The organism is Pseudomonas sp. BAV 4579, from assembly GCF_009765395.1.
Classification (GTDB): Bacteria; Pseudomonadota; Gammaproteobacteria; order Pseudomonadales; family Pseudomonadaceae; genus Chryseomonas; species Chryseomonas aestiva.
This window is the reverse complement of the sequence record NZ_WHOV01000019.1, coordinates 55482-112864: the sequence shown is the minus strand read 5'-3', so window position 1 is coordinate 112864 and position 57383 is coordinate 55482. Positions and strand designations below refer to the sequence as shown.

General features: G+C 65.7%; 51 protein-coding genes (2 of these 51 cut by a window edge). 32 read left to right on the top strand and 19 right to left on the bottom strand.

Annotated elements, in window-relative coordinates; genetic code table 11:
- Together dsbD and GSQ95_RS06575 are read right to left on the bottom strand one after the other, a co-directional pair.
- Positions 1–352, bottom strand: partial view of a protein-disulfide reductase DsbD gene (dsbD, locus tag GSQ95_RS06580; RefSeq protein ID WP_158890971.1) — the start only. The gene continues 1412 nt to the left of window position 1, outside the view; only the first 352 of its 1764 coding nucleotides appear in the window; it begins with the start codon at positions 350–352; its stop codon lies off the left edge, out of view.
- Between the two features lie 56 nt (positions 353–408).
- A complete protein-coding gene (locus GSQ95_RS06575) occupies positions 409–2022 on the bottom strand; it encodes a PleD family two-component system response regulator (RefSeq protein WP_158890969.1) in 1614 nt (537 codons plus the stop codon).
- A gap of 268 nt (positions 2023–2290) precedes the next feature.
- Here GSQ95_RS06575 and GSQ95_RS06570 point away from each other — a divergent pair, with 268 nt between their 5' ends.
- The 7 genes from GSQ95_RS06570 (at position 2291) to GSQ95_RS06540 (ending at position 7880) form a co-directional block, all read left to right on the top strand.
- A complete protein-coding gene (locus GSQ95_RS06570) occupies positions 2291–3307 on the top strand; it encodes a DUF2333 family protein (protein ID WP_158890967.1) in 1017 nt (338 codons plus the stop codon).
- Positions 3307–3858: an NUDIX hydrolase gene (locus tag GSQ95_RS06565; RefSeq protein WP_158890965.1), complete on the top strand. Its 552-nt coding sequence runs from the start codon at positions 3307–3309 to the stop codon at positions 3856–3858. Before GSQ95_RS06570 ends, GSQ95_RS06565 begins: the two co-directional genes overlap by 1 nt.
- A gap of 143 nt (positions 3859–4001) precedes the next feature.
- A complete protein-coding gene (locus GSQ95_RS06560) occupies positions 4002–4346 on the top strand; it encodes a translation initiation factor Sui1 (protein WP_158890963.1) in 345 nt (114 codons plus the stop codon).
- Between the two features lie 86 nt (positions 4347–4432).
- Positions 4433–6346, top strand: coding sequence for an arginine decarboxylase (gene speA / locus GSQ95_RS06555; protein ID WP_158890961.1), 1914 nt, complete (start codon positions 4433–4435; stop codon positions 6344–6346).
- Between the two features lie 207 nt (positions 6347–6553).
- On the top strand, positions 6554–6808 hold the full coding sequence (locus GSQ95_RS06550) for a hypothetical protein (protein WP_133861518.1): 255 nt from the start codon (positions 6554–6556) through the stop codon (positions 6806–6808).
- Positions 6805–7368 carry a lipocalin family protein gene (locus GSQ95_RS06545; protein WP_158890959.1) on the top strand — a complete coding sequence of 188 codons (564 nt, stop codon included), beginning with the start codon at positions 6805–6807 and terminating at the stop codon, positions 7366–7368. The genes GSQ95_RS06550 and GSQ95_RS06545 overlap by 4 nt, the downstream gene beginning before the upstream one ends.
- Positions 7369–7385: 17 nt before the next feature.
- A complete protein-coding gene (locus tag GSQ95_RS06540) occupies positions 7386–7880 on the top strand; it encodes a YbhB/YbcL family Raf kinase inhibitor-like protein (protein WP_158890957.1) in 495 nt (164 codons plus the stop codon).
- Between the two features lie 13 nt (positions 7881–7893).
- Here GSQ95_RS06540 and GSQ95_RS06535 read toward each other — a convergent pair whose 3' ends face one another.
- Positions 7894–8697, bottom strand: a complete 804-nt coding sequence (locus tag GSQ95_RS06535; RefSeq protein ID WP_158890955.1) for a hypothetical protein — start codon at positions 8695–8697, stop codon at positions 7894–7896.
- 131 nt (positions 8698–8828) lie between these two features.
- Between GSQ95_RS06535 and pip the strand changes: the two genes are divergently transcribed.
- From pip to mdoH, 4 genes are all read left to right on the top strand, one after another.
- The gene (gene pip / locus GSQ95_RS06530; protein ID WP_158890953.1) at positions 8829–9794 is read left to right on the top strand and encodes a prolyl aminopeptidase; all 966 of its coding nucleotides are present in this window, start codon (positions 8829–8831) and stop codon (positions 9792–9794) included.
- Entirely contained in the window at positions 9791–10228 is a 438-nt protein-coding gene (dtd, locus tag GSQ95_RS06525; RefSeq protein ID WP_158890951.1) for a D-aminoacyl-tRNA deacylase, read from the top strand. Before pip ends, dtd begins: the two co-directional genes overlap by 4 nt.
- Before the next feature lie 213 nt (positions 10229–10441).
- Positions 10442–11962 (top strand): glucan biosynthesis protein G, encoded by a 1521-nt coding sequence (locus tag GSQ95_RS06520; protein ID WP_178121676.1) that lies wholly within the window; start codon positions 10442–10444, stop codon positions 11960–11962.
- Complete coding sequence (mdoH, locus tag GSQ95_RS06515) at positions 11955–14552, top strand: glucans biosynthesis glucosyltransferase MdoH (RefSeq protein WP_158890949.1); 2598 nt, start codon at positions 11955–11957, stop codon at positions 14550–14552. The genes GSQ95_RS06520 and mdoH overlap by 8 nt, the downstream gene beginning before the upstream one ends.
- A 70-nt stretch (positions 14553–14622) precedes the next feature.
- On the opposite strand, the gene GSQ95_RS06510 is transcribed toward mdoH, so the two are convergent.
- The 9 genes from GSQ95_RS06510 to ubiE all read right to left on the bottom strand — a co-directional run bounded on the left by GSQ95_RS06510 (position 14623) and on the right by ubiE (position 20845).
- Positions 14623–15333 (bottom strand): 16S rRNA (uracil(1498)-N(3))-methyltransferase, encoded by a 711-nt coding sequence (locus tag GSQ95_RS06510; protein WP_158890947.1) that lies wholly within the window; start codon positions 15331–15333, stop codon positions 14623–14625.
- The gene (gene tatC, locus GSQ95_RS06505) at positions 15330–16127 is read right to left on the bottom strand and encodes a twin-arginine translocase subunit TatC (RefSeq protein WP_158890945.1); all 798 of its coding nucleotides are present in this window, start codon (positions 16125–16127) and stop codon (positions 15330–15332) included. The genes GSQ95_RS06510 and tatC overlap by 4 nt, the downstream gene beginning before the upstream one ends.
- Positions 16124–16480 carry a Sec-independent protein translocase protein TatB gene (gene tatB, locus GSQ95_RS06500; RefSeq protein WP_158890943.1) on the bottom strand — a complete coding sequence of 119 codons (357 nt, stop codon included), beginning with the start codon at positions 16478–16480 and terminating at the stop codon, positions 16124–16126. Before tatB ends, tatC begins: the two co-directional genes overlap by 4 nt.
- Positions 16481–16489: 9 nt before the next feature.
- Positions 16490–16756 (bottom strand): twin-arginine translocase TatA/TatE family subunit, encoded by a 267-nt coding sequence (locus GSQ95_RS06495; RefSeq protein WP_059230854.1) that lies wholly within the window; start codon positions 16754–16756, stop codon positions 16490–16492.
- 27 nt (positions 16757–16783) lie between these two features.
- A complete protein-coding gene (locus GSQ95_RS06490) occupies positions 16784–17116 on the bottom strand; it encodes a phosphoribosyl-ATP diphosphatase (RefSeq protein ID WP_158890941.1) in 333 nt (110 codons plus the stop codon).
- Positions 17109–17510 (bottom strand): phosphoribosyl-AMP cyclohydrolase, encoded by a 402-nt coding sequence (gene hisI / locus GSQ95_RS06485; RefSeq protein ID WP_158890939.1) that lies wholly within the window; start codon positions 17508–17510, stop codon positions 17109–17111. Before hisI ends, GSQ95_RS06490 begins: the two co-directional genes overlap by 8 nt.
- A gap of 334 nt (positions 17511–17844) precedes the next feature.
- Complete coding sequence (gene ubiB, locus GSQ95_RS06480) at positions 17845–19443, bottom strand: ubiquinone biosynthesis regulatory protein kinase UbiB (protein WP_158890937.1); 1599 nt, start codon at positions 19441–19443, stop codon at positions 17845–17847.
- Entirely contained in the window at positions 19440–20075 is a 636-nt protein-coding gene (locus GSQ95_RS06475) for an SCP2 domain-containing protein (protein WP_158890935.1), read from the bottom strand. Before GSQ95_RS06475 ends, ubiB begins: the two co-directional genes overlap by 4 nt.
- On the bottom strand, positions 20075–20845 hold the full coding sequence (gene ubiE / locus GSQ95_RS06470) for a bifunctional demethylmenaquinone methyltransferase/2-methoxy-6-polyprenyl-1,4-benzoquinol methylase UbiE (protein WP_017641038.1): 771 nt from the start codon (positions 20843–20845) through the stop codon (positions 20075–20077). Before ubiE ends, GSQ95_RS06475 begins: the two co-directional genes overlap by 1 nt.
- Positions 20846–20996: 151 nt before the next feature.
- Between ubiE and GSQ95_RS06465 the strand changes: the two genes are divergently transcribed.
- Complete coding sequence (locus tag GSQ95_RS06465) at positions 20997–21275, top strand: polyhydroxyalkanoic acid system family protein (protein ID WP_158890933.1); 279 nt, start codon at positions 20997–20999, stop codon at positions 21273–21275.
- Between the two features lie 7 nt (positions 21276–21282).
- Here GSQ95_RS06465 and GSQ95_RS06460 read toward each other — a convergent pair whose 3' ends face one another.
- The 6 genes from GSQ95_RS06460 to GSQ95_RS06435 all read right to left on the bottom strand — a co-directional run bounded on the left by GSQ95_RS06460 (position 21283) and on the right by GSQ95_RS06435 (position 28809).
- On the bottom strand, positions 21283–21654 hold the full coding sequence (locus GSQ95_RS06460) for a gamma-butyrobetaine hydroxylase-like domain-containing protein (protein ID WP_158890931.1): 372 nt from the start codon (positions 21652–21654) through the stop codon (positions 21283–21285).
- A 51-nt stretch (positions 21655–21705) separates the two neighbouring features.
- Positions 21706–23055 (bottom strand): ATP-dependent protease ATPase subunit HslU, encoded by a 1350-nt coding sequence (hslU, locus tag GSQ95_RS06455; protein ID WP_068384945.1) that lies wholly within the window; start codon positions 23053–23055, stop codon positions 21706–21708.
- Positions 23056–23074: 19 nt separating this feature from the next.
- Positions 23075–23608 carry an ATP-dependent protease subunit HslV gene (hslV, locus tag GSQ95_RS06450; RefSeq protein ID WP_017641034.1) on the bottom strand — a complete coding sequence of 178 codons (534 nt, stop codon included), beginning with the start codon at positions 23606–23608 and terminating at the stop codon, positions 23075–23077.
- Between the two features lie 245 nt (positions 23609–23853).
- The gene (locus tag GSQ95_RS06445) at positions 23854–24591 is read right to left on the bottom strand and encodes an SPOR domain-containing protein (protein ID WP_158890929.1); all 738 of its coding nucleotides are present in this window, start codon (positions 24589–24591) and stop codon (positions 23854–23856) included.
- An 18-nt stretch (positions 24592–24609) separates the two neighbouring features.
- Positions 24610–26367 carry an arginine--tRNA ligase gene (gene argS, locus GSQ95_RS06440; RefSeq protein ID WP_158890927.1) on the bottom strand — a complete coding sequence of 586 codons (1758 nt, stop codon included), beginning with the start codon at positions 26365–26367 and terminating at the stop codon, positions 24610–24612.
- 228 nt (positions 26368–26595) lie between these two features.
- Positions 26596–28809, bottom strand: a complete 2214-nt coding sequence (locus tag GSQ95_RS06435; protein ID WP_158973766.1) for a primosomal protein N' — start codon at positions 28807–28809, stop codon at positions 26596–26598.
- Between the two features lie 157 nt (positions 28810–28966).
- Between GSQ95_RS06435 and rpmE the strand changes: the two genes are divergently transcribed.
- From rpmE to GSQ95_RS06420, 3 genes are all read left to right on the top strand, one after another.
- Positions 28967–29182: a 50S ribosomal protein L31 gene (gene rpmE / locus GSQ95_RS06430; protein ID WP_158893524.1), complete on the top strand. Its 216-nt coding sequence runs from the start codon at positions 28967–28969 to the stop codon at positions 29180–29182.
- Positions 29182–30009, top strand: coding sequence for a thermonuclease family protein (locus GSQ95_RS06425; RefSeq protein WP_158893526.1), 828 nt, complete (start codon positions 29182–29184; stop codon positions 30007–30009). The genes rpmE and GSQ95_RS06425 overlap by 1 nt, the downstream gene beginning before the upstream one ends.
- A gap of 112 nt (positions 30010–30121) precedes the next feature.
- Positions 30122–31390, top strand: coding sequence for a malic enzyme-like NAD(P)-binding protein (locus GSQ95_RS06420; RefSeq protein WP_133861496.1), 1269 nt, complete (start codon positions 30122–30124; stop codon positions 31388–31390).
- A 53-nt stretch (positions 31391–31443) separates the two neighbouring features.
- Here the strand turns inward: GSQ95_RS06420 and GSQ95_RS06415 are convergent, their stop codons facing one another.
- Complete coding sequence (locus GSQ95_RS06415) at positions 31444–33864, bottom strand: penicillin-binding protein 1A (protein ID WP_158893528.1); 2421 nt, start codon at positions 33862–33864, stop codon at positions 31444–31446.
- A 167-nt stretch (positions 33865–34031) separates the two neighbouring features.
- On the opposite strand from GSQ95_RS06415, the gene GSQ95_RS06410 reads away from it, so the two are divergent.
- The 17 genes from GSQ95_RS06410 to lgt all read left to right on the top strand — a co-directional run.
- On the top strand, positions 34032–35096 hold the full coding sequence (locus GSQ95_RS06410; protein ID WP_133861494.1) for a pilus assembly protein PilM: 1065 nt from the start codon (positions 34032–34034) through the stop codon (positions 35094–35096).
- On the top strand, positions 35097–35687 hold the full coding sequence (locus GSQ95_RS06405; protein ID WP_158893530.1) for a PilN domain-containing protein: 591 nt from the start codon (positions 35097–35099) through the stop codon (positions 35685–35687). It abuts the gene before it with no gap.
- Positions 35684–36337 (top strand): type 4a pilus biogenesis protein PilO, encoded by a 654-nt coding sequence (gene pilO / locus GSQ95_RS06400; protein ID WP_133861492.1) that lies wholly within the window; start codon positions 35684–35686, stop codon positions 36335–36337. Before GSQ95_RS06405 ends, pilO begins: the two co-directional genes overlap by 4 nt.
- Positions 36334–36852: a pilus assembly protein PilP gene (locus tag GSQ95_RS06395; RefSeq protein WP_158893532.1), complete on the top strand. Its 519-nt coding sequence runs from the start codon at positions 36334–36336 to the stop codon at positions 36850–36852. Before pilO ends, GSQ95_RS06395 begins: the two co-directional genes overlap by 4 nt.
- A complete protein-coding gene (gene pilQ, locus GSQ95_RS06390; protein ID WP_158893534.1) occupies positions 36853–39102 on the top strand; it encodes a type IV pilus secretin PilQ in 2250 nt (749 codons plus the stop codon).
- Positions 39103–39107: 5 nt separating this feature from the next.
- The gene (gene aroK / locus GSQ95_RS06385) at positions 39108–39626 is read left to right on the top strand and encodes a shikimate kinase AroK (protein ID WP_133861489.1); all 519 of its coding nucleotides are present in this window, start codon (positions 39108–39110) and stop codon (positions 39624–39626) included.
- 52 nt (positions 39627–39678) lie between these two features.
- Entirely contained in the window at positions 39679–40773 is a 1095-nt protein-coding gene (gene aroB, locus GSQ95_RS06380; protein WP_158893536.1) for a 3-dehydroquinate synthase, read from the top strand.
- Between the two features lie 18 nt (positions 40774–40791).
- Positions 40792–42390: an AAA family ATPase gene (locus GSQ95_RS06375; RefSeq protein ID WP_158893538.1), complete on the top strand. Its 1599-nt coding sequence runs from the start codon at positions 40792–40794 to the stop codon at positions 42388–42390.
- 216 nt (positions 42391–42606) lie between these two features.
- Complete coding sequence (gene gltB, locus GSQ95_RS06370) at positions 42607–47055, top strand: glutamate synthase large subunit (protein ID WP_158893540.1); 4449 nt, start codon at positions 42607–42609, stop codon at positions 47053–47055.
- 90 nt (positions 47056–47145) lie between these two features.
- Positions 47146–48564 carry an FAD-dependent oxidoreductase gene (locus GSQ95_RS06365; RefSeq protein WP_158893542.1) on the top strand — a complete coding sequence of 473 codons (1419 nt, stop codon included), beginning with the start codon at positions 47146–47148 and terminating at the stop codon, positions 48562–48564.
- Between the two features lie 334 nt (positions 48565–48898).
- A complete protein-coding gene (hemE, locus tag GSQ95_RS06360) occupies positions 48899–49966 on the top strand; it encodes a uroporphyrinogen decarboxylase (protein WP_158893544.1) in 1068 nt (355 codons plus the stop codon).
- 92 nt (positions 49967–50058) lie between these two features.
- A complete protein-coding gene (locus GSQ95_RS06355; RefSeq protein ID WP_158893546.1) occupies positions 50059–51072 on the top strand; it encodes an Ldh family oxidoreductase in 1014 nt (337 codons plus the stop codon).
- A 110-nt stretch (positions 51073–51182) separates the two neighbouring features.
- Positions 51183–52706: an MFS transporter gene (locus tag GSQ95_RS06350; RefSeq protein ID WP_158893548.1), complete on the top strand. Its 1524-nt coding sequence runs from the start codon at positions 51183–51185 to the stop codon at positions 52704–52706.
- A gap of 191 nt (positions 52707–52897) precedes the next feature.
- Positions 52898–53371: an RNA pyrophosphohydrolase gene (locus GSQ95_RS06345; RefSeq protein WP_007161635.1), complete on the top strand. Its 474-nt coding sequence runs from the start codon at positions 52898–52900 to the stop codon at positions 53369–53371.
- Positions 53372–53482: 111 nt separating this feature from the next.
- Positions 53483–55762, top strand: a complete 2280-nt coding sequence (gene ptsP / locus GSQ95_RS06340; RefSeq protein ID WP_158893550.1) for a phosphoenolpyruvate--protein phosphotransferase — start codon at positions 53483–53485, stop codon at positions 55760–55762.
- Positions 55763–55838: 76 nt separating this feature from the next.
- Complete coding sequence (locus GSQ95_RS06335) at positions 55839–56621, top strand: sulfite exporter TauE/SafE family protein (protein ID WP_158893627.1); 783 nt, start codon at positions 55839–55841, stop codon at positions 56619–56621.
- A gap of 19 nt (positions 56622–56640) precedes the next feature.
- Positions 56641–57383, top strand: partial view of a prolipoprotein diacylglyceryl transferase gene (lgt, locus tag GSQ95_RS06330; RefSeq protein WP_158893552.1) — the 5' portion only. 70 nt of this gene lie beyond the right edge of the window; 743 of the gene's 813 nt are visible here — the first part of the coding sequence; its start codon is at positions 56641–56643; the stop codon falls past the right edge of the window.

Here is a 57383-nt window from a genome sequence, read left to right as displayed (position 1 = left end):
GCAGGGGGATGTCGACGCCGGCATGATAGACCTGGACGTCGCCGAACCATTCGTCGTGCTTGGGCTCGCCAGGTGGCAGGGCCACCGGCGCGTTCAGCAGGCCGGGGTCGGCGTCGAAGGCGAAGCGCTGCCGATAGAGGTAATAGCCCTCGGCGATGATGAAGCGCACCTGGGGACGGCCTTCGGCGTCGCGACGCTGCTCCAGGCGAAAGGCCTGGTCCACCGGCAGGAATTGCTGACTGGGACGCTGACCGTCCAGGCCCAATGCGGCCGTCGGGCGCGGCGCATCGAACAGGCCGGCGGCGGCGGGCAGGGTCAGCAGCAGGGTGAGCAGGAACAGCAGGACACGCATGGGCTTCTCGGCGATCGGCAGCCGCCGATCATAGCAGAGGCATCCGGTTGGTCTGGCTAGACGTACTGGCGCACGCAATTGCGTCCTGCATGCTTGGCGGCATAGAGGGCTTCGTCCGCCTGCTTGGCCAGCGTGGGCATCTCCTGTCCGGGCTGCAGTTGCGCTACGCCGGCGCTGAAGGTGCAGCTGAGTTCCTTGGGCGGCGCCGGATAGTGGATCTCGGCGAAGCGCTGGCGGATCTCGTCGATCAGGCGAGTGGCGGTGGCCAGGTCGGTATCGGGCAGCACGATGGCGAACTCCTCGCCGCCATAGCGGCCGATATGGTCGGACTTGCGCAGGCGTTGCTTGAGGAACAGCGCCAGGCTCTTGATCACCCGATCGCCCATGGGGTGGCCGTAGTGGTCGTTGACCTGCTTGAAGTGGTCGATGTCCAGCATGGCGAAGGTGATCGGCCGCTGGCTACGCCGCGCGCGGAAGCAGGCATCTTCCAGCAGCTGCAGGGTGTGGGTGTGGTTGTACAGGCCGGTGAGGCTGTCCTGGACGATGCGCGCCTGCAGGCTGCGGGCCCGGGCGGCGCGGGTGCGCACCGTGGCGATCAGGTGGCGTGGCTTGATCGGCTTGGTGAGGAAGTCGTCGCCGCCCTCGCTCATGGCGTCCAGCTGCTTGTCGAGGTCGTCCTCGGCCGACAGATAGATGATGGGCACGCTGACATAGCGTTCGTGCTGGCGGATGACCTTGGCCAGCTCGGTGCCGGTGCACTCGGGCATGTACATGTCGAGGATGATCAGGTCGGGCACGAATTCGGCCAGGTGCGCCATCACCGCGCCGGGCTGCATCAGGGTGCGGGTGACGATCCCGGCACTGTTGAGCGCCATTTCCGTGGCCATGGCCTGGGCGCGGGAGTCGTCCACCACCAGGGCACGGATCGGATCGTAGTAGACGGTGCGGGTGAGGATCTCGATCTTTTCCAGCAGCCGCGCCGAATCCAGGGTGCCGGTATAGAACTCCTGGCCGCCGGCGCGCACCGCGGCCAGGCGGAAGGGGGTGTCGGCTTCCTGGTGGCTGTAGAACAGTACCGGCAGCTTGCGCTCCAGACCGCTCTGGGCTTCCAGCGCCAGCTGGATGCCGGCGCCCGCGCCGCCGAAGTCCACGTCCATGACGATGACCGCCGGGTGACGGCTGTCCATCATCGCGCGGAAGTCGTCGGCGCCAGGGATGATCTGGATGGTGACGCCGAAGTATTCCATCTGCTGCGCCAGCCGCTCGGCGCGCTCGCTGTCGAGCAGGGCGATGTAGATCGGCTTGCGCAGCGGCGGCAGGCTGGTGGTCTCCAGCTGGTCGCCCTGGCGCAGCCCGGTGCGCGACAGGCTCTGCATGGCCTGGCTGAGTTCGGTGATGGCCTGGCTGTTGAGGCGACCGCGATTGGCGGTGACCTGGGCCAGGGAGGCACCGATGGCCTCGGCGAGCTCGGCGTGACCCTGCTGCTCGAAGCGCTTGGCATATTGCAGCAGGCGCGCGTTGGCGTCGGTCAGCTCGACCAGGCTGCCGGCCGTCCACTCGTCTCGTTGCAGCCGTTGCCAGATCTCCAGCACCTGGCGCGACTGGTGGATGACCCGTTGCGCGAAGTGCAGCTTGAGGCGGTCCCGGCTCGGATCATCTGGTTCGCTCACGAATTGTTCCGTCATTCTTGAGGTGGTGGCCCTATGCTACCAATTGCTGGCTGGCAGGGGAGGGGCGGTACCCTGGTTAGCGGCGGCTATGCCGCTCGCATGGACACTGTCGGTCGCTTCTGGAGTAGCGTCCGTCGCCTGTTACCCTAGTCTCGAAAGCGGCTGTCCAGGTGCGTCGTGCCCGCACCGCCGTCGATGGCGGCGCAACCGGCGTCGCCGGCTGGGGTCCAAGCGCCAACATCTTTGAAATCATTGCAAGGAATTGCCCATGCGGGAGTGGAACTTGAGGTCGGGATGGCTCCGGCTGGTGGCAGTGCTGATCGCGCTCTACCTGCTGGTCACCCTGGCGATAGGCTGGTACTGGAGTCGCGAACCGGATTTCTTCCCGGTGCAGCAGCATGCCCAGGAGGCGGCCGCGGCCAGTGGTCGCAAGCTGGTGCTCGGCTACACCACGGTTGAGACCCTCAAGCAGGTGGCCGGCACCCTGCTGGACAAGCCGGGCGGCTATCTCTCCAACGACATCTTCCCGCCGGGCCTGTGGCTCGACGACATGCCGTCCTGGGAATACGGCGTGCTGGTGCAGACCCGCGATCTGGCGCGCGCCCTGCGCAAGGACTTCGCCCGTTCCCAGTCGCAGTCCACCGAGGACGTCGACCTGGCCCAGGCCGAGCCGCGCTTCAACTTCGACAACCACAGCTGGGCCATGCCCTCGTCGGAGTCGGAATACCGCGCCGGCATCGCTTCCCTGGATCGCTACCTGGCGCGCCTGGGTGGCCAGAATACCCAGGGCCAGCCCACCGCCTACTTCTATTCACGCTCGGACAACCTGCGCAACTGGCTGGGTGATGTGGAGACCCGCCTGGGTTCGCTGTCTCAGCGGCTGTCCGCCAGCGTCGGCCGGGTGCGCCTGGACGCCGAGGTACGGCCGAATCAGGACATCCCCGCCGGCCAGGTGCCGGAAGTGCACGAGCAGCGCGTCGAGACGCCCTGGCTGCAGATCGACAACGTCTTCTACGAGGCCCGTGGTCAGGCCTGGGCGCTGTCACACATCCTGCGCGCCATTGAGGTGGACTTCGCCGACACCCTGGCCAAGAAGAACGCCACGGTCAACGTGCGCGAGATCATCCGCGAACTGGAAGCGGCGCAGCAGCCGGTCTGGAGTCCGATGATCCTCAACGGCAGTGGCTTCGGCATCCTGGCCAACCATTCGCTGGTGATCGCCAACTACATCTCCCGCGCCAACGCCGCCATCATCGACCTGCGCCAGTTGCTGGAACAGGGCTGATGACGCCGGATGCTCGCGAAGCGGCGCATCGCGCCGCCTCCGACCGGGAGCTGGTGGTCTGGGTCGATCGCGACGACCGCATCCAGGGTGAGGTGCCACGGGCGGAATTGCGTGCCCGCGGCCTGATCGGTCGCTGTACCTTCATCCTGCTGTTCAATGACCGCGGCGAACTCTGCGTGCACCGGCGCACCCTGAGCAAGGCGCTCTACCCGGGCTACTGGGACGTGGCCGCCGGCGGCATGGTGGCGCCGGGCGAGAGCTATGCGCAATCGGCGGCCCGCGAGCTGGCCGAGGAACTGGGGGTCAGCGGCGTACCCCTGCGCGAGCACGGCACCTTCTATTTCGAGGAGCCGGGCAATCGCCTCTGGGGCGGCGTTTTCAGCGCCCACTGGAACGGCCCGCTGCGGCTGCAGCCGGAAGAGGTGCTGGAGGCACGCTTCCTGGCTCCGGCGGCGATTCTCGCCGAGGCTCGTCAGCGGCCCTATTGCCCGGATTCGCTGGCGGCCCTGCGCCTGGCCATCAGCCGGGCGGATGTCGCATCCCTGCCTTAATTTCTCGCATTCGCGCCTTAGCATCCGCGGGCGATGCTGCTACATTGCGCGGCCCCGGACCAGCGCGGCCCGTGCCGGCCGGCGCTGCATCCAAGGTTTCCTCCAGGCGCCCGGCGTCTGAACCAGACTGGGAGGACCGTCCCTTGAGCAAGAAAACCTCGTCGCTGGCGGATCTCAGCCGGCTGGTGTACTCCACCGACGTCGGCCGCATTCGCCCGGAAGACCCCCAGGCAGCGGCCCCGACCGGCGACGGCATCGCCCGGGTCCGGCGCGAGACCAAGGGCCGTGGCGGCAAGACAGTGACCACGGTCAGCGGCGTCCCCCTGGACGAGGAAGCCCTCAAGGACCTGGCCAGCGCGCTCAAGCGGCGCTGCGGGACCGGCGGGGCGCTCAAGGATGGCGTCATCGAGATCCAGGGCGACCATGTCGACCTGCTGCTCGGCGAACTCGAAAAACGCGGCTTCAAGACCAGGCGGTCGGGCGGCTAGGCCAGGCCTTCTAGCTCCCGCGTACAACTTACCGCCCCTGGCGGCGGTCCATCCAAAGCAAGATTCCCTACAGGAGATTCCCGCGAATGTCCCCACGACGCACGCGCAAAGATGACGGCAGCCAGTGGACCGTGGCGGACAGCCGCAGCGTCTATGGTATTCGCCACTGGGGTGCCGGCTACTTCGCCATCAGCGATGCCGGCAACGTCGAAGTCCGCCCCCACGGCCCGGACGGCCAGCCGATCGACCTCCATGTGCTGGTCGGCCAGCTGCGCGAAGCGGGGCTGTCGCTGCCGCTGCTGGTGCGTTTCCCCGACATTCTCCAGGGCCAGGTGCGCCACCTGACCGGCGCCTTTGATCGCAACATCGAGCGTCTCGACTACCAGGGCCGCTACACCGCCCTCTATCCGATCAAGGTCAACCAGCAAGAAGCGGTGGTGGAAAACATCATCGCCACCCGCGACGTCTCCATCGGGCTGGAAGCCGGTTCCAAGCCGGAGCTGATGGCGGTGCTGGCGCTGGCGCCCAAGGGCGGCACCATCGTCTGCAACGGCTACAAGGACCGCGAATTCATTCGCCTGGCGCTGATGGGCCAGAAGCTGGGCCACAGCGTCTTCATCGTCATCGAGAAGGAATCCGAGGTCCCGCTGGTGATCGAGGAGGCGGCCGAGCTCAAGGTCACCCCCCAGATCGGCCTGCGCGTGCGGCTGTCGTCCCTGGCGTCGAGCAAATGGGCCGATACCGGTGGCGAGAAGTCCAAGTTCGGTCTCTCCGCTGCCCAGTTGCTGTCGGTGATCGAGCGCTTCCGCGCCGCCGGCCTGGAGCAGGGCGTGCGCCTGCTGCACTTCCACATGGGTTCGCAGATCGCCAACCTGGCCGACTATCGCCAGGGCTTCCGCGAAGCCATCCGCTACTATGCCGAGCTGCGCGCCCTGGGCCTGCCGCTGGATCACATCGACGTCGGTGGCGGTCTGGGCGTGGACTACGACGGCACCCATTCGCGCAATGCCAGCTCGATCAACTACGACATGGACGACTACGCCGGTACCGTGGTTGGCATGCTCAAGGAATTCTGCGACCAGCAGGAATTGCCGCATCCCAATATCTTCTCGGAAAGTGGCCGCGCCATGACCGCGCACCATGCCATGCTGGTGATGCAGGTCACCGACGTCGAGCGCCACAACGACAGCGTGCCGGCCAGCGAGCGCTTCGAAGGCAAGGCCGAGGTGGTGCAGTGGCTGGCCGAGCTGCTCGGCGACACCGATCCGGAGATGGTCACCGAGACCTACTGGCGCGCCACCCAGTACGTCAGCGAAGCCGCCGCCCAGTACGCCTCCGGCACCCTGAGCCTGAGCGACAAGGCGCTGGCCGAGCAGTGCTACTTCGCCATCTGCCGCCGCCTCTACAACCAGCTCAAGGCACGCCAGCGCTCCCATCGCCAGGTGCTCGACGAACTCAACGACAAGCTGGCCGACAAGTACATCTGCAACTTCTCGGTGTTCCAGAGCCTGCCCGACACCTGGGCCATCGACCAGATCCTGCCCATCGTGCCCCTGACCCGCCTGGACGAGGAGCCGGTGCGCCGTGCCGTGCTGCAGGACCTGACCTGCGACTCGGACGGCAAGATCAAGCAGTACGTCGACGAGCAGAGCATCGAGACCAGCCTGCCGGTGCACGAGGTGCGCGAAGGCGAGGACTATCTGCTGGCAGTGTTCCTGGTGGGCGCCTATCAGGAGATCCTCGGCGACATGCACAACCTGTTCGGCGACACCGACTCGGTGAACGTCTACCAGGACGCCGACGGCAGCGTGCGCCACGGCGGCATCGAGACCCACGACACCATCGAGGACATGCTCAGGTACGTGCACCTCTCGCCCGAGGAACTGATGACCTACTACCGCGACAAGGTCGCCAGCGCGCGCCTCACCGCGCGCGAACGCACCCAGTTCCTCGACGCCATGCGCCTGGGGTTGACCCGCTCCTCCTATCTCGCCAGCTAAGAAGCCGCTCACGATCTGCTGCGCGTCGGCCAAGCGGCGTTGAAAACGCCTTCGAAATGCTCATTTACTATTTGTAAATTCCGCTTTCTTAGGCATTTTCGTCTTGCTTGGCTCTAGCTCGCGAAATCGTGAACAGCTTCTGACGAAGCGAACCCTGGCGGCGGGGCGGGCTCTATAGCCTTGCCGTCAGGACGAGAGGAGGCAGTTATGAAGGGGCGCATGGCGCTGTTGTTGGTGGGCGGTCTGCTGCTGGCCGGCTGCGGCAAGGTCAATCAGGAAAACTATTCCCGGCTCAAGGCCGGCCAGACCAAGGCCGAGGTGGAACAGGTCCTGGGTGCACCCACGGAATGCGCGGGCGCCCTGGGCGTCACCACCTGTACCTGGGGCGATCGCGGCTCCTTCATCAGCGTGCAGTATCTCAACGACAAGGTGGCGATGTTCGCCGGGCAGGGTCTGCGATGAAAACCTCTACCAAGATTCTACTGCTGGCGGGCGCCGCCGGACTGCTCGCGGCCTGCGCCAGTGGTCCGCGCGAGGTCCCGCCGCTCACCGCGGGCAATGTCGATCTGCAGCGTTACCAGGGCCAATGGTACGAGGTGGCGCGGCTGCCGATGTTCTTCCAGCGCAAGTGCGCCCAGTCCGACGCCAACTATCACGTCATGGCCGATGGCTCGGTAGCCGTGTTCAATCGCTGCCGCACCCTGGACGGCAAGGTCCAGGAAGCCACGGGTACCGCCACCCCGATCAAGCCGGGCGTGACCGATCGCCTGGAAGTGCGTTTCGACACCTGGTTCAGTGGCGTGCTGCCCAATGTGGCCAAGGGACCCTACTGGATCCTCTATGTCGATGACGACTACAAGACCGCCCTGGTCGGCAGCCCGGATCGCAAATACCTCTGGTTGCTGGCGCGCAAGCCCGAGATTTCCGCGGCGCAGAGCGAGAAGCTGCTGCGTATCGCCCGCGAGAAAGGCTACAACCTCAATCGTCTGGTCTGGCGCGAGACCGACGCCCACATGCCCTAGGCCTCAGGAGCATCCCCGTGAAACTCTGGACCGACGCCTTTTCCGATAACGCCTTCATGCCCAAGCGCCACGAATTCGACGTGGCCGATTTCGGCGCCCACGGCGAGAACATCTCGCCCGCCTTGCAGTGGGCCGATCTACCCGCCGATACCAAGAGCCTCGCGCTGACCGTTTACGATCCCGATGCCCCTACCGGTAGCGGTTTCTGGCACTGGGTGGTGGTCAACATCCCGGTCGGCACTCAGGGTCTGGCGGAAGACGCCGGTCGCGCCGATGGTTCGGGCCTGCCCGCAGGTGCACTGCAACTGATCAACGACTACGGCACCCGTGGCTTTGGTGGCGCGGCGCCGCCCAAGGGCGACAAGCCGCACCGCTACATCTTTCAGCTGCATGCGCTCAAGGTCGATCAGCTGCCGGTGCCGGCGGACGCCACCAATGCGGTCGGCCGCTTCATGATCCATCTCAACCAGCTGGCTTCGGCGACCTACACCGGTCTCTACGAGATCAAGTGAGGCAGCGGGTGGGCTAGAGCTCGTCCGTCGTGGTCGCCAGGCGGATGCCTGCCGCACGCATCTCGGCCAGGAACGTCTCGCCCTGGGCTTCGAAGCCCGGTACCGAATGACTGCAGTCGGTGAGCAGCACCAGGTCCTGGCGCCGATCCAGCGGCCAGTATTCCAGCAGATCGCGCAGGGTACTGGCCACGCAGTGTGACAGCGCCTCGCCCGCCACCAGCAGGGTGTCGGCGGACTGCAACCGGGCGATCAGTCCGGCGTCCAGTGCAGTGCCCGGGTCCGCTGGATCCAGGACCTCGGCACGCAGCGCCGAATAATGTTCGGTGTGGGGATTGCCGCCCTTGGCGATGAATTCCACCAGGCGTCCCTGCTGCCGTCCCCAGCCATTGAGCGCCTGGTGCACATCCTGCTGGACGCCATGGCCCCAGCCACCCACCAGGCAGTGCTCCGGCCAGATCACCAGGCGATAGCGACCCCCGGCCTCCAGGGCCTGCACATAGGCCAGCGCACGGGCGCGCTCGGCCGGATCGCGGGTCTGCCAGCGACCGCTGGCCACGTCGTCCGCGCTGATCTGGGTAAAGGGCGCCGGCGGCCGGCCCCGGGCATCCTGCCAGCCGTGCGGGTGGGCGATGTGCAGCGGCTGATGGGAGTCCAGGGTCACCCGGACCGCGGTGAGTCGGGCACCCAGGCGTTCGATCAGGGCGGCGACACGCTGCAGCCCGGCTACCGCGCCGGGCACCGGCAGGGCCGCCCCCGGCAGGTCGCAGAAATCGTTTTGCGGATCGATCAGCAGCAATTGCAGCTTGGCATGGGGCATGGCGATCTCCTTGGTGACGGGCTGTCGATGGTGCGGGCGCCGCTGGACGCGAGGCAAGCCCAGGCAGCGTGGAAACCCGGTAAGGTGCAGGTCTATGATGAAGGGGCCGACCCTGCCCCGCGGAGCGCGACATGCTGAATCTGTACCCGGAAATCAAGCCTTACGCCCGCCACGAGCTGGCCGTCGAAGCCCCCCATGTGCTCTATGCCGATGAAAGTGGCTCGCCGGATGGTCTGCCGGTGCTGTTCATCCATGGCGGACCTGGCTCCGGATGCGATCGCCTGAGCCGGCGCTTCTTCGATCCCAATCTCTATCGCATCGTCACCTTCGATCAGCGCGGCTGCGGTCGCTCCACCCCCTATGCCAGCCTGGAGAACAACACCACCTGGCACCTGGTGGAGGACATCGAGCGCCTGCGCGAGCACTTGGGCATCGAGCAATGGGTGCTGTTCGGCGGCTCCTGGGGCTCCACTCTGGCCCTGGCCTATGCCCAGCGTCATCCCGAGCGGGTCAAGGCCATGGTCCTGCGCGGCATCTTTCTCTGCCGCCCGGTGGATCTGCACTGGTTCTACCAGGAAGGCGCGAGTCGGCTCTTTCCCGATTTCTGGCAGGACTATCTGCATCCCATCGCCGAGGAAGAGCGCGCCAATCTCATTCAGGCCTACTATCGCCGCCTGACCGGCCCGGACGAACTGGCGCAGATGTCCGCCGCCCGCGCCTGGTCCTGCTGGGAAGGTCGTACGGTAACCCTGAGGCCCAATCCCGACGTGCTGGAGAAATTCAGCGAGCATGCTCTGGCCATCGCCCGTATCGAGTGCCATTACTTCATCAACGCTGCCTTTCTCGAACCCGACCAGCTGTTGCGCGATATGCCCAGGATTGCCCATGTCCCGGCGGTGATCGTGCACGGCCGCTACGACATGGTCTGCCCCCTGGACAATGCCTGGGCCCTGCACCACGCCTGGCCGGGCAGCGAATTGCAGATCATCCGCGACGCCGGTCATGCGGCCAGCGAGCCCGGTATCTGCGATGCCTTGGTGCGGGCGACCGACCAGATCGCCCGCGAACTGCTCGATCTGCCCCAGGAGGCCGAGTGAAGGCGCTGCTGCAAAGGGTCATCCGCGCCAGCGTCGAGGTGGAGGGAGAGACGGTCGGCGCCATAGGCCCGGGGCTGCTGGTCTTCGTTGGCATCGAACCCGCGGATGACGAAGCGGCCTGTGGCCGCATGCTCAAGCGGCTGCTGGAGTACCGGGTATTCGCCGACGGCGAACAGCGCATGAATCTGTCCCTGCAGGATGTCGGCGGCGGTCTGCTGCTGGTTTCCCAGTTCACCCTCGCTGCCGATACCCGCAGCGGGCGGCGGCCGAGCTTTTCCACCGCCGCGCCTCCGGCCCAGGGCGAACGGCTGTTCGGTCACCTGGTGGGCCTCGCCCGTGACCTCCAGCCCGAGGTCCAGACCGGTCGTTTCGGTGCCGACATGCAGGTTTCCCTGGTCAACGACGGACCGGTGACATTTTTATTGTCGATTTAGTGAGGGCGCCCCTTACAGCGCCCTGCCAAGTGTCTATGATTGCGCAGTTCGAGTTTGAACGGTCGTCCAATCGGGGAATCATTGCCCCCCGAGGGGGTCGGACCACTGCCTATCCGTTTCGCGACTACCCGTCGCCAAACGTATTCGTACGCTGATTTAGGAGGCTGCGTGTTATCTCATTCCAAAGTTAAGCCGGGCAAGCAGGGCTTCGCCCTGATCGGGCTCTCCGTCGCACTGGGTCTCTTCAGTGCCCAGGCCCTGGCCTTCAGCCTGGACGACGTGGCCGCCAAGGCCAAAGAACTCTCCGGCCAGAAATTCGTCGCGCCCAAGAGCAACCTGCCCGCATCCTTCAGCGGCATGAAGTATGCCGACTATCAGCAGATCACCTTCAATCAGGACAAGGCCTACTGGAAGGATGCCAAGACCCCCTTCCGGTTGAATTTCTATCACGAGGGCATGCATTACAGCGTGCCGGTGAAGATCAACGAGGTCACCGCCAACAACGTCGAAGAGATCAAATACGATCCCTCGATGTTCAACTTCGGCAATCTGCAGATCGACCAGGCCCAGCTCAAGGATCTCGGCTTCGCCGGATTCAAGGTGCTCTATCCGCTGAACAAGGCGGACAAGCATGACGAGCTGATGACCATGCTCGGCGCCAGCTATTTCCGCGTGATCGGCAAGAACCAGGTCTATGGCCTGTCCGCCCGTGGTCTGGCCATCGACACCGCCCTGCCGTCCGGCGAGGAGTTCCCGCGCTTCACCGAGTTCTGGGTCGAACAACCCCAGTCGGATCGTCGCAACCTGGTGATCTATGCACTGCTCGATTCGCCGCGGGCCACCGGTGCCTATCGCTTCGTGCTGACCCCCGGCAAGGACAGCACCGTCGACGTCGAAGCCAAGGTGTTCCTGCGCGATAACGTCAACAAGCTCGGCATCGCGCCGCTGACCAGCATGTACCTGTTCGGTCCCAACCAGCCGAGCGCCCAGGTCAACTATCGTCCGGCCCTGCACGACTCCAATGGCCTGGCGATCCACGCCGGCAATGGCGAGTGGCTGTGGCGTCCGCTGAACAACCCGCGTCGGCTCTCGGTCAGCACCTACACCATCGAGAATCCGCGCGGTTTCGGTCTGCTGCAGCGCGGCCACGAGTTCTACAAGTACCAGGACCTGGACGAGCGCTACGACAAGCGTCCCAGTGGCTGGGTGGAGCCCAAGGGCGACTGGGGCAAGGGGCATGTCGAACTGGTGGAAATCCCCACCCCGGACGAGACCAACGACAACATCGTGGCCTTCTGGACGCCGGACACCCTGCCGGAGAAGGGCCAGCCGATCGATGTCAGCTATCGCCTGCACTTCACCACCGACGAGCCCAACCTGCACACCAAGGACCTGGCCTGGGTCGCTCAGACCCGCCTGTCCACCGGCGATGTGCGGCAGTCCAACCTAGTGCGTCAGACCGATGGCAGCCTGGCCTACATCATCGATTTCGAAGGGCCGAATCTCGACGATCTGCCCGAGGATTCGCAGGTCGGCTCCCAGGTCAGCCTGGACGCCAACGGTGAACTGGTCGAGAACTCTGTGCGCTACAACCCGGTTACCAAGGGCTATCGCCTGACCTTGAGACTCAAGGTCAAGGATCAGACCAAGCCGGTGGAAATGCGCGCCAACCTCGCCCAGGGTGACAAACCGCTCAGCGAAACCTGGACTTACCAGCTACCTGCCAATGAATAACACCACCCGCGATACCTCGGTCGCCGCCACTGGCGACTACCTCGAACACCTGCCGTTGCCCTCCGGGCAGCGGCAGGCGCTGGACCAGACGGCCGATGTCGAGTCGCTGCACCGGCAACTGGCCGGTGCCCGCGGCGAGGGCGCCCAGGGCGCCGACGCGGTGATCGCTTCCACCGAGGCGCGCCTGGCCGCCGGTTGGGACGAGACGCTGGACGACGGCGAACTACTGGGCAGCGATGCCCAGGGGCGTGTCTTCATCAAGGCCACCCCGCCCATGACCCGCTCCATGATGGTGCCCGATCCCTGGCGCACCAATCCCGTGGCGCGGAGCTGGAAGCGTCTGCTCGGCCGCAAGGACCACAGTCGCTGGCAGCCCGATCCGGAAGCCGATGCCCATGCGCACTGGCGCAAGGTGGGTTCCTTCCGGCGCTTCATCCTGCTCATCCTGATGCTGGTGCAGACCGGCATCGCCACCTGGTACATGAAGGCCGTGCTGCCCTATCAGGGCTGGGCGCTGGTCGATCTCAGCGAGGTCTACCGCCAGGGCTGGGGCGAGTCCATCCGCCAGGTGCTGCCCTATGTGGTGCAGACCAGCATCCTGTTGCTCTTCGCCCTGCTGTTCTGCTGGGTCTCCGCCGGTTTCTGGACCGCCCTGATGGGCTTCTGGCAACTGCTCAGCGGACGTGACAAGTACAGCATCTCGGCCAGTTCCACCGGCACCGAGCCGATCGATCCCCAGTCGCGTACCGCCCTGGTGATGCCGATCGCCAACGAAGACGTGCCGCGGGTCTTTGCCGGTCTGCGCGCGACCTACGAGTCGGTCCGCGCCAGCGGCGAGCTGGAGCACTTCGACTTTTTCATCCTCAGCGACAGCAACGACCCCGACAAATGCGTGGCCGAAGAGAAGGCCTGGCTGGAGCTGTGCCGCGAGGTCGGCGGCTTCGGCCACATCTTCTATCGCCGTCGCCGCCGTCGGGTGAAGCGCAAGAGTGGCAACATCGACGACTTCTGCCGTCGCTGGGGCAGCCAGTACAAGTACATGGTGGTGCTCGACGCCGACAGCGTAATGAGTGGCGAATGCCTGTCCAGCCTGGTCCGGCTGATGGAAGCCAATCCCCGTGCCGGCATCATCCAGACCGCGCCCAAGGCGTCCGGCATGGATACCCTGTATGCGCGTCTGCAGCAGTTCGCCACCCGGGTGTACGGACCGCTGTTCACCGCCGGTCTGCACTTCTGGCAACTCGGTGAATCCCACTACTGGGGCCACAACGCCATCATCCGGGTCAAGCCGTTCATCGACCATTGCGCCCTGGCTCCGCTACCGGGCACGGGTTCGTTCGCGGGTGCGATTCTCTCCCACGACTTCGTCGAAGCCGCCCTGATGCGGCGCTCCGGCTGGGGCGTGTGGATCGCCTACGACCTGCCGGGCAGCTACGAGGAGCTGCCGCCCAACCTGCTGGACGAACTCAAGCGCGACCGCCGCTGGTGTCATGGCAACCTGATGAATTTCCGGCTGTTCCTGGTCAAGGGCATGCACCCGGTGCACCGCGCGGTGTTCCTCACTGGGGTGATGTCCTACCTGTCGGCGCCGCTGTGGTTCCTCTTCCTGGTGCTGTCTACGGCGCTGCTGGCGATCCACAAGTTGCTGGAACCCCAGTACTTCTTCCAGCCTCGTCAGCTGTTTCCGGTCTGGCCCCAGTGGCATCCGGAGCAGGCCATAGCCCTGTTCTCCACCACCCTGATCCTGCTGTTCCTGCCCAAGCTGCTCAGCGTGGTGCTGATCATCGCCAAGGGCGCGAAGGAATTCGGCGGTGGGTTGCGGCTGTTCCTCTCCATGATGCTGGAGATGCTCTTCTCGGTGCTGCTGGCACCGGTGCGGATGCTCTTCCACACGGTGTTCGTGACCGCGGCCTTCCTCGGCTGGTCGGTGCAGTGGAATTCGCCCCAGCGTGACGACAACGACACACCCTGGAGCGAAGCCTTCCGCCGCCATGGTTCGCAGATGCTGCTCGGTCTGATCTGGACCGCCGGCGTGGCCTGGCTGGACCCGCGCTTCCTCTGGTGGCTGTCGCCCATCGTGGTGTCGCTGATCCTGTCGGCGCCGGTGTCGGTGATTTCCAGTCGGACCAACCTGGGGCTGGGCAGTCGTCGCCATCATCTGTTCCTTATCCCGGAAGAGTACGCACCGCCGCGCGAGCTGGTGGCGACCGATGAGTACCTGCACCTGAACAACCGCAATGCCCTGACCAAGGGCTTCCTGCGCGCCACTGTCGATCCGGTGCTCAATGCCCTGGCCATCGGCATGGCCCGTGGTCGCCACGGCAAGGTGGTGGAGCCGGCCCGTCGGCTGCGCGAAGAGCGGGTGGCACGGGTCCTGGCTGCCGGTCCCGAGAAGACCAAGGGCGACGACCAGTGGCGCCTGCTCAGCGATCCGGACGGCATGGCGCAATTGCACCTGCAGGTCTGGAAGGCCGAAGAGCACCGCAACTGGCGGGAGGCCTATGCCACCCTGCGGCCACGCTCCCACAGCGATTCGGCGGCGGATACCGCGGCCAGTCCTGCAAACATGACCCCGCGGCCCGCCTCCTGAGGAGGCGCTCCGCCCACGAAAAAGCCCCGGTGTCGCGAGACACCGGGGCTTTTTCTTGTCCGTAATCCGGCTAGAACAGGCGGGCGAGGAGGGTGGGTACGGCGTTCTCCACGCGCAGGATGCGTTCGCCGAGCTGCACGGGCGCCAGGCCCGCTTCCTGTAGCTTCTCGACCTCGTAGGGTATCCAGCCACCCTCGGGCCCGATCGCCAGCGTCACGGGCTCGCTGAGCGCACGAGGGCAGGCGGGATAGCTGCCCGGATGCCCGACCAGGCCACGGCTGCCGGCGGCGAGTGCAGGCAGGCGATCCTCGACGAAGGGCTTGAATCTCTTTTCGATCAGCACCTCCGGCAGCACCGTGTCCCGGGCCTGCTCCAGCCCCAGGCGCAGTTGCTCCTCGATGGCCTCGGGCGCCAGGAACGGCGTCTGCCAGAAGCTCTTTTCCACGCGATAGCTGTTGAGCAGTACCAGTCGCGCGACACCCATGGCGGACACGGTCTGCAGCACCCGGCGCAGCATCTTGGGGCGGGGCAGGGCCAGCAGCAGGGTGAGTGGCAGCTTGGCCGGTGGCGGCTGATCGAGGGTGACGTTCAGGCAGGCCTGGCCGGCATCGAGGGACTCGATATGACCGGTACCCATCAGGCCGTTTAGCAGGCCGACGCGCATTCGGTCGCCGGCGGCCGCCTGGTGGACCTCGCGCAGATGGGCGAGACGGCGCGGATCGCGTAGCACGACCCGGTCAGCGGCCGTGAAGTCGGCCGCCTCGAGGAGGATCAGATTCACGGGCGTTCGGCGGGCGGCTGGGCGTCGGGACTGGCATCTTCGTCGCTGAGCGGGCGCTCGCGCTTCTGCACGAAGCGACCGAACAGCAGGCCGATCTCGAACAGCAGCCACATGGGTACGGCCAGCATGGTCTGGGAGAAGACATCCGGCGGGGTCAGGATCATGCCGACCACGAAGCAGCCGATGATGACGTAGGGGCGGATCTTCTTCAGGTAGGTGACGTCGACCACGCCGATCCAGATCAGCAGTACGGTGGCCACCGGAATCTCGAAGGCCACGCCAAAGGCGAAGAACAGCGTCAGGATGAAATCCAGGTAGGCATTCAGATCCGGCATCATCACGGCGCCTTCCGGCGTAATGCTGCTGAAGAAGTGGAAGATGATCGGGAACACCAGGAAGTAGGCGAAGGCCATGCCGGCATAGAACAGCACGATGCTGGAGATCAGCAGCGGGATGGCGACCTTCTTCTCATGGCGATAGAGTCCTGGCGCGATGAATCCCCAGACCTGGTGCAGGATCACCGGCATGGCGATGAACAGCGACACTACCAGGGTCAGCTTGAAGGGCGCGAGGAACGGCGAGGTGACGTCCGTGGAGATCATGGTCGCGCCTTCGGGAAGGACGCGGCGGATCGGCTCGGAGGCGAAGGCATAGATCTTCTGGGCGAAGTAGAACAGCCCGAGGAAGATCAGAAAGGTCGCCAGCACGCATCTGAGGATACGGGTACGCAATTCGGTGAGGTGCGAGACCAGGGGCATTTCCTGGTCATCGTGTTCGGAGGGCTTGTCGCTCATGGTGCTCTTGGCGGCGTCTGGGGCGGATCCTGCGGGCGTTCGGCAACCACGTCCTGGGGCATGGGCGGAGCAGCGGCGGCGGGCGGTGTCTGGACTTCCGAGGTGGAAGCGGCAGGCTTGGGCCGGTTGTCGCGCTGTTCCATGGACAGGATATGCTCGTTGCGCAATTGCTGGCGAATTTCGTCAGCGCCGATCTCGCGCTCCACTTCCTGGCGGATGCTGTTGAAGCTGCGCCTCAGGCGACCGATCCACAGTCCCGCGGTGCGGGCGGCACCTGGCAGGCGTTCCGGACCCAGCACCAGCAGGGCGACGAACCCCACGAGCATCATTTCGGGAAAGCTGATTCCGAACATGGCGGGGCCTTAGTCCTTGCGCACCACCGGCTCTTCGACCTTGCGATGCTCGGCGTCGAAGGTCTGGGGGCGATTCAGGGGAGCGTTGGGGTTGGCCGTGCTGGTGGTCGGCGTCGGCTGTTCGGCCTTGTCATCCTCGTCGGTGTGCATGGCCTTGCGAAAGCCCTTGATGGCCTCGCCCACGTCGGAGCCGAGGTGCTTGAGGCGCTTGGTGCCAAAGACGATCACCACGACGAGCAGGATGACGATCCAGTGTTTCCAGTCGAAGATACCCATGGTCTTTCCTCGTTGCGAAGCTTGGGGTCAGGATTGTGTACGGGCGGCCTTTTCGGCATGCCCGGAGAGGCCGAAACGACGATCCAGTTCGTCCAGCACGGCCTGGGGATGCTGGCCTAGGGCCGAGAGCATGATCAGGCTGTGGAACCAGAGGTCGGCGGTCTCGTAGATGACGTCGTCGTACTGCTGGCTGATGGCGGCGTCTTTCGCTGCGAGAATGGTCTCGATGCTTTCTTCGCCGACCTTTTCCAGGATCTTGTTCAGGCCCTTGTGATAGAGGCTGGCCACATAGGAGGAATCCGGCGCGGCCTGCTTGCGTTCTTCCAGTACCTGCGCCAGACGCGTGAGGGTGTCAGTCATGGCCGTGCCCTCCGGCATAGATGGCGCTGGGGTCCTTGACCACCGGGTCGACAGTCGTCCACTCGCCATCGCGCAGCACGCGATAGAAGCAGCTCTCCCGACCGGTGTGGCAGGCAATGCCGCCAAGTTGCTCCACCTGCAGGACCACCACGTCGGCGTCGCAATCCAGACGCAGTTCGATGACCCGCTGTACGTGACCGGACTCCTCGCCCTTGCGCCACAGACGGTTGCGCGAGCGCGACCAGTAGACCGCACGGCCTTCGGCGGCGGTCAGGGCCAGGGATTCGCGGTTCATCCAGGCCATCATCAGGATGCGCCCCGAGGTGGGGTCCTGGGCGATGGCCGGTACCAGGCCGTCGCTGTTCCAGTGGATCTCGTCTAACCAGTCGTTCATGAGTCTGTTCAATACTACGAATTAGGGTACGGGGCTCTGTCCGAAAAATACCTGCGCTCGGTCATGCGGCGTTAAAAATCCATCCGGAATGCTCATTTACCCTTCGTAAACTCCGCTTCCTCACGGATTTGATTCGCTGGCGCTCACCCTGCGGGCCAGCCCTTGGCTGTTACTCCCGTTGGTCGTTGCGCCTTGCCTGATCTTCGTTCCGCGACTTTTCAGACAGACCCTAGCCTCGCACAAGACGCAGTTCGAATACAGCGGCAGGGCACCAGTGGCTGAGGGCGTGTATTTCGACCGATAAAGATGACAGGACGGTTACAGCTTAAGGAGTTCAGCGCCTGATCACCAGAACCAGGCCGCCGACCAGCATGGCCCAGGCCGGCCAGGCGTGGGGCTGGGGTTCGAGACCCAGCTGCGCCGCGCCCACCAGCAGGACGGCACCGATTACCCGCACGATCCAGTCGTCGTTGCGTCTGCCCCAGGGGTTGGGTGGATCCTTGCGATGCGGCTGGGTGATGCGTTCCAGGGTATCGCGCGCCATCTGTGCCAGATGAGGAATTTGTTCCAGTTGCTGCTGGATATTGCGGGCGACCTGCGGCGGACTTAGCCGCTTGCGCATCCACTTTTCCAGGTAGGGCTTGGCGGTGGACCAGAGGTCCAGGTCCGGATAGAGCTGGCGACCCAGCCCCTCGATGTTGAGCAGGGTCTTCTGCAGGAGCACCAGTTGCGGCTGGATCTCCATGTTGAAGCGCCGCGCCACCTGGAACAGCCGCAGCAGCAGCTGGCCGAAGGAGATGTCCTTGAGCGGCTTCTCGAAGATGGGTTCGCAGACGGTGCGGATGGCCGCTTCCAGTTCGTTGACCTGGGTGTTGGCCGGCACCCAGCCGGAGTCGATGTGCAGCTGGGCGACCTTGCGGTAGTCGCGCTGGAAGAAGGCCCAGAGGTTGCGCGCCAAGTAGTCCTGGTCCTCGGGGGTCAGGCTGCCAATGATGCCGCAGTCCACCGCGATGTAGAGCGGATCCCAGGGCTTGGCGGTGCTGACGAAGATGTTGCCCGGGTGCATGTCGGCGTGGAAGAAGCTGTCGCGGAAGACCTGGGTGAAGAAGATCTCCACGCCGCGCTCGGCCAGCAGCTTGAAGTCGGTGCCCTGGTCGCGCAGGGCGGCCAGGTCGGTCACCGGGATGCCGTAGATGCGCTCCATGACCAGCACCCGCTCGCGGCACCAGTCCCAGTACACCTGGGGCACATAGAGACGCTCGGAGCCGTCGAAATTGCGTCTGAGCTGGCTGGAGTTGGCCGCTTCGCGCAACAGGTCCAGCTCGTCGTAGATGGTCTTCTCGTAGTCACTGACCACGTCCATCGGGTGCAGGCGGCGGGCTTCGGCGGACAGCCGTTCGGCCAGGCGCGCCAGCAGGAACAGCCAGGCGATGTCCTGGCTGATGATGTTCTTCAACCCCGGGCGCACCACCTTGACCACCACCTCTTCGCCGGTCCGTAGCTGGGCGGCATGGACCTGGGCCACCGAGGCCGAGGCCAGCGGCTGGTGATCGAAGCGGGCGAAGGCCTGCTTGATGGGGACGCCGAGCTGGGACTCGATAAGCGCCACGGCCTTTTCCGGCGGAAAGGGCGGGACCTTGTCCTGCAGGAACATCAGTTCGTCGGCGATATCCTCGGGCATGAGGTCGCGCCGGGTGGAAAGGATCTGCCCGAACTTGACGAACACCGGGCCCAGACCTTCCAGCGCCAGGCGTAGGCGGGCGCCGCGGGGCAGGGTCTTGCTCGGCCGCGGCAACCAGCGCCAGGGCAGCACGTAGCGGGTGGCACGCAGGTACCAGGGCAGCGGCAGGGCATAGACGATGTCGTCAAGCCGATAGCGGATGACCACGAAGAAGATCCGCAACAGGCGGTTGAGGGCAGCGAACAGCTTCATTCGTCGGGGTTATCCCTGGCGTTGCGGGCGGTGCCCAGGCGGGCGAGACGGGCGTCGAGACGATCCACGTCCAGGCGCAGGGCATCGATCTCGGCGAAGCGGGCCTCACCTTCGAGACGACCCACCAGTTGGCGGCTCTCCTCGTTCAGCCAGTTGGACAGCGTCAGTTGCAGGCTGTCACGGCTCTGTTCACCGAGCGCCTGGCCGCGCCGGGCCAGATCGCCCAGCAGCGCCGCCGGCAGCGGGCCGAGCCAGCGACTGACCTCGTGCTGCCAGTCCAGCTCCAGCTTCTGCAGGATGTCGGCCAGCTCGATCAACAGGGTGCTGTCGCCCTCCAGACGTACGTCCGGCTGGTGCAGCACCCGCTGCTTGTCACGGGCCAGGGCCAGTTCGGCCAGACGTGTCGCCGGGGCACTCAGGGTGCAGTCGATATCGCCTTCGTGATGGGCGGCGAAGTGCAGGCCGTCACCCGCGGGCAGGACGTACAGGCGTAGCGCCGGTTGCCGGGTCTGCACCGCGATCACCCGGCCGGTCAGGCCGGCCAACCGCGGCAAGGCCACCGGATCGAGCGCCAGCAGCGGATTCAGGCCACGCTCCAGCGCGGCCAGCAATGCCTGGGTGACGAGGGCCATCAGGGCTTGATGCCGCGATGCAGGGCGACCACGCCGCCGGTCATGTTATGGAAGGTGACCCGGGCGAAACCGGTCTCTTCCATCATGGCCTTGAGGGTCTGCTGATCGGGGTGCATGCGGATGGATTCGGCCAGGTAGCGATAGCTTTCGGCGTCACCGGCCACCAGCTTGCCCATCAGCGGCAGGAAGCCGAAGGAGTAGGCGTCATAGGCCTTGGACACCAGCGGGTTGGTGGGCTTGGAGAATTCCAGCACCAGCAGTCGGCCACCCGGCTTGAGCACGCGCAGCATCGAGGCCAGGGCCTGGTCCTTGTGGGTGACGTTGCGCAGGCCGAAGGCGATGGTGATGCAGTCGAAATGGTTGTCGGGGAAGGGCAGCTTCTCGGCATCCGCCTGGACGAAGCGCACATTGCTGGCGACGCCTTCGTCGAGCAGGCGGTCGCGGCCGACCCGGAGCATGGAATCGTTGATGTCAGCCAGGACCACCTCGCCGGTGGGGCCGACCAGGCGGGCGAACTGCTTGGTCAGGTCGCCGGTGCCGCCGGCGATGTCCAGCACGCGGTTGCCGCGGCGCACACCGGAGAGCTCGATGGTGAATCTCTTCCACAGCCGGTGGATGCCCGCCGACATCAGGTCGTTCATCACATCGTACTTGGCCGCCACCGAATGGAAGACCTCCGCGACCTTGTAAGCCTTCTGGCTCTCCGGAACGCTCTGGTAGCCGAAGTGGGTCTGGGATTCGGCCTCGGGGCCTTTGCGCGGATCGCTCATGGGGCTACACCTGGGACAGGGACAAGAGGGCATTCTAGCAGGCCGATCGCCCGGCATGCCCGGCTAAAACGGGGGCTGACCGCTCGGTTCTCGCGATTGGCGACGCGGCGGGCCCTCGCTATAGTCAGGGCCCCTTATCCGGAGTTCCCCGATGTCCCAGATCACCATCGAACGCAGTCATTCGCTTGGCTTGGAAGGCGTTCGCCAGAAGGCCGATCAACTGGCCGAAAAACTCACGCGTGACTATGGGGTGGCCTGCGCCTGGGAGGGCGATACCCTGACATTCACGCGTAGCGGCGTGGATGGACGGATCGAGGTCGGTGAACACCAGGTGCGGGTGCTGGCGACTCTGGGCATGATGTTCTCGATGCTCAGTGGCCAGATCGAGAAAGAGATCGAGCGCAAGCTGGACAAGGCCCTGGCGGCCTGAGCCAGGGCTAGAGCATCAGCTTGACCGCGCTGACGTGGGGGTCCCGCGTCTTGCCGGCGCGGGCCAGCTGTTCCAGGTAGTCGGCCCAGAGTTCGTCGCGGCGACTGCCCAGTTCATAGAGATAGTCCCAGCTGAACAGACCGCTGTCGTGGCCGTCATCGAAGGTCAGCTTGATCGCGTAGCGCCCCGCCGGTTCGACGGCGCTGATGCCGACCTGCTGCTTGCCCCATTGCAATACCGGATTGCCGTGTCCCTGGACCTCGGCCGAAGGCGAGTGTACCCGCAGAAATTCGGCGGGCAGCTCGAAGGTTTCCGCGCCATAGCTGACGCTGAGGATCTTCGAGGCCTTGTGGAGCTGGATGGCGGTTGGGGTACGCATGGCAACTGATCTCGCGGAAGAAGCCGGCGCCCAGCGACGCCGGCAGTATCGTCACAGTATATAGCGCGACAGGTCTTCGTCCTGGGCGAGTTCGCCCAGGTGGCCGTTCACATAGGCCGCGTCGATGACGATGGGCTCGCCATTCTGCTGGCCGGCGAGATCGGCGGCGCTGAAGGACACCTCTTCCAGCAGGCGTTCCAGTAGGGTGTGCAGGCGCCGGGCACCGATGTTCTCGGTCTTCTCGTTGACCTGCCAGGCGATCTCGGCGATGCGGGTGATGCCATCGGCGGCGAATTCCACCAGCAGCCCCTCGGTCTTGAGCAGTTCGCGATACTGCTCGGTGAGCGAGGCATGGGGCTCGGTGAGGATGCGCTCGAAGTCCTGCGGGGTCAGCGCCTTGAGTTCGACGCGAATCGGCAGGCGACCCTGCAGCTCCGGCACCAGGTCGCTGGGCTTGGACAGGTGGAAGGCGCCCGAGGCGATGAACAGGATATGGTCGGTCTTGACCATGCCCAGCTTGGTGTTGACGGTGCAGCCTTCGATCAGCGGCAGCAGGTCACGCTGCACACCCTCGCGGGAGACATCGGCACCGCTGGTGTTGCCACGCTTGGCGACCTTGTCGATCTCGTCGATGAAGACGATGCCGTGCTGCTCGACGGCTTCCAGGGCGCGGCCCTTGAGTTCTTCCTCGTTGACCAGGCGCGCGGCTTCTTCGTCGCGTACCAGCTTGAGCGCTTCCTTGACCTTGAGCTTGCGCTGCTTGGTCTTGCCCTTGTGCATGCCGGCGAAGAGATTCTGCAGTTGGCTGGTCATCTCCTCCATGCCGGGCGGGGTCATGATCTCGACGCCAGCGGGGGCATCGGCCACCTCGATGTCGATTTCCTTGTCGTCCAGCTGGCCTTCGCGCAGGCGCTTGCGGAACAGCTGACGGGTGTTGCTATCGGTGGCGGTCGGTTGGGGTTCGTTGCTGAAGCCTACCGACGGCCGCGCGGGCGGCAGCAGGGCATCGAGGATGCGCTCTTCGGCGGCGTCTTCGGCGCGATGGCGGTTACGCACCATCTCCTGTTCGCGCAGCATCTTCACGGCGGCGTCGGCCAGGTCACGGATGATGGACTCGACGTCGCGGCCGACATAGCCGACCTCGGTGAACTTGGTGGCTTCCACCTTGAGGAAGGGCGCATTGGCCAGCTTGGCCAGGCGCCGGGCGATCTCGGTCTTGCCCACACCCGTGGGGCCTATCATCAGGATGTTCTTGGGGGTGACCTCGGGGCGCAGCTCGACGGGCAGCTGCATGCGCCGCCAGCGGTTGCGCAGGGCGATGGCCACGGCGCGCTTGGCGTCGTCCTGGCCGATGATGTGGCGATTGAGTTCGTGGACGATCTCGCGGGGGGTCATGGACATGGGCAGTCTCTAAACCGGATCACGCCTGGGGCGCGTCCAGCTCCTCGATGGTCAGGTTGCGGTTGGTGAACACGCAGATGTCACCGGCGATATTCAGGGAGGTCTCGGCGATCTCGCGGGCACTGAGGTCGGTGTGCATGAGCAGGGCGCGAGCGGCGGCCTGGGCATAGGCGCCACCGGAGCCCATGGCGATCAGGCCTTCTTCGGGTTCCACCACGTCGCCGTTGCCGGTGATGATCAGGGAGGCGTCCTTGTTGGCGACCGCCAGCATGGCTTCCAGACGGCGCAGGGCACGGTCGGTACGCCAGTCCTTGGCCAGCTCGACGGCGGCGCGAACCAGGTGGCCCTGGTGCTTCTCGAGTTGCGCCTCGAAGCGCTCGAAAAGGGTGAAGGCGTCGGCGGTACCGCCGGCGAAACCGGCCAGCACCTCGCCCCGGTACAGCCGCCGGACTTTCTTGGCGTTGCCTTTCATGACGGTGTTGCCCAGGGAAACCTGGCCGTCGCCGCCGATCACGACCTTGCCGTTGCGGCGTACAGAAACGATGGTGGTCAAGGGAATCTCTCCGCGTTGCTTGGGGCGTCGGCCCCGGTTACGCAGAGATATGGGGATGGCCGCGACGCCCTTCAAGCGCCGCGACGGGGGGATTCGGCAGGTGAGCGTCTGTTCACGGCCTCGCGAGCTAGCGCCAAACCAGGCGAAAATTCTCGAGGAAGCGCAGTTTACGCGTGGTAAATGAGCATTCCGAGAGAGTTTTCAACGCCGTTTGGCCGACGCGCAGCAGGCCATGGGCAGACGCTTTAGTGACCGCGTCGCTGTTGCAGCAACAGATTCTTGAAGCCGCTGCCGGCGAGCTGTTTCTGCGCCTGGGTCAGCTGGTCGCGATCGCTGTAGGGGCCGACCAGTACCCGGTACCAGGTGTCGTCCTTGACCTTGCCCGACTCCACCCGCACGTCCTGGCCGAGCATGATGATCTGGGCGCGGACCCGGTCGGCATCGGCCTGGGTGCGGAAGGAACCCGCTTGGAGGAAGAACAGGGTTACCGGCGGCTGGGCCTTGGTGGTGGCTTCCTTGGGCGGCGTGGCGGCCGGCTGGCCCGCGGTGGTCGCGGGCGTCGCCGACGTCGTGGTCGCCGGCTGGCCGGGTTGCGCCGGGGTCGCGGCGGCATCCGCTTTGGCCGGGGTAGTCGGCTTGGCGGCCGGATTGCGCGGCACGGCATCCGGCGGCACGATCACCTCGGATTCGGGCAGCAGGGTATAGAAGTCGTACTTGGGCTTGATCGGCGTGGGCGGCGTGCCCTCGGTCTTGCCGGTAGCAGTCGACGACTTGCCAGTGCCCGCCGTAGCGGCCGGGCGGCCTTCTTCCGGCTTGGCACGCTGCACCGCCTTGTTGCCTGGTTCGAGCTTCATCAGGAACACCACGAAGGCCCCGATGGCCAGACCCGACGCAAGCCAGACCCAGCCGGGCAGGGGCTGTTTCTTGGGAGTCGAGGTGTTGCGACTGGCGCCGCGCTTGGGTGGGGCTTTCTTGGTAGCCATCAGGCGGTGATCCGTCTCTTACATGCGTTCCAGGGTGTGCAGGCCGAGCAGTTCCAGACCCTGCTTGAGGGTGCGCCCGGTGAGGGCGGCCAGCCGCAGGCGGCTCTGGCGCAGCGCGGGGTCCTCGGCGGTCAGGATCGGGCAATTCTCGTAGAAGCTGGAGAACAGCCCGGCCAGGTCATAGAGGTAGCTGCACAGCAGGTGCGGGGTGCCCTTGTCGGCAACGCTGGCGAGGATTTCGCCGAATTGCGCCAGGCGACCGCCCAGATCCTGCTCCTGCGGGGCGTCCAGGCGGATGCTGCCGGCGGGTTCGCTCTGCTCGGCCTTGCGCAGCACGCTGGCGACGCGGGTGTAGGCGTACAGCAGATAGGGCGCGGTATTGCCCTCGAAGCTGAGCATCTGCTCGAAGTTGAAGCTGTAGTCGCTGGTGCGGTGCTTGGACAGGTCGGCGTACTTGACCGAGGCGATGCCCACCACGCGGCCGATGTGGCGCAGTTCGTCCTCGCTGAAGGGTGCCTCGCCACGCTCGGCGCGACCGGCATTGCGCTCCTTGACCAGCTGGTAGGCACGTTCCTCGGCTTCGTCGAGCAGGTCGACCAGCTTGACGGTACCGCCGTCGCGGGTCTTGAACGGGCGACCGTCGGCGCCGTTCATGGTGCCGAAGCCCATGTGCTCGAGTTGCATGGTCGGCGCGACGAAGCCGGCGCGGCGCGCCACCTCGAAGGCCATCTGGAAGTGCAGGGCCTGGCGCTGGTCGACGAAGTAGAGCGCCCGATCGGCGTGCAGCTGGCGGCTGCGGTAGCGCATGGCGGCCAGGTCGGTGGTGGAATAGAGATAGCCGCCACCGGCCTTCTGCACGATCACCGGCAGCGGATTGCCCTCGGCGTTCTTGAATTCGTCGAGAAAGACGCAGCGGGCGCCGTCGCTCTCGGTAAGCAGGCCGGCGGCGTCCAGATCGCTCACCACCTGGGCCAGGTCGTCGTTGTAGGCGCTCTCGCCCTTGACGTCGGCCGGGGTCAGGCGGACGTTGAGGCGGTCGTAGACTTCCTGGCAATGGGACAGGGAGACCGCATTAAAGCGTTCCCAGAGCCGCAGGCAGTGGGCATCGCCGGCCTGCAGCGCCACCACCAGTTCGCGCGCGCGAGCGGCGAATTCCGGCGAGGCGTCGAAGCGCCCCTTGGCCGCGCGATAGAACACCTCGAGATCGGCCAGCTCGCCTTCGGCGGCTTGCGGCTGCTCTTCCATGTAGGCCAGCAGCATGCCGAACTGGGTGCCCCAGTCACCCACGTGGTTCTGGCGGATCACTTCGTCGCCGAGGAATTCCAGCACCCGCGCCACGGCGTCACCGATGATGGTGGATCTCAGGTGACCGACGTGCATCTCCTTGGCCAGGTTCGGCGAGGAAAGGTCTACCACCACGCGCTGACGCGGCTCGTGCCTGGGCACCCCCAGCTGCGGATCGGCGAAGGCCGCATCCAGGCGCGCGGCCAGTTGCGCGTGATTCTGGAAGAAGTTGAGAAAGCCGGGGCCGGCGATTTCCACCTTGCTGACCGCCGGATCGGCGGGCAGGGCGGCCAGCAGCTTTTCCGCCAGGTCGCGGGGCTTGGCGCGGGCCGGCTTGGCCAGCAGCAGGGCGACGTTGCTGGCGAAGTCGCCGTGGCTCTTGTCCTTGGTGTTTTCGACCTGGATGGCCGGCGCCACGTCAGCCGGCAGGGTGCCGTCGGCGATCAGGCGGTCGAGGGCGTGCTGGATGAGCTGGCGGATGCTGTCTTTCATGATCATTGGCCTTCGGCGTGCGCCGAGCGCGCACTGCGATGAAAACCCGGCATTATCCGTGGCGAGCCCGGCCTTGCCAATGGTAAGAGCCTGTTCAACGTCTCGCGAGCTAGAGCCAAACGAGGCGGAAATGCCTGAGGAAGCGGAGTTTACGAGTGGCAAATGGGCATTTCTAACGCCGCTTGGCCGACGCGCAGCAGATGTTGAACAGGCTCTAAGCCAATGCCACTAGAAGAGATCGATGGGATCCACGTCCAGCGACCAGCGTACCTGACGGGCTTCAGGCAGGCTTTCCAGCTGGACGACCCAGATGCCCAGCAGGCGATGCAGGGGCGCGCGGCTGCTGCTCAGCAGCAGCAGCTGGGCCCGGTGGCGACCGGCGCGGCGCTCCATCGGCGCCGGTACCGGCCCCAGCAATTCCACCTGGGGCAGGGCGAGATTGACCGCCAGACCCTCGGCGACGTGATAGGCCGCCTCCAGGAAATTCTCCACCTGGTCCTGGCGATGGGCATCGGCGCGCAACAGCGCCAGATAGGCGAAGGGCGGCAGCCCGGCGGCGCGGCGCTCCTGCAGGGCCTGGCGGGCAAAGGCCGGATAGCCCTCCTCGGCCAGCTGCACCATCAGCGGATGATCGGCCAGATGGGTCTGGATCAGCACCTGCCCCGGTTCCTCGGCGCGCCCGGCGCGCCCGGCCACCTGGACGATCTGCTGGGCCATGCGCTCGCTGGCGCGGAAGTCGGCGGAAAACAGCCCGCTGTCGGCGTCCAGCACGGCCACCAGGGTCACCTTGGGAAAGTGGTGTCCCTTGGCGAGCATCTGGGTGCCGACCAGGATGCAGGGCACCCCACTGTGGATGGTGCGCAGGAGTTTGCCCAGGGCATCCTTGCGCGCCGTGGTGTCGCGGTCGATGCGCAGCACCGGGACGTCCGGAAACAGCAACTGCAGGCGTTCCTCGGCGCGCTCGGTACCGGCGCCCACCGGGCGCAGGTCGAGCTTGCCGCAGGACGGGCAATGCCGCGGCGGCGTCTGGCGCTGATCGCAGTGGTGGCAGCGCAATTCGCCGGAGCCGCGGTGATAGGTCATGCGCGCATCGCAGCGCGGGCACTGGGCCATCCAGCCGCAGTCGTGGCAGAGCAGGGTAGGGGCGAAGCCGCGGCGGTTGAGGAACACCAGCACCTGCTGGCCGCGCTCCAGGGTCGCGCCCATGGCCTTGAGCAGTGGCTGGGACAGTCCGCTGTCCAGCGGGCGACTGCGCACGTCCAGGCGCTCGAAGCGCGGCGGCTGGGCGCCACCGGCACGCAGCGACAGGCGCAGATGGGCATAGCGCCCCTGGTCGGCGTTGTGCAGGCTTTCCAGCGAGGGCGTGGCCGAGCCCAGTACCACCGGCAGATTCTCGAAGCGCGCGCGAACCACCGCCAGGTCGCGGGCGTGGTACCTGAGGCCCTCCTGCTGTTTATAGGAGGCGTCGTGCTCCTCGTCGACGATGATCAGCCCGGGATGCTTGAGCGGGGTGAACAACGCCGAGCGGGTGCCGACCACGATGTCCAGTTCGCCATCGCGGGCGGCCAGCCAGATGTCCATGCGCTCGCGATCGGTCAGCGCCGAGTGCAGCAGGGCGATGCGGGCATTGAAGCGCTGCTCGAAACGCCCCAGGGTCTGGGGGCCCAGGTTGATCTCGGGGATCAGCAGCAGCGCCTGGCGCCCCGCTTCCAGGGTGGCGCGGATCAGTTGCAGATAGACCTCGGTCTTGCCGCTGCCGGTTACCCCTTCCAGGAGAAAACAGTGGAAGCCGCTGCCGGCGCGGACCGCTTCGTAGGCCAGGCGCTGCTCGCTGTTGAGTGGCAGCTCGGCCTGGGCCAGCCAGGAGCCCTGGTGGCGCGTCGGCTGGTGGTAGCGGGTCTCCACCTTGACCAGGCCCTTGGCCTGCAGCAGATCGAGACTGTCCTTGACCAGGCCGAGCTGGCCGAGCAATTCGTGTAGCACCCCGTGGGGATGCTGGCGCAGGGTCTTGAGTGCCTCGCGCTGGCGCGGCGCCCGGGCCAGGCGCGGATCTTCCGGGCGCGCATCGGGCTGGGCGATCCAGAAGCGCTGCAGTCGTCGCTCGGCCGGCTCCCCCTGACGCAAAAGGGCAGGAAGTGCCCAGCTCAGGGTGTCGCCAAGGCTGTGCTGATAGTACTGGGCCGACCACTGGCAGAGCTCGAACAGCGCGCTGGGCAGCGGCGGACGCTCATCGAGCAGTTGCAGCGCCTTGCGCAGCTTGTCCGGCGGCACCTCGGTTTCCCGGGCCACCTCGATCAGCACCCCGACCACCTCGCGGCGACCGAAGGGCACCCGCAGCCGCACACCCGGGCGCAACTGCTCCTCGACCACTCCCTTGGGCGGCAGATAGTCGAACAGGCGGCGCAGCGGGGAGGGCAGCGCCAGGCGCAGGATCAAGGGCACGGCAGGGCTCGCAGGAGGAAAGCCCGATGGTAGCAGACGGGCGGTGAGGGGGCTGCTTGCACCTCCAATCTGCTCTGGTATGATTTGCAGCCCAAATCTGTGCGGTATCCGGCAATGGCGCCGGGTGGCGGCACAGCTAGACCCCGAGGATAGCCCCATGAAAGCTGATATCCATCCGCAGTACGATGCCATCGAAGCAAACTGCAGCTGCGGCAATGTCATCAAGACCCGCTCGACCCTGAGCAAGAACATTCACCTGGACGTCTGCTCCGAATGCCACCCGTTCTACACTGGCAAGCAGAAGGTCCTGGACGCTGGCGGCCGTATCGATCGCTTCAAGCAGCGCTTCGGCGTGTTCGGCAGCAACAAGTAATGCGCTGCCGTCGGCCATCTCTGCATGGTTCGACACTGAAAAAGGCGTCCCTCTGGGGCGCCTTTTTTGTTTGTGGCCTGGTTGGCGCCCCGGCGGCCCAGGCGGCGGACTGTCCGCTGCTGCCGGGTGGGCAGGAGGTCGTGGTCCTCCAGGTGGTCGACGGCGATACCCTGCGCCTGGTCGACGGCCGTTCGGTGCGCCTGATCGGCGTCAATGCCCCGGAGCTGGGCAAGTCCGGCGGTACCGCCCAGCCCTATGCCGAGGCGGCGCGTCGGCGGCTGCAGGGGCTGGTCGCGGCCAGCGACGAGCGCCTGCGGCTGGTTCCGGGCAGCGAGGCGACCGACCATTACGGTCGCACCCTGGCGCATCTCTATGATCGCCAGGGCGGCAACCTGGAAGCCCGGCTGATCGCCGAGGGCTTCGGCTATGCCGTCGCCATCGCCCCCAATACCCGACTGGCCGCCTGTCAGGCCGCCGCGGAACGCCAGGCGCGCCAGGCGCGACGGGGCGTCTGGAAGCAGGATCCGACCATCGCCTCGACCCGCTTGGAAGAGAGTGGTTTCGCCGTGGTGCAGGGGCGTCTGCTGGACGTCGAGCGCAATGGTGGCGGCCTCTGGCTGCAGTTCGAAGGCGATCTGGTGGTCAATGTCCCCGAGCGCTTCGTCGCGGCCTTCGACGAGGTGCCGCTGCGCCAATGGACAGGGCGCAACCTCGAAGCCCGAGGCTGGATCGTTGATCGCAGTCGGCGCCAGGAAGCGGGCCGCGGGCGCTGGCTGATGACCCTGAGCGACCCGCACATGCTGGGTTTGCGGGTTGAATCGTTTTAGCCGAAAGTCGTATTGCGATTGATTTCAGGCATATGGCCGATTGCTTGTGGCACCTTGAGTCTTTGCGTATTCTCGCCCGACCCAAGACCCACACCACGCGGATATACCAATAATGTCTGATCTCAAAACCGCCGCCCTCGAATACCACGCCCAGCCGCGCCCCGGCAAACTCAGCGTCGAGCTGACCAAGCCCACCGCGACCGCCCGTGACCTGTCCCTGGCCTACAGCCCCGGCGTCGCCGAACCGGTCCGCGAGATCGGTCGCGATCCCGAACTGGCCTACCGTTACACCGGCAAGGGCAACCTGGTCGCCGTGATCTCCGACGGTACCGCCATCCTCGGCCTGGGCAACCTCGGCCCGCTGGCCTCCAAGCCGGTGATGGAAGGCAAGGGCGTGCTGTTCAAGCGCTTCGCCGGTGTGGACGTCTTCGACATTGAGGTGGACGCCGAGAGCCCCCAGGCCTTCATCGATACCGTCAAGCGCATCTCCATCACCTTCGGCGGCATCAACCTCGAAGACATCAAGGCGCCCGAGTGCTTCGAAATCGAGCGTGCCCTGATCGAGCAGTGCGACATCCCGGTCTTCCACGATGACCAGCATGGCACCGCCATCGTCACCGCCGCCGGCATGCTCAACGCCTTGGAAATCGCCGGCAAGCGCCTAGAAGACGCCAAGATCGTCTGCCTGGGTGCCGGCGCTGCCGCCATCTCCTGCATGCGCCTGCTGGCCAGCATGGGCGCCAAGGTCGAGAACATCTACATGATCGACCGTCAGGGCGTGGTCCACAGCGGTCGCAGCGACCTGAACCAGTACAAGGCGGCCTTCGCCACCGAGACCAGCAAGCGCACCCTGGACGACGCCCTCGAAGGCGCCGATGTCTTCGTCGGTCTGTCCGGTCCGAACCTGCTGTCGGCCGAAGGCCTCAAGCGCATGGCGGCCAATCCCATCGTCTTCGCCTGCTCCAACCCGGATCCGGAAATCACCCCCGAGCTGGCCCACGCCACCCGCGACGACGTGATCATGGCCACCGGTCGCTCCGACTACCCGAACCAGGTCAACAACGTGCTGGGCTTCCCCTTCATCTTCCGCGGTGCCCTGGACGTTCGCGCCCGGGTCATCAACGAAGAGATGAAGATCGCCGCGGCCCTGGCCCTGCGTGATCTGGCCAAGCTGCCGGTGCCCAAGGAAGTCTGCGCCGCCTACAACGTCGACAGCCTGAGCTTCGGTCGCGAGTACATCATTCCCAAACCGATGGACGCGCGCCTGATCACCCTGGTATCCGATGCCGTGGCCAAGGCCGCCATCGAGACCGGCGTGGCCACGCTGCCCTATCCGGCGAACTATCCGCTGAAGTCGGTGGATGACGTCTTCGCCAAGTAAGGCGTGAAGCCATAAAAAACCCCGCCAAGGCGGGGTTTTTTATTGGGCGCGGATCAGAAGATGTCCATGGGCACGTTTTCGCTGGAGGGCAGCGGTGTGCCGGGCGCGACGCCTGGCGGCAGTTCGTCCAGGCTCGGCGGGGTGTCCTCGCTCTTGAACAGCTCGAAATAGGCGTTGGGCGTGCCGGGCGGTGCGGCGCGGCCCGTGGTGGGATCGACGCGGATGGAGACGATGCCGTCCGGTTCCTTGAGCTGATGCGGCGGCTTGTCCTTGAGCGCCGCGCCCATGTAGCTCATCCAGATCGGCAGGGCCACGGTGCCACCGAATTCCTGACGGCCCAGGGTCTCGGGCTGATCGAAGCCGGCCCAGACCGTGGTCACGTAGTCGCCATTGTAGCCGGAGAACCAGGTGTCCTTGGATTCGTTGGTGGTGCCGGTCTTGCCAGCCAGGTCGTTGCGACCCAGTTCCAGCGCCTTGCGTCCGGTGCCGCGCTTGATCACGTCCTGCAGCATGCTGTTCATGATGAAGGCGTTGCGCGGGTCGATGACCTGTGGCGCGAACACCGGCGCCGGATTGGCCGGATCGGCAGCGGCGGTATCGGCCGCCGGCGTGACCTCGACGCCGGGGGCGGCCTTGGCCTGCACCAGCTGGGGCACCCGCGGCGCGGCAGTGCGATAGACCACCTTGCCGTCGCGATCGGTCACGTGATCGACCACATAGGGCGTCACCTTGTAGCCTTCGTTGGCGAACACCGACCAGCCGGTGGCCACTTCCAGCGGGGTCAGGCCCGGGGTGCCGAGGGCGAGGGACAGGTTGCGCGGCAACTGATCGCGCTCGAAGCCGAAGCGACTGACGTAATCCAGCGCATAGTCGATGCCGATGGCCTGCAGCACCCGGATGGACACCAGGTTGCGCGAGCGATACAGCGCCTCGCGCAGACGGATGGGGCCGAGGAAGGTGTTGTTGTCGTTCTTCGGGCGCCAGGCTTCGTCGGGATTCTCGTCCATGAAGACGATGGGCGCATCGTTGACCAGGCTGGCGGCGGTGAAGCCCTTCTCCAGGGCCGCGCTATAGATGAACGGCTTGAAGCTGGAGCCGGGCTGGCGGCGGGCCTGGGTCGCGCGGTTGTAGTTGCTCTGCTCGAAGGAGAAACCACCGATCAGGGCGCGGATGGCGCCATCCTGGGGATCGAGCGACACCAGGGCGCTCTGCGCCCTGGGAATCTGCGAGAACTTCAGGCTGCCATCGTCCTGGCGCTGCACCCGGATCAGATCGCCGACCTTGACCACGTCGGCCGGACCGTTCGGGCGCGGTCCCAGGCTGTTGGCGCTGAGATAGGGACGTGCCCACTTCATCGAGTCCCAGGAGACCGCCTCTTCCTTGCCCTCGCGCGTCAGGACCAGGATGCCGCTCTTCTCCACCTGGGTGACGAGAGCCGGATCCTGGCCGCCGACAATGCGCTGCTTCTGGATCAGCGCGGTCCATTCGGCGCGGCTGCGGTTGGGCCACTGGGCTTCGGGGCCGCGATAGCCATGGCGGCGGTCGTAGTCGGTCAGCCCGTCGCGCACGGCGTTGAAGGCGTCCGTCTGCAGCCGGCTGTCGATGGTGGTATAGACCTGATAACCATCGGTATAGGCATCGCCGCCGTAGCGCCCGACCATTTCCGCCCGCGCCATTTCGGCGATGTAGGGGGCGTTGAGTTCAGGCACGGCGACGTGGTGGTAGGCCTCGAGTGGTTCGGCGATGCCGGCCTGGTAGGCCGCCTGATCGATATAACCGAGCTTGAACATGCGTTCGAGGATCCAGTTGCGTCTTTCCAGGCTACGCTCAGGATTAGCGACCGGGTTGTAGCGCGATGGCGCCTTGGGCAGACCGGCGATCATCGCCATCTGGGCGACGGTCAGGTCCTTGATGGACTTGCCGTAGTAGACCTGGGCGGCGGCCTCGATACCGTAGGCACGGTTGCCCAGGTAGATCTTGTTGACGTAGAGCTCGAGGATCTCGTCCTTGCTCAGTTGGCGCTCGATTTGCAGCGCCAGGAGGATTTCGGTGAATTTGCGCGAGAAGCTGCGTTCGCTGGTCAGGAAGTAGTTCTTGGCGACCTGCATGGTGATGGTGCTGCCGCCGGTCTGGATGTGTCCGGTCTTGACCAGCTGGCTCACCGCGCGCGCCAGGCTTTTCACATCCACGCCATAGTGATTGGCGAAGTTGTCATCCTCGGCGGAGAGCAGGGCATGGATGAAATTGGGCGGTATCTCGTTGAACCGCAGCGGCGAGCGGCGCATTTCGCCGAATTCGGCGATGAGTTTGCCGTCCGCGCTGTACACCCGCAGAGGGATCTGCAGTTGCACGTTTCGCAGGGCGTCGATGGAGGGCAGGCTGGGGCTGAGGTAGAGGAAGGCACCGCTGAGACCCAGCAAAAGGCTGCAGACCAGGGCGACCAACGACCACCAGAAAAATTTCAGAACACGCATCAAGAGACTTTTCGAATGGAAAGAAGGAAAGGGCGACAGGTGAGGGTCAGCCTACACGGCGTCGCCATTATAGGCGCGTTTGGCGGTTGGCCGCTATTTGCTCGGGTGTCAAGTCTGTTATCTAATGCCCGTCCGCGGAAGACCACCGTCGCTCATAGGGAACTGATGTGCTAGGGCTATTCAGAAAGAAGGCGAATACGCTGCTGGGTATCGACGTCAGTTCGACATCCGTGAAACTCATCGAGTTGAGCCGTTCAGGCGGACGCTACCGGGTGGAGGCCTATGCGGTCGAGCCGCTGCCGGCCAATGCCGTGGTGGAAAAGAACATCGCCGAGCTCGAAGGCGTGGGCCTGGCCATCGGCCGGGTGCTGGTCAAGGCGCGCAGCTCCGCGCGCAGCGCTGCGGTGGCCGTCTCCGGTTCGGCGGTGATCGCCAAGACCATCGAGATGGATGCCGGCCTGACCGACGACGAGCTGGAAAACCAGATCAAGCTGGAAGCCGACCAGTACATTCCCTATCCGCTGGACGAGGTCGCCATCGACTTCGAGGTGCAGGGGCCGTCGCCACGCAATGCCGAGCGCGTCGAGGTACTGCTGGCCGCCTGCCGGAAGGAAAACGTCGAGGTCCGCGAGGCGGCCCTGGCGCTGGCCGGCGTCGCGGCCAAGGTGGTCGACGTCGAGGCCTATGCCCTGGAGCGCGCCTACCAGTTGCTGGCCAATCAGCTTGGCGGCCATGTCGACGACCTGACCGTGGCGGTGGTCGACATCGGCGCCACCATGACCACCCTGAGCGTGCTGCACAACGGCAAGACCATCTATACCCGCGAGCAGCTGTTCGGCGGTCGTCAGCTCACCGAGGAGATCCAGCGCCGCTACGGTCTCTCGGTGGAGGAGGCCGGTCTGGCCAAGAAGCAGGGCGGATTGCCGGACGACTACCAGAGCGAGGTGCTGACGCCCTTCCGCGAGGCCGTGGTGCAGCAGGTGGCGCGTTCGCTGCAGTTCTTTTTCGCCGCCGGGCAATACAATGATGTGGACTACATCTTGCTTGCTGGAGGGACCGCGTCAATTTCCGGACTCGACCGCTTGATCCAGCAGAAAATCGGCACCCCCACGGTCCTGGCCAATCCCTTCGCCGACATGACCGTCAGCAACAAGGTCAATGCGGCAGCCCTGGCGGGTGACGCCCCGGCGCTGATGATCGCCTGCGGCCTGGCCATGAGGAGTTTCGACTAGATGGCCCGCATCAACCTCTTGCCCTGGCGGGAGCAGCTGCGCGAAGAAAGGCGCAAGCAGTTCCTGGTGATCCTGGGCGGCATCTTCGTGCTGTCGTGCGGCGCCGTGTTTCTTGGGGATCAGTACCTGTCCGGCGAGATCGCCCGACAGGAGGCGCGCAACGCCTTCATCCAGCAGAACATCGCCCAGCTGGACGTGCGCATCAAGGAGATCAGCGAACTCAAGACCCGTCGTCAGCAGCTGCTGGCGCGGATGAAGATCATCCAGGACCTGCAGGGCAACCGCCCGGTCATCGGCCACGTCTTCGACCAGTTGGTGCGTACCCTGCCGGACGGCGTCTACTTCCGCGAGCTGAAGATGCAGGGCGACACTCTGTCGATCAGCGGCGAGGCGGAATCCAACAACCGCGTCTCCAACCTGATGCGTAACCTGGATGCCTCCGACTGGTTCGCGTCGCCTACGCTGATCGAGGTCAAGGCGACCACTGCCGGAGCGGTGGACCAGGCCAACACCTTCCAGCTCACCGTCAAGCAGACCCAGCCCGGCGCCCCCGTTGCCCCGGCCCCGCTCGCCAAGGGAGGCAAACCATGAGTCTCGCCGATTCCCTGGCCAGCCTGCGCAAGGTCGACATCAACGAACTCAGCCTGGAGAACCTCGGTTCCTGGCCCAAGCCGGTCAAGGTCATCGCCTGCCTGCTGATCGTGCTGGTGGTGCTCCTGCTCGGCTATCAGTTCCATCTCAGCGACATGCAGGCCCAGCTGGACAGCCAGCGCAACCAGGAAGAGACGCTCAAGCAGCAATACGCCAGCAAGGCCTTCCAGGCCGCCAATCTGGATGCCTACAAGCAGCAGATGGTGGAGATGGAGGAGTCCTTCGGTGCCCTGCTGCGGCAACTGCCCGGCGATACCGAGGTGCCGGCGTTGCTGGAAGACATCACCCGCACCGGTCTCGGCAGCGGGCTGGAATTCGAGCAGATCAAGCTGCTGCCCGAAGTCACTCAGCAGTTCTACGTCGAGTTGCCGATCCAGATCACCGTGGTGGGCAACTATCACGACCTGGCGACCTTCGTCAGCAGCGTCTCCAGCCTGCCGCGCATCGTCACCCTGCACGACTTCGATCTCAAGCCGGTGGACGACAAGAATGCCAATGGTGGCGGTACGGTCTCCGGAGGCGGCGGCAAGTTGCGCATGAACGTCCTGGCCAAGACCTACAGGTACAACGACAAGGGGCTCGGCAAATGAGGACGCCCCTGTTGCTTTGCCTGCTGACCGCCGTGCTGGTCGGCTGTGGTTCCAGCGATACCAGCGATCTGCAGGCCTTCATGGACGAAACCCGGGCCAAGCCGCGTGGTTCCATCGAGCCGTTGCCGCAGTTTCGCGCCTACGAACCCTTCACCTACGCCGCCGCGGCCCTGCGCAGCCCCTTCCAGGCGCCGGTGCGCATCGATCCCACGGTGCGCCAGCGCGGAACCGGCAACATCAAGCCGGACGCCAATCGGCCCAAGCAGTTTCTCGAAGGCTTCAACATCGAGACCTTCAGCATGGTCGGCATCCTGGCCAACGCCAGCGGCCGCTATGCTTTGGTCAACGGTGCCGGGGGCGTGCATCGCGTCAAGGTGGGCGACTACCTGGGGCGTAACGACGGGCGCATCACCAAGATTACCGATGGCGAGATCGACGTGATCGAAATCGTCCCGGATGGCGAGGGTGGCTGGCTGGAACGGCCGCGCACCATCACCTTGAAGGAAAAGACTTAAATGGGCAGGGCGAGCACTGTGAACACTACTATCGCGGGACGACTGGGACTGGGTCTGGCCCTGCTGCTGAGCAGCCTGGCCGGTCAGGCCCTGGCAGCCGATCTGCAGGCCTTGAACGTCGCCTCCCTGCCCGGGGATCGCATCGAACTCAAGCTGACCTTCGATCAGCCGGTGCCGGTGCCCAAGGGCTACACCATAGAGCAGCCGGCGCGGATCGCCCTGGATCTGCCCGGCGTCGCCAACCAGCTGGGCACCAAGAGCCGCGAGCTGGGCAATGGCAATGCTCGTAGCGTGACGGTGGTCGAGGCGGGCAATCGCACCCGCCTGATCATCAACCTCACCAACCTGGCCAGCTACGACACCCGGGCCGACGGCCGCAATCTGTTCGTCACCATCGGCGGCACCGCCGGTCGCCAGACGGCCAGCGCCCAGGCCAACCTGACGCCCAACCTGCCGCGCGCCGCCGCGCCGGCCACCGTGACCGCACCCTCGTCCGCCCCCCTGCCCGGTGCGGTCGCCCGCACGCCGCTGCCGCCGACCCAGGCCACCTCCACCGTGGCGGCCATGACCGCGCCGCGGCCGCAACTGCGTGGCAAGGCGATCCGCCATATCGATTTCCAGCGGGGTCCCCAGGGCGAGGGCAACGTGGTCATCGACCTGAGCGAGACCGGCATCAACCCGGACATCCAGGAGCAGGGCGGCAAGATCCGTCTGACCTTCGCCGGTACCCAGCTGCCCGAAGAGCTGCGGGTGCGCCTGGACGTCAAGGACTTCGCCACCCCGGTGCAGTTCGTCAACGCCTCGGCTGAAAGCGGCGGGGCGTCCATCGTCATCGAGCCGACCGGGACCTACGACTACCTGGCCTACCAGACCAACAATCGTCTGACCCTGAGCGTCAAGCCGCTCACCACCGAGGAAAAGGAAAAGCGCGCAGCCGATCGCTTCACCTATACCGGTGAGAAACTGTCGCTGAATTTCCAGGACATCGACGTCCGCTCGGTGCTGCAGCTGATCGCCGACTTCACCAACCTCAACCTGGTGGCGAGCGACACCGTGCAGGGCAACATCACCCTGCGCCTGCAGAACGTGCCCTGGGACCAGGCGCTGGATCTGATCCTCAAGACCAAGGGCCTCGACAAGCGCCAGATCGGCAACGTGCTGCTGGTGGCACCGGCCGACGAGATCGCCGCCCGCGAGCGTCAGGAGCTGGAATCCCAGAAGCAGATCCAGCAGCTGGCCCCGCTGCGTCGCGACCTGATCCAGGTCAACTACGCCAAGGCCGCCGATATCGCCAAGCTGTTCCAGTCGGTGACCAGCGCCGACAAGACCGCCGACGAGCGCGGCTCCATCTCGGTGGACGAGCGCACCAACAGCATCATCGCCTACCAGACCCAGAATCGCCTGGACGAACTCCGGCGCATCGTCTCGCAGCTGGACATCCCGGTGCGCCAGGTGATGATCGAGGCGCGGCTGGTGGAGGCCAACGTCGACTACAGCAAGCAGCTGGGCGTGCGCTGGGGCGGCAACGCCAGTTCGGGCAATTTCGCGGTCTATGGCAAGGACGGCGCCACCACGGTCGATCCTACTACCGGTCAGGCCTTCCTGCCGGGCACCAGTACCGTGGGTAGTTTCACTTCTACCAGCGGCGTCGCACCCACGCCCTTCGTCGACATGGGCGTCTCCGGCAGTACCTCGGGCATCGGCGTCGGCTTCATGGTCGGGGGCAAGATGCTCGACCTGCAGCTGTCCGCGCTGCAATCCAGCGGCAATGGCGAGATCATCTCCCAGCCCAAGGTGGTGACCTCGGACAAGGAGACCGCCAAGATCCTGCGCGGTACCGAGATCCCCTATCAGGAAGCCAGCTCCAGCGGTGCCACCAGCACCAGCTTCAAGCAGGCCGCCCTGTCGCTGGAGGTCACGCCGCAGATCACCCCGGACAACCGCATCATCATGGAGGTCAAGGTCAACAAGGATGCGCCTGACTACCAGAATGCGCTCAATGGCGTGCCGCCGATCAGCAAGAACGAGGTCAATGCCAAGGTGCTGGTGAGCGATGGCGAGACCATCGTGCTGGGCGGGGTGTTCTCCAATACCCAGACCAAGTCCACCACCAAGGTGCCGATGCTGGGGGATATTCCCTATGTCGGCCGACTGTTCCGCCGGGATTCGGTCACCGACAGCAAAGTCGAGCTGCTGATCTTCCTTACGCCGCGTATCATGAACAACCAGGCGATAGCGGTTGGTCGATGACATAAGTGCGTAATCTGTTTCTCGTAGGACCGATGGGCTCGGGCAAGAGCACCATCGGCCGGCTCCTGGCGAAGGAATTGCGGCTGCCGTTCAAGGATTCCGACAAGGTAATCGAAGAACGTACCGGTGCCGACATCCCCTGGATCTTCGATGTGGAAGGCGAGCAGGGCTTTCGCGAGCGCGAACGCGCCGCGATCGCCGAGCTGTGCGCGGAAAACGGCCTGGTGATGGCTACCGGTGGGGGCGCCGTGCTGCGCGAGGACAATCGCCAGGCGCTCAAGCACGGCGGACGGGTCATCTATCTGCATGCCTCCATCGAGCAGCAGATCGAACGCACCTCCCGCGATCGCAACCGCCCCCTCCTGCAGACCGCCGATCCCGCGGCGGTGCTGCGCAATCTCATGGCCATGCGCGACCCGCTGTACCGCGAGATCGCCGATATCATCATCGAGACCGACGAGCGGCCACCCCGGCTGGTCGTGCTGCAGATACTCGACCGTCTGAAAGCCCTGGCGCCGCATTAAAGCCGCGTGCGTTCTGCGCTATGCTAGGCGCCCTTTGAATCAAGGTGACGGCATGCGGACTCTTCACGTCGAGCTCGGTGAGCGCAGCTACCCGATCTACATCGGCCAGGGCCTCCTGGATCGGCCGGACTGCTTCCTGCCCCATCTCGCCGGGCGCAAGGTGGCGATCGTCACCAATGAAACCATCGCACCGCTCTATCTGGAGCGCCTGCTGCGCACCCTCGGCGATCGCCAGGTCAGCTCGATCGTGCTGCCCGATGGCGAGGCGCACAAGAACTGGGAAACCCTGCAGTTGATCTTCGACGGCCTGCTGCAGGATCGTCATGATCGCAAGACCACCCTCATCGCTCTCGGTGGCGGGGTGATCGGCGACATGGGCGGCTTCGCCGCGGCCTGCTATCAGCGCGGCGTGGACTTCATCCAGGTGCCGACCACGCTACTGTCCCAGGTCGATTCCTCGGTGGGCGGCAAGACCGGCATCAACCACCCGCTGGGCAAGAACATGATCGGCGCCTTCTACCAGCCCAAGGCCGTGGTCATCGACACCGACAGCCTGGCGACCCTGCCGGCGCGCGAACTGTCGGCGGGTCTGGCCGAGGTCATCAAGTACGGCCTGATCTGCGACGAAGCCTTCCTCGGCTGGCTCGAAGAGTATGTCGAGGCGCTGCTGGCGCTGGACCAGCAGGCCCTCACCGCAGCCATCGAGCGCTCCTGCGCGGCCAAGGCCCAGGTGGTCGGCAGCGACGAGCGCGAGTCGGGCCTGCGTGCCATCCTCAATCTTGGCCATACCTTCGGCCACGCCATCGAGACCCACCAGGGCTATGGCGTCTGGCTGCATGGCGAGGCGGTTTCCGCCGGCATGGTCATGGCGTTGCAGATGTCCCTGCTGCTGGGCTGGCTCACGGCGGCCCAGCGCGACCGCGCCCTGCGCCTGCTGGTCCGGGCAGGACTTCCCGTGGTACCGCCGGCGGACATGCAGCCGGCCGATTTCGAACGCCTCATGGCGGTGGACAAGAAGGTCCTGGATGGACAACTCCGGCTGGTACTGCTCAGTGACCTGGGCCAGGCCGTGGTGACCTCCGACTTCGCCCGCGACATTCTCGAGCAGACGCTGCGTACCGATTACCAAGCGCTGACCGCCCAGTAAGGAGAACAAGAGAGTCCCATGTCCAATCTGCACGCCGACGAAGCCTTCCTCGGTCACTATCAGTTCACTCACGACCCGTTCGCCGCCCGCGTTCCCGGTTTCAAATTCTTTCCGGCGCAGCGCAAGCCGGTGCTGGGCCAGTTGCATCATCTGGCCCGCTATAGCCAGCTGCTGCTGGTGGTCAGCGGCCCCGAGGGCAGTGGCAAGACACTGCTGCGCCAGGCGCTGGCGGCCAGTACCAAGAAGGAGGCCGTGCACTGCGTGGTGATTTCCGCGCAGAACGGCGGCGACGCCCGCACCGTGCTGGCCCAGGTCGCCAAGGGCGTGGGCGCCGACAGCCAGACGCCGGCGGCCATTCTCGCGCAGGCGGCGGAAGTGCGCCTGGCGGGGCAGGAGGTCTACATCCTGGTGGATGACGCCGAGGCGCTGGCCACCCCCGCGCTGGAAGCCCTGCTGGAACTGGCCGGTGGCGGCGAAAAGGAGCGCCTGCACGTCTTCCTGTTCGGCGAAGCGGAAGTGGTGATGCGCCTGGAAGACATCGCCCAGGGCGAAGAGCGCTATCACGCCATCGAATTGCTGCCCTACAGCGAGAGCGAGGCCGAGGAATATCTGGCCCAGCGCCTGGAGGGTGCCGGCCAGGGTCTGGAGATATTCACCGACGAGCAACTCGCGACCATCCACCAGCGCTCCGGCGGCTGGCCCGGTCGGCTCAACGAAGAAGCCCGGGATGTCCTGGTGGCGGGCATGAGCGCCCGGCGCAAGAAGGCCGCCGCACCGGCGAAGGGCTCGCGCAATCTGCTGGCGGCGCTGCCGCGCAAGCACCTGGTCATTCTCGGGGTGGTGGTGCTGGCGGTGGGCGCCGCGGCGCTGTCGCTGAAGGGCGGCAAGAGCGAGGCCCCGGCCACCGGCACGGCCGGACAGGACCTGCCCATGGGTGGCCAGAACACCGCCTCCGCCGGCAAGGACGCCCAGGGGGCGCCCATCCAGTTCGACGGCTCTTCCAAGCCGCTGCCCCTGCCGCTGGTGGGTGAGTCGCAGCCGGTCATCCGTGAACCCCTGGCGGAAGCGGCTGGTGGCCGGCAGGCGGGTACCGCGGCGGGTAACGACATGGGCGCTGGCGGCGTGCCGCCGACCGTGACCACCGAAGCCCCGCCGGTCAGTGACGAAGACGAACTGCCCAGCCGGACACCGGCACGCACGCCAGCGCCCAGTGCGCCGGCAGTGGCTGCCCCAACGCCCCGGCATACCGCGCCTGCGCCTACCGCCGCGCCGGCACCGGCCAAGCCGGCCCCGACGGCGGCGCCTGCCCACGCCGGCAGCGCCGCGGCGGGCTGGTACGGCAGCCAGGCCGGTAGCAAATACGCCTTGCAGGTGGTGGGCACCAGCACCGAAAAGGCCGCGCAGGACTTCATCGCCGCCCAGTCCGACAGTGGCAACTTCCGCTATTTCAAGAAGAGCTACCAGGGCAAGGCGCTCTATGTGGTGACCTACGGCAACTTCGCCAATCGGGCGGCGGCGGAAGCGGCGGTCAAGCAGCTGCCGGCCAAGGTGCAGGCCAGCAAACCCTGGCCGCGGACCTTCGCCAGCATCCAGCAGGACATCGCCACCAGTCGCTGATTCTTGCCTGAGATGCAAATAAAGCCCCGGTGCTATCACGAGCGTGATGCCGGGGCTTTCTTTTTTGCGTCACCAAATTTTCATCAGGTGTCATCAGTGTTTGTCGTAAGCGATTTTTTCGCTACACTGGTCAGCCTTTGACTGTCCGAAAAAAGTTCAAATAAGCGGACCGTTTTGTGATGCCTTCGCAATAACCTGATTGCCGGTGAGAGCGCTATGAAAGCAGGCCTGTTCAATCCCGATAGCTTCAAGGACAACTGCGGCTTCGGCCTGATCGCCCATATGCAGGGCGAGCCCAGCCACGACCTGCTGGAAACGGCCATTGAAGCCCTGACCTGCATGACCCACCGGGGCGGTATCAACGCGGACGGCAAGACCGGTGACGGTTGCGGTCTGCTCATGCAGAAGCCGGACGCCTTCCTGCGCGCCATCGCCCAGGAGCAGTTCGGTGCCGAATTGCCCGAGCAGTACGCTGCCGGCGTGGTGTTCTTCAACCAGGACGAGGCCCGTGCCGAACGGGCCCGTGCCAACATGAACCTGGAGATCGAGGCCGCCGGCCTGACCCTGGTCGGCTGGCGCAAGGTGCCCATCGACACCTCGGTGCTGGGTGAATTGGCCCTGGCCCGCCTGCCGCGCATCGAGCAGGTGTTCGTCGCCGGTCCGGGTCTCGACGACCAGCAGTTCGGGGTCAAGCTGTTCTCCGCCCGCCGCCGTTCCTCGGTGCGCAACGCCGAGGACGCCGAGCACTACATCTGCAGCCTGTCGTCCCGGGTCATCGTCTACAAGGGCCTGATGATGCCGGCGGATCTTGCCGCCTTCTATCCGGACCTCGGCGATCCGCGCCTGGCCACCGCCATCTGCGTCTTCCACCAGCGCTTCTCCACCAACACCCTGCCGAAGTGGCCGCTGGCGCAGCCCTTCCGCTATCTCGCCCACAACGGCGAGATCAACACCATCACCGGCAACCGCAACTGGGCCCAGGCGCGGCGGACCAAGTTCGTCAACGAACTGATCCCGGATCTCGACCAGCTCGGTCCGCTGGTCAACCGCGTCGGTTCCGACTCCTCCAGCATGGACAACATGCTGGAACTGCTGGTGACCGGCGGCATGGATCTGTTCCGCGCCGTGCGCATGATCATTCCGCCGGCCTGGCAGAACGTCGAGACCATGGACGCCGATCTGCGCGCCTTCTATGAATTCAACTCCATGCACATGGAGCCCTGGGACGGTCCGGCCGGCGTGGTGCTGACCGAAGGTCGCTACGCGGTCTGCCTGCTCGACCGCAACGGCCTGCGCCCGGCGCGCTGGGTGACCACCAAGAACGGCTACATCACCCTGGCCTCGGAAGTCGGCGTCTGGAACTACCAGCCCGACGACGTCATCGCCAAGGGCCGGGTCGGCCCGGGCCAGATCCTCGCCGTGGACACCGAGACCGGCGAGGTGCTGCAGACCGACGACATCGACAATCGCCTCAAGGCGCGCCATCCCTACAAGCAGTGGCTGCGCAAGAACGCCATGCGCATCCAGGCGACCCTGGACGACAACGATCACGGTTCGGCCTTCTACGACCAGGATCAGCTGCGCCAGTACATGAAGATGTTCCAGGTCACCTTCGAGGAGCGTGATCAGGTCTTGCGCCCGCTGGGCGAGCAGGGCCAGGAAGCCGTGGGCTCCATGGGCGACGACACCCCGATGGCGGTGCTGTCGCGGCGCATCCGCTCGCCCTACGACTATTTCCGCCAGCAATTCGCTCAGGTCACCAACCCGCCAATCGACCCGCTGCGCGAGTCCATCGTCATGTCCCTGGAGACCTGCCTGGGCGCCGAGCGCAATGTCTTCGAGGAAACCGCCGAGCACGCCGATCGCGCCATCCTGAGCAGTCCGGTGGTCTCGCCGGCCAAGTGGCGGACCATCCTCAACATGCCCAAGCCCGGCTTCGAGCATGTCAAGATCGACCTCAACTACCCCGAATCCTTGGGCCTCGAGGCGGCCCTGCGCAACATCGTCGAGCAGGCCGAGGAGGCCGTGCGCGCCGGCAAGGTGCTGCTGGTGCTGACCGACCGCCACATCGAGCCGGGCAAGCTGCCGGTGCACGCGGTGCTGGCCACCGGCGCCGTGCACCATCACCTGGTCAACCTGGGGCTGCGCACCAGCAGCAACATCCTGGTGGAGACCGCCACCGCCCGTGATCCGCACCACTTCGCCGTGCTGCTGGGCTTCGGCGCCACCGCGGTCTATCCGTTCCTGGCCTACGAGGTGCTGGGTGATCTGATCCGCACCGGCGAGGTGCTGGGCGACCTCTACGAGGTGTTCAAGTACTACCGCAAGGGCATCACCAAGGGCCTGCTCAAGGTGATCTCCAAGATGGGCATCTCCACCGTCGCCTCCTATCGCGGCGCCCAGCTGTTCGAGGCCGTGGGCCTGGCGGACGAGGTCACCGACCTCTGCTTCCCCGGCGTCACCAGCCGCATCAAGGGCGCGCGCTTCGTCGACCTGGAAGCCGAGCAGAAGCTGCTGGCCGGCGAAGCCTGGAACAACCGCAAGCCGATCCAGCCGGGTGGCCTGCTCAAGTTCGTCTATGGCGGCGAGTACCACGCCTACAACCCGGACGTGGTCAATCTGCTGCAGGCCGCCGTGCAGCAGGGCGACTACGCCAAGTTCCGCGAATACACCGCGCTGGTGGACCAGCGTCCGGTGGCCATGATCCGCGACCTGCTCAAGGTCAAGACCAGCGACCAGCCCCTGGCCCTGGACGAGATCGAGCCGCTGGCCAACATCTTCACCCGCTTCGACGCCGCCGGCATCTCCCTGGGCGCCCTTTCGCCGGAGGCCCACGAGGCCCTGGCCGAGGCCATGAACCGTCTGGGCGGGCGCTCCAACTCCGGTGAGGGCGGCGAGGACCCGGCGCGCTACGGCACCATCAAGAGTTCCAAGATCAAGCAGGTGGCGACCGGCCGCTTCGGCGTCACCCCCGAGTACCTGGTCAATGCCGAGGTCCTGCAGATCAAGGTGGCCCAGGGCGCCAAGCCGGGCGAGGGCGGCCAGCTGCCCGGTGGCAAGGTCAACGGCCTGATCGCCAAGCTGCGCTATGCGGTACCCGGCGTGACCCTGATCTCGCCGCCGCCGCACCACGACATCTATTCCATCGAAGACCTGTCGCAGCTGATCTTCGACCTCAAGCAGGTCAATCCCAAGGCGCTGGTATCGGTCAAGCTGGTGTCCGAGCCCGGCGTGGGGACGGTAGCGGCTGGTGTGGCCAAGGCCTATGCCGACCTCATCACCATCTCCGGCTACGACGGCGGCACCGGTGCTTCGCCGGTGACCTCCATCAAGTACGCCGGTTCGCCCTGGGAACTGGGCCTGGCCGAGGCGCACCAGACCCTGCGCGGTAACGACCTGCGCGGCAAGGTGCGGGTGCAGACCGACGGCGGTCTGAAGACCGGCCTGGACGTGATCAAGGCGGCCATCCTCGGCGCCGAGAGCTTCGGCTTCGGCACCGCGCCGATGATCGCCCTGGGTTGCAAGTACCTGCGCATCTGCCACCTGAACAACTGCGCCACCGGCGTCGCCACCCAGAACGACCGGCTGCGCAAGGAACACTTCATCGGCACGGTGGAAATGGTGATGAATTTCTTCACCTTCATCGCCGAGGAAACCCGCGAGTGGCTGGCCAGGCTGGGCGTACGCAGCCTGGGCGAACTGATCGGCCGTACCGACCTGCTGGAAATCCTGCCGGGCGAGACCGCCAAGCAGCAGCACCTGGATCTCACCCCGCTGCTGGGTAGCGATCACATTCCGGCCGAGAAGCCGCAGTTCTGCCAGGTGGAAAAGAATCCGCCGTTCGATCAGGGTCTGCTGGCCGAGGAAATGGTGCGCCTGTCGCTGCCCGGGATCGAAAAGCTCGAAGGCGGTGACTTCAGCCTGAGCATCGGCAACTGCGACCGCTCCATCGGTGCCCGTGTCTCCGGCGAAATCGCCCGGCGTCACGGCAACCAGGGCATGGTGAAGGCGCCGCTGACCTTCCGCCTCAAGGGCACCGCTGGCCAGAGCTTCGGCGTCTGGAATGCCGGCGGCCTGCACATGTATCTGGAAGGCGATGCCAACGACTACGTGGGCAAGGGCATGACCGGCGGCAAGCTGGTCATCACCCCGCCCCAGGGCGCGGGCTTCAAGAGCCAGGAATCGGCCATCATCGGCAACACCTGCCTCTATGGCGCCACCGGTGGCAAGCTGTTCGCCGCCGGCACCGCCGGTGAGCGCTTCGGGGTGCGCAACTCCGGGGCCCACACCGTGGTGGAAGGCACCGGCGACCACTGCTGCGAGTACATGACCGGCGGTTTCGTCTGCGTGCTGGGCAAGACCGGCTACAACTTCGGCTCGGGCATGACCGGCGGCTTCGCCTATGTGCTGGACCTGGACAATGGTTTCTATGACCGGGTCAACCACGAACTGGTGGAGATCCAGCGCATCAACAGCGAGGCCATGGAAGCCTATCGCAGCCACCTGGAAGGGGTCCTGGCCGAATACGTGCGCGAGACCGGCAGCGCCTGGGGCAGCCATCTCCATGAGAACCTGGACGACTACTTGCGCAAGTTCTGGCTGGTGAAGCCCAAGGCGGCCAGCCTGGCATCGCTGCTGGTCAGCACCCGCGCCCGTCCGGAATAACGACTTCGATGCCGGCGCCGCAAGGCGCCGGTTTCACCGTGATAGCTCGTGGCGCCCTGCTGAAGGGGCGTCGCTTCAAGAGGTTTGGAAATGGCTGAACGTCTGAACAACGACTTCCAGTTCATCGAGGTCGGTCGCAAGGATCCGAAGAAGAAGCTGCTGCGCCAGCGCAAGAAGGAATTCGTCGAGATCCACGATCCCTTCAAGCCGCAGCAGGCCGCCGAGCAGGCGCACCGCTGCCTGGGTTGCGGCAACCCCTATTGCGAATGGAAGTGCCCGGTGCACAACTTCATTCCCAACTGGCTCAAGCTGGTCTCCGAAGGCAACATCCTGGCGGCGGCGGAGCTGGCGCACCAGACCAACACCCTGCCCGAGGTCTGTGGCCGGGTCTGCCCGCAGGATCGGCTCTGCGAGGGCGCCTGTACCCTCAATGACGGTTTCGGCGCGGTGACCATCGGGTCGGTGGAGAAGTACATCACCGACACCGCCTTCGCCATGGGCTGGCGCCCGGACATGTCCAAGGTCAAGCCGACCGGCAAGCGCGTCGCCGTGATCGGTGCCGGTCCGGCCGGCCTGGGCTGTGCCGACATCCTGGTACGCAACGGCGTGACCCCGGTGGTATTCGACAAGCATCCCGAGATCGGGGGCCTGCTGACCTTCGGCATCCCCGAATTCAAGCTGGAAAAGACCGTGCTCAGCCGCCGCCGCGAGGTCTTCGGCGGGATGGGCGTGGAATTCCGCCTCAACACCGAGGTGGGCAAGGACGTGACCCTGGACCAGTTGCTCGAAGAATTCGATGCGGTCTTCCTGGGCATGGGCACCTACACCTACATGAAGGGCGGCTTCCCCGGCGAAGACTTGCCCGGGGTGCACGACGCCCTGGATTTCCTGGTGGCCAACGTCAATCGCAACCTGGGCTTCGAAAAGGATGCGGCCGACTTCGTCGACATGAAGGGCAAGCGCGTGGTGGTCCTGGGCGGTGGTGACACCGCCATGGATTGCAACCGCACCTCCATCCGCCAGGGCGCCAAGAGCGTGACCTGCGCCTATCGCCGCGACGCCGCCAACATGCCGGGCTCGCGCAAGGAAGTGAAGAACGCCAAGGAAGAGGGCGTGAAGTTCCTCTTCAACCGCCAGCCCGTCGCCATCATCGGCGAAGACAAGGTGGAAGGCGTCAAGGTGGTGGAGACCCGTCTGGGCGAGCCCGATGCCCGTGGTCGCCGCAGTCCCGAGCCGATTCCCGGTTCCGAGGAGATCCTGCCGGCCGATGCGGTGGTCATCGCCTTTGGTTTCCGCCCGAGTCCCGCGCCCTGGTTCGAGCAGTTCGGCATCGACCTCGACACCCAGGGCCGCGTGGTCGCGCCAGGGCTGCACGAGTTCAAGCACCAGACCAGCAACCCGAAGATCTTTGCCGGTGGCGACATGGTGCGCGGCTCCGACCTGGTGGTGACCGCCATCTTCGAAGGCCGCAACGCCGCCGAGGGCATCCTCGACTACCTGGGCGTCTGACGTTCGACGGCTAGACAGAAGCCGACCGGTACAAGCCGGTCGGCTTTTTTATTGGCGAAGGATTATCGCGTCCGTGGGCCGCTCCTACGAAAAGCATCACGCTGTAGGAGCGGTCGCTACGGCGCACCGGCATGGCCGCGATCAGCCCGCCGATCCGTAGGATTGAAAACCGCACAGCGTTTTCCATCTGGATGACCGTCCGGCGATAGGCGAGGCTGTACCGTCACCCTATGGAGCACCCCATCGCCCCGATAGACAAAAGGCACGACCCCTCGCCGTGCCTTTTGCCAGCCGCTTTGCGACAATGCCGGCACTTTTGCTGCCGGATGTCGCCATGACTGCCCTGAAGAACGACCGTTTCCTGCGTGCCCTGCTCAAGCAGCCGGTGGACGTCACCCCGGTGTGGATGATGCGCCAGGCCGGGCGCTATCTGCCCGAGTACCGCGCCAGCCGGGCCCGCGCCGGGGACTTCATGAGTCTGTGCAAGAACCCGCAATTCGCCTGCGAGGTGACCCTGCAGCCGCTGGAGCGCTATCCGCTGGATGCCGCCATCCTCTTTTCCGACATCCTCACCATCCCCGACGCCATGGGTCAGGGCCTCTATTTCGAGACCGGCGAGGGGCCGCGCTTTCGCAAGGTGATCAATACGCCGGCCGACATCGAGGCGCTGCCGATCCCCGATGCCGAATCCGACCTGGGCTACGTGATGGACGCCGTGCGCACCATCCGCACGGCGCTGGACGGCCGGGTACCCCTGATCGGCTTTTCCGGCAGCCCCTGGACCCTCGCCACCTACATGATCGAAGGCGGCTCCAGCAAGGATTTCCGCAAGGCCAAGGCCATGCTCTACGACACCCCCGAGGCCCTGCACCTGCTGCTGGACAAGCTGGCCCAGGCGGTCACCGCCTACCTCAACGGCCAGATTCGCGCCGGTGCCCAGGCGGTACAGATCTTCGATACCTGGGGGGGCAACCTGTCCGCTGCGGCCTACCAGGAATTTTCCCTGGCCTACATGCGCAAGATCGTCGCCGGGCTGATCCGCGAGCATGAAGGACGCCAGGTACCGGTGATCCTCTTCACCAAGAATGGCGGTCTCTGGCTGGAAAGTCTGGCCGACAGTGGCGCCGAGGCCCTGGGTCTGGACTGGACCTGCGACATCGGCGAAGCCCGTCGGCGGGTCGGCAGCCAGGTCGCCCTGCAGGGCAACATGGACCCCAGCGTGCTCTACGCCAAACCGGCGGCCATCCGCGCGGAGGTGGGGCGCATCCTGGAAAGCTATGGCCAGGGCAGCGGCCACGTCTTCAACCTCGGCCACGGCATCACCCCCGAGGTGGACCCGGCCCATGCCGGTGCCTTCATCGAAGCCGTCCACGAGTTGTCGGGGCGCTACCACCAGGGCTGACTGTGCCGGGATCGGCACGGCCGGTCCCAAGTCGAGCGAGCGGGGCGTGGCCGGTTACGGCATAGTCGGGGTTTTCCCGACGGAGCGCCGCCATGGCCCAGATGACCCCGGAAGACCTGCAGCACCTGGCCGAAGAGGTGCTCGCGGCCCACGGCTTCAGCCAGCCGCAGGGCGCGGCCATCGCTGCCATGATGGTGGCCGGCCAGCGTGACGACTGCGCCTCCCACGGCATCTATCGGCTGCTGGGCATCGTCAAGACGCTCAAGGCCGGCAAGGTGGTGGCGGATGCCGAGCCTCGCGTCGAAGACGTGGCACCGGCCATCGTCCGGGTCGATGCCGGGGGCGGCTTCTCGCCGCTGGCCTTTCACACGGGTCTGCCGCTGCTGGAAGCCAAGGCGCGCAATTGCGGTCTGGCAGCCCTGGCGATCAACAACTGCGTGCACTTCTCGGCGCTCTGGGTGGAGATGGAAGCCCTCACCGCCAGGGGCCTGGTGGCCTTGGCCTGCAATCCGACCCAGGCCTATGTCGCCCCGGCCGGCGGGCATCGCCCCCTGTTCGGTACCAATCCCCTGGCCTTCGGCTGGCCACGGCCGGAAGGGCAGCCCTTCGTCTTCGACTTCGCCACCAGCGCCGTGGCCCGCGGCGAAATCGAATTGCATCGTCGCGCCGGCAAGGCCCTGCCCGAGGGCTGGGGGGTGGATGCCGAGGGTGCTCCCAGCAGCGATGCCCGCACCGTGCTGGAGGAGGGCGCCATGCTCACCTTTGGCGGTCACAAGGGCTCGGCGCTGTCGGCCATGATCGAGTTGCTCGCCGGCCCGCTGATCGGTGATCTCACCAGTCCGGAGTCTTCCGTGGTCGACGCCGGCGCGGGCGGGTTGCCCTATCACGGCGAACTCATCCTGGCTTTCGATCCCCAGCGCTTTCTCGGCGCGGCAGTGGCCGACTATCAGCAGCGTGCCGAGCAGCTGTTCGCCGGTATCGAGGCCCAGGGCGCCCGCCTGCCGTCGCAACGCCGCTACCAGGCACGGACTCGTAACACCACCCGTGGCTGGGTGGAGGTGCCGGACGAACTCCTGGCCGACGTCCGGGCCCTACTGCCCGGCTGAGCCGGGACGCGATGTGCATCACCTGGAGGAGGCTGCGACAACGCGGTCTCTGAACCCCGCCCTGGACGCAGGGTCCACGACTGGCCCCCTTAGTGCCAGCCTGGGTCTTCATGTACGCCGACGACACCGATCGCCCTCACCACCGCGGCCTGTTGCTGCTGAGCATCACCCTGATGGTGCTGGTGTACTTTCTCGACAACCTGTCGATCGCCCTGGCCAACCGCTATGTCTACGGCGGCCTGGGTATCGACCCCCGCAGCTACACCCTGGCCACGGCCTGCTACAGCGCCGCGGTCATCGTCACCAGTGCCCCGCACCAGTGGTTCGCCCAGCGCCTGGGCTATCGCAACCTGATCTTCACCGCCGTCGGCATCCACCTGGTCGGCCAGGTGTGCTGCCTGGTGGCCACCGATCTGCCGACCTTCATCGTCGGGCGAGTACTGATGGGCGCCGGTGCCGCCACCTTCTTTGCCGGGGCGCGGGTACTGGTGCAGATGTATTTCTCCGGTCCGCAGTTGCCGACCGGGATCCGCGCCTTCGCTTCCGGCGTACCCCTGGGTGGTGCGCTCGCGTCCTTCACCACCGCGGAATTGCTGGAAGGTCATCAGTGGCGCGCCATCTTCATGGTGCCGGCGCTGGCCTGTGCGCTGGTGGCGGTGTGCGTCTGGCTTTCGCTGCCGCGGCGCTCCCATCCGCTGCAGAATTCCGGAGCGCCTTCGCTGCTGTCCATGGTGCTGCTGACGGTGGGCAGCCTGCTGCTGACCACCACCACCCAGCGCCTGGCCTTCGACTTCTTCAGCGATGGGCTGTGGCTGGCCCTGGAGCTGCTGCTGGGAACGGCCATCCTCGGCCTCTATGTCTACTACGAGCGCGGCCTGGCACGGCCGACGCTGGACTTCAAGCACGCCATCACCCCGGGCTTTCTCGCCGGCATGCTGTTCATGATGCTCAACTACTTCCTGCTCGGCGCCTACAACTTCATCATCCCCCAGTACGTGGTCAACGGCCTGCAACTGCCGGTCTATACCGCCGGGGGCGTCATGGCGCTGGGCTGGCTGTGCGGTCTGGCCCCGCTGCTGATGATCACCTCGGTGCGGCTGCGCGAGCGCTTTCCCTGGGGCGGCTTTCGCAAGTACCTGGTGGCGGGCTACCTGCTGCTGGCCGGCTACGGCTTCTGGATGGTGCGCCAGCACGCCGACGTGCCCCTCTACCAGCAGCTGGTCCCGGGGCTGATGATGCATGGCACCTACCTGATCGGCACCTTCGCGGTGATCATCATGTACACCTTCATGCGCGTCGAGCCGGCCTATTTCAGCCAGGCCTACCAGATCAAGAACATGACCCAGCAACTGGTCATGCCCATGGGCATCGTGCTCTCCAACGTCTTCCTGCAGTGGCGCGACGCCTTTCACGCCGCGGTGCTCAGCGCCGCGGTCAATCCCTATGCGCAGAACTACCAGGCCTATGGCGAACGCTATCGGCAAGCCACCGGCGCCGACAGCGCCCTGGCGCAGATCTCCAGTCTGGTCACCCGCCAGAGCCAGGTGCTGGGCTATCTTGACTATTTCTGGCTGGTCGGCTGGATCGGTCTGGCACTGGCCCTCTACATGGCCGTGCAACGGCATTTTCGCTGAAGCGCGACGTTTGCCGGCCCTTAAGCCGACGTTCAGCTAGCGACCACCATAATGCGGGCTTTTGCAGGTCGCGGCAGCCGCCGGGAGCCTGCGCCGGTCGGCCGCGCCCCAGTCGGTCCGGAGCTTGCATTGCTGGGCTGTCGGGCTTTGTGGAACAATGCGGGCAACGACATTTTTCAAGGGTGGCAGCCGTGATCGACGCTGATGGTTTTCGCCCCAATGTCGGCATCATTCTCGCCAACGATGCCGGCCAAGTTCTGTGGGCCCGCCGCATCAACCAGGATGCCTGGCAGTTCCCCCAGGGTGGGATAGATGACCGGGAAACGCCCGAAGAGGCGCTTTACCGGGAGCTGAACGAAGAGGTGGGGCTGAGCCCCGATGACGTCCGCATCCTGGCCTGTACCCGGGGCTGGTTGCGCTATCGTCTGCCGCAGCGCATGGTGCGCACCCATAGCCGTCCGCTGTGCATCGGCCAGAAGCAGAAGTGGTTTCTGCTGCGGCTGACCGCGGAAGAGCAGCGGGTGCGGATGGATGTGACGGGCAAGCCGGAATTCGATGGCTGGCGCTGGGTAAGCTACTGGTACCCATTGGGCCAGGTGGTGACCTTCAAGCGCGAGGTCTATCGGCGGGCGCTCAAGGAGTTGGCACCCCGCTTGCTGGCCTGATTACCGGTACGGCCGGTGCGAAAAAGGTGAGGAGAAGCTGTGGTCATGCAGGATGAACGACACGTGATGCACGCCGGCGGTTCCGCCGGGCGTCGGCTGCGGAGGCGCTAGATGCTTGCAGTTCTGCGCAAGATCGTCCAGGAGGTCAATGCCGCCAAGGATCTGGGGTCGGCACTGTCCATCATCGTGCAGCGCGTCCGCGCGGCCATGCAGTCGCAGGTCTGCTCCGTCTATCTGCTGGATCCGGATACCAACCGTTTCGTGCTGATGGCCACCGAGGGCCTCAACAAGAAGTCCATCGGTCGGGTCAGCATGGCCCCCAACGAGGGCCTGGTCGGCCTGGTCGGGACCCGCGAAGAGCCGCTCAATCTCGAAGACGCCGCCAGTCACCCGCGCTTTCGCTACTTTGCCGAGACCGGCGAAGAACGCTATGCCTCCTTTCTCGGTGCGCCCATCATCCACCACCGGCGCGTCATGGGCGTGCTGGTGGTGCAGCAGAAGGAGCGTCGCCAGTTCGACGAGGGGGAGGAGGCCTTCCTGGTGACCATGAGCGCCCAGCTCGCCGGGGTGATCGCCCATGCCGAGGCCACCGGGACCATCCGCGGGCTGGACCGGCAGGGCCGGGGTATCCAGGAAGCCCGTTTCGTCGGCATCCCCGGTTCGCCCGGGGTCGGCGTCGGCAAGGCGGTGGTGGTCCTGCCACCGGCTGACCTGGAAGTGGTCCCGGACAAGACCGTGACCGACATCGACGCCGAGTTGCAGCTGTTCCGCACCGCCATCGAAGGCGTACGGGCGGACATGAAGGCGCTGTCCAAGCGCCTGTCCACCCAGTTGCGCAAGGAAGAGCAGGCGCTGTTCGACGTCTATCTGATGATGCTCGACGACGCCGCCCTCGGTAACGAGGTGACCACCATCATCAAGAGTGGGCAGTGGGCCCAGGGCGCCTTGCGCCAGGTGGTGATGGAGCACGTCCAGCGCTTCGAGCTGATGGACGACGCCTATCTGCGCGAACGCGCCGCCGATGTGCGCGACCTCGGTCGCCGGCTGCTGGCCTATCTGCAGCAGGCTCACCAGGCCTGCCTGATCTATCCGGAAAACACCATCCTGGTCAGCGAGGAGCTCTCGCCGGCCATGCTCGGCGAGGTGCCCGAAGGGCGTCTGGTCGGCCTGATCTCGGTACTCGGCTCGGGCAACTCCCACGTCGCCATCCTGGCGCGCGCCATGGGCGTGCCCACCGTCATGGGCGCGGTGGACCTGCCGTATTCCAAGGTGGACGGCATCGACCTCATCGTCGATGGCTACCATGGCGAGATCTTCACCAATCCGTCGCCGACGCTGATCAAGCAGTATGGCGACGTGGTGGAAGAGGAGCGCCAGCTGACCCAGGGCCTCGACGCCCTGCGCAGCCTGCCCTGCGAGACCCTCGACGGTCACCGCATGCCGCTGTGGGTCAACACCGGCCTGATGGCCGACGTGGCCCGCGCTCAGCAGCGCGGCGCCGAAGGCGTCGGGCTGTACCGCACCGAAGTCCCCTTTATGGTCAACGAGCGCTTTCCCAGCGAGAAGGAGCAGCTCTCCATCTATCGCGAGCAGCTGGCCGCCTTCCATCCGGCGCCGGTGACCATGCGTACCCTGGACATCGGTGGCGACAAGGCGCTGTCCTATTTCCCGATCAAGGAAGACAATCCCTTCCTCGGCTGGCGCGGCATCCGCGTCACCCTGGACCATCCGGAAATCTTCCTGGTGCAGACCCGCGCCATGCTCAAGGCCAGCGAAGGCCTGAACAACCTGCGCATCATGCTGCCGATGATTTCCGGCGTGCACGAGGTGGAGGAATCCCAGCACCTGCTGCACCGCGCCTGGTGCGAGGTGCGTGACGAAGGCGTCGACATCCCCATGCCGCCGGTGGGCGTCATGGTCGAGGTACCCTCGGCGGTCTACCAGGCCCGCGACCTGGCGCGCCAGGTGGACTTCATCTCGGTGGGTTCCAACGACCTGACCCAGTACCTGCTGGCGGTGGATCGCAACAACCCGCGGGTGGCCGACCTCTACGACTACTTCCACCCGGCGGTGCTGCAGGCGCTGCAACAGGTGGTGGACGGCGCCCACGCCGAAGGGGTGCCGGTCAGCATCTGCGGCGAGATGGCCGGCGATCCGGCGGCGGCGGTGCTGCTCATGGGCATGGGCTTCGATACCCTGTCGATGAACGCCACCAACCTGCCCAAGGTGAAGTGGCTGCTGCGCCAGGTCACCCTGGAAAAGGCCCGCGAGCTGGTGCAGCAGATGCGCCAGATCGACAACCCCCAGGTCATCCACAGCGCCCTGCACCTGGCCTTGCGCAATCTCGGACTGGGCCGGGTGATCAACCCGGCAGCCAGCGTCCAGAGCTGAGCGTGTCAGGCGGGAAGGCTGCTTCCCGCCTGACAGGTAGCGGCGTACCATGCCGCCTCTTGCGCCCGAGGTGATGATGGATCTCTTGCTCTTCCTGGTGCTCGGCGCCTGCGCCGGGCTGCTGGCCGGTCTGTTCGGGGTCGGCGGTGGCCTGATCATCGTGCCGGTGCTGGTCTACAGCTTTACCGCCAAGGGCCTCGATCCGGACATCCTCACCCACCTGGCGGTGGGCACCTCGCTGGCCACCATTGTCTTCACCTCGCTGAATTCCGTCTGGGCCCACCATCGACTCGGTGCCGTCCGCTGGCGGCTGTTCGCCTGGATGGCCCTGGGCATCGTCTTCGGCAGTGCCCTGGGCGCCCTGACCGCCGCCGCCATCCATGGCCCGCTGCTGCAGAAGATCATCGGCACCTTCGCCATACTCATTGCCCTCCAGCTGGCGCTGGACCTGCGCCCCAAGCGCCAGGCCCGCGAGCCCGGCAAGCCGGCGCTGACGCTGGCGGGGGTGGTGATCGGCTGGGCCTCGGCGATCTTCGGCATCGGCGGCGGCTCGCTCACCGTGCCCTTCCTGATCTGGCGCAGCCTGTCGATGCAGCAGGCGGTGGCCACCTCGGCGGCCTGTGGCCTGCCCATCGCCCTGTCCGGGGCGCTGTCCTTCATCCTGGTCGGCTGGCAGCAGCCGGGTCTGCCCGCCTGGAGTCTGGGCTATGTCTATCTGCCGGCCCTGCTGGGCATCGCCCTGACCAGCATGTTCTCGGCCCGTTTCGGTGCGCGGCTGGCCCATCGCCTCTCGCCCCGGCTGCTCAAGCGCCTGTTCGCCCTGCTGCTGTTCGGCGTCGGTCTCAACTTTCTACTCTGATCCCTTTCAAGGAGGCACCATGCTGCCGTATCCGCAAATAGACCCGGTGGCCCTGTCGCTGGGGCCGCTGAAGATCCACTGGTACGGCCTCATGTACCTGGTGGGGATCGGCGGCGCCTGGTGGCTGGCCAAGCGGCGACTCAATCGCTTCGATCCGCGCTGGACCAGCGAGACCCTGTCCGACCTGGTGTTCTGGGTGGCGCTGGGGGTCATCGCCGGGGGGCGACTCGGCTACGTGCTGTTCTACAACCTGGCGGAGTACATCGCCAATCCGACGCTGATCTTCGAGGTCTGGAAGGGCGGCATGTCCTTCCATGGCGGGCTGCTCGGCGTGATCCTGGCGGTCTGGTGGTTCGGCAAGCGCCACAACAAGGGCTTCTTCGAGCTGATGGACTTCATCGCGCCGCTGGTACCCATCGGCCTCGGTGCCGGCCGCTTCGGCAATTTCATCAACGCCGAGCTCTGGGGCAAGCCCACCGATGTCCCTTGGGCGATGATCTTCCCGCCCTACAGCGATCCGGCCCAGCTGCCGCGCCATCCGTCGCAGCTCTATCAGTTCGCCCTGGAAGGCGTGGCGCTGTTCGTCATTCTCTGGCTGTACTCGCGCAAGCCGCGGCCGACCATGGCCGTGTCCGGCCTGTTCGTGCTCTGCTACGGCATCTTCCGCTTCATCGTCGAATTCGTCCGGGTGCCCGACGCCCAGCTCGGCTATCTGGCCTGGGGCTGGCTGACCATGGGGCAGGTGCTCTGCGTACCCATGGT

Coding starts and splice junctions, on each gene's coding strand:
- GSQ95_RS06570 (WP_158890967.1), top strand. CDS start 2,291: ATGCGGGAGTGGAACTTGAGGTCGGGATGGCTCCGGCTGGTGGCAGTG.
- GSQ95_RS06565 (WP_158890965.1), top strand. CDS start 3,307: ATGACGCCGGATGCTCGCGAAGCGGCGCATCGCGCCGCCTCCGACCGG.
- speA (WP_158890961.1), top strand. CDS start 4,433: ATGTCCCCACGACGCACGCGCAAAGATGACGGCAGCCAGTGGACCGTG.
- GSQ95_RS06550 (WP_133861518.1), top strand. CDS start 6,554: ATGAAGGGGCGCATGGCGCTGTTGTTGGTGGGCGGTCTGCTGCTGGCC.
- GSQ95_RS06545 (WP_158890959.1), top strand. CDS start 6,805: ATGAAAACCTCTACCAAGATTCTACTGCTGGCGGGCGCCGCCGGACTG.
- GSQ95_RS06535 (WP_158890955.1), bottom strand. CDS start 8,697: ATGCCCCATGCCAAGCTGCAATTGCTGCTGATCGATCCGCAAAACGAT.
- pip (WP_158890953.1), top strand. CDS start 8,829: ATGCTGAATCTGTACCCGGAAATCAAGCCTTACGCCCGCCACGAGCTG.
- mdoH (WP_158890949.1), top strand. CDS start 11,955: ATGAATAACACCACCCGCGATACCTCGGTCGCCGCCACTGGCGACTAC.
- tatC (WP_158890945.1), bottom strand. CDS start 16,127: ATGAGCGACAAGCCCTCCGAACACGATGACCAGGAAATGCCCCTGGTC.
- tatB (WP_158890943.1), bottom strand. CDS start 16,480: ATGTTCGGAATCAGCTTTCCCGAAATGATGCTCGTGGGGTTCGTCGCC.
- GSQ95_RS06495 (WP_059230854.1), bottom strand. CDS start 16,756: ATGGGTATCTTCGACTGGAAACACTGGATCGTCATCCTGCTCGTCGTG.
- GSQ95_RS06490 (WP_158890941.1), bottom strand. CDS start 17,116: ATGACTGACACCCTCACGCGTCTGGCGCAGGTACTGGAAGAACGCAAG.
- hisI (WP_158890939.1), bottom strand. CDS start 17,510: ATGAACGACTGGTTAGACGAGATCCACTGGAACAGCGACGGCCTGGTA.
- ubiB (WP_158890937.1), bottom strand. CDS start 19,443: ATGAAGCTGTTCGCTGCCCTCAACCGCCTGTTGCGGATCTTCTTCGTG.
- GSQ95_RS06475 (WP_158890935.1), bottom strand. CDS start 20,075: ATGGCCCTCGTCACCCAGGCATTGCTGGCCGCGCTGGAGCGTGGCCTG.
- ubiE (WP_017641038.1), bottom strand. CDS start 20,845: ATGAGCGATCCGCGCAAAGGCCCCGAGGCCGAATCCCAGACCCACTTC.
- GSQ95_RS06465 (WP_158890933.1), top strand. CDS start 20,997: ATGTCCCAGATCACCATCGAACGCAGTCATTCGCTTGGCTTGGAAGGC.
- GSQ95_RS06460 (WP_158890931.1), bottom strand. CDS start 21,654: ATGCGTACCCCAACCGCCATCCAGCTCCACAAGGCCTCGAAGATCCTC.
- hslU (WP_068384945.1), bottom strand. CDS start 23,055: ATGTCCATGACCCCCCGCGAGATCGTCCACGAACTCAATCGCCACATC.
- GSQ95_RS06445 (WP_158890929.1), bottom strand. CDS start 24,591: ATGGCTACCAAGAAAGCCCCACCCAAGCGCGGCGCCAGTCGCAACACC.
- argS (WP_158890927.1), bottom strand. CDS start 26,367: ATGAAAGACAGCATCCGCCAGCTCATCCAGCACGCCCTCGACCGCCTG.
- rpmE (WP_158893524.1), top strand. CDS start 28,967: ATGAAAGCTGATATCCATCCGCAGTACGATGCCATCGAAGCAAACTGC.
- GSQ95_RS06425 (WP_158893526.1), top strand. CDS start 29,182: ATGCGCTGCCGTCGGCCATCTCTGCATGGTTCGACACTGAAAAAGGCG.
- GSQ95_RS06420 (WP_133861496.1), top strand. CDS start 30,122: ATGTCTGATCTCAAAACCGCCGCCCTCGAATACCACGCCCAGCCGCGC.
- GSQ95_RS06415 (WP_158893528.1), bottom strand. CDS start 33,864: ATGCGTGTTCTGAAATTTTTCTGGTGGTCGTTGGTCGCCCTGGTCTGC.
- GSQ95_RS06405 (WP_158893530.1), top strand. CDS start 35,097: ATGGCCCGCATCAACCTCTTGCCCTGGCGGGAGCAGCTGCGCGAAGAA.
- pilO (WP_133861492.1), top strand. CDS start 35,684: ATGAGTCTCGCCGATTCCCTGGCCAGCCTGCGCAAGGTCGACATCAAC.
- GSQ95_RS06395 (WP_158893532.1), top strand. CDS start 36,334: ATGAGGACGCCCCTGTTGCTTTGCCTGCTGACCGCCGTGCTGGTCGGC.
- pilQ (WP_158893534.1), top strand. CDS start 36,853: ATGGGCAGGGCGAGCACTGTGAACACTACTATCGCGGGACGACTGGGA.
- aroB (WP_158893536.1), top strand. CDS start 39,679: ATGCGGACTCTTCACGTCGAGCTCGGTGAGCGCAGCTACCCGATCTAC.
- GSQ95_RS06375 (WP_158893538.1), top strand. CDS start 40,792: ATGTCCAATCTGCACGCCGACGAAGCCTTCCTCGGTCACTATCAGTTC.
- gltB (WP_158893540.1), top strand. CDS start 42,607: ATGAAAGCAGGCCTGTTCAATCCCGATAGCTTCAAGGACAACTGCGGC.
- GSQ95_RS06365 (WP_158893542.1), top strand. CDS start 47,146: ATGGCTGAACGTCTGAACAACGACTTCCAGTTCATCGAGGTCGGTCGC.
- hemE (WP_158893544.1), top strand. CDS start 48,899: ATGACTGCCCTGAAGAACGACCGTTTCCTGCGTGCCCTGCTCAAGCAG.
- GSQ95_RS06355 (WP_158893546.1), top strand. CDS start 50,059: ATGGCCCAGATGACCCCGGAAGACCTGCAGCACCTGGCCGAAGAGGTG.
- GSQ95_RS06350 (WP_158893548.1), top strand. CDS start 51,183: ATGTACGCCGACGACACCGATCGCCCTCACCACCGCGGCCTGTTGCTG.
- ptsP (WP_158893550.1), top strand. CDS start 53,483: ATGCTTGCAGTTCTGCGCAAGATCGTCCAGGAGGTCAATGCCGCCAAG.
- GSQ95_RS06335 (WP_158893627.1), top strand. CDS start 55,839: ATGGATCTCTTGCTCTTCCTGGTGCTCGGCGCCTGCGCCGGGCTGCTG.